This window comes from Nocardia sp. CC213A, from assembly GCF_030766805.1.
Taxonomy (GTDB): Bacteria; Actinomycetota; Actinomycetes; order Mycobacteriales; family Mycobacteriaceae; genus Nocardia; species Nocardia otitidiscaviarum.
This window is the reverse complement of sequence record NZ_JASFXA010000012.1, coordinates 115344-172808: the sequence shown is the minus strand read 5'-3', so window position 1 is coordinate 172808 and position 57465 is coordinate 115344. Positions and strand designations below refer to the sequence as shown.

Here is a 57465-nt window from a genome sequence, read left to right as displayed (position 1 = left end):
CGCCCCTCGGCTCGGGCGGACGCGTTCGGTGATCGGGCATTAGTCCAGTGCCCGCGACCCGAAAGGCGGGATCACTGCGTGCACCCCGACCCGAAACACGGGGCCTCGGTGTCAGCGGGGAGAGCGGGTGGTCTACTCGCCCACCGCGCGGCGCATGCGGGCGCCCGCGGCGCGCTCGCGGGTTTCACGGGCGGTTGCGGCGTCGAACATCTCCAGATGCTCGAACATCGGATCCTCGTCGTCGGGTTCCAGGAGCGTGGCGCGTCGCAGCCGGGTGCGCGCGCTCTCCCGGTCGGGTGAACGGTGATCGACGACGCGGCGTGGAGACTCCTCCTCGTCGTCGTCCGCATCCCCGCGGTGGCGGTTGCGGGCCAAACGGGCGGTGCGGCGGCGGCGGATATCCTCCTCGATCCGCACCTGCTTGCGCAGGTAGGCCAGATAGCCCACCAGGACGGCCGCGGACAGCGCGCACAGCCCCCACACCCGCGACGACACCAGCAGTCCGCCCGCGGCGAAAAGCACCACGCTGCAAGCCAGTCCGAGCACGGCCCGCTGGCGGAAGCGGTAGCGGGCGGCGCGGGCGATGGCATCGGCCTCCGGGTCGTAGCCGCCGCGACCGCGACGGGAAGGCACGAAATCCCGCTCGTCGTACTCGGATTCGTCCTCGTCGTACGGCTCCGGCGTGCGGGCGGCGGGAATTCGGGCCATGACGGTCGAGGCGCGCGCCGCGGCCGGAACTGACTCGTCGTCCGCCACGTGGTCGCGATCGTCTGTGCCTGAGTCGGATCCGGCATCGGAGTCGACGTCGTAGTCGGAGCGAGGGTCGGCATCCGAAGGGGGGTCGTCGTGCATATCCGCCTCGTAGGCGGCATCCCGCTCGTAGTCGTCGCGCACGTCATCGTCATCGACGCCGTACCCGTCGACCGGGGCTTCGCCGTGGATCCCGGGATCGTCGGCATCGAACTCGTCGGCCGCCTCCACCCGATCCTCGTCCGCGTCGACGAATTCGTCGTCGAGGTCCGCGCCGGACTCCGCGTTCGGCGCGACAACCGTATCGACTTCGCGGTCGGCCTCGAAATCGTCGTCGCCGGTGGCGGTCTCGTCGTCCGATCTCGTCATCCGATCCTCCGCATCATCGGTGTGGGGATGCTCAACTCTCCGGGTGGGTACATAGTCGGGGTCGGTGTCATGGCCGGCGGCGGGCCGTTTCCTGATGAGTCGCTTGGCGTCACCACGATGCAACACCCGGGTCGCCAGGGCCGCGTCGGTCGTCTGCCGAATGCGCGGGTGCCGTCCGGCGAGCATGGGGAACAGCACGAATACCCAGAGCACCACCAGACCGATCCACAAGATCGAATTCGGCATCGTGCTCCACCTCCGTCCCGCCAGGCCCCAGTCCCTTCGACAGCAGTCCCTTCGACATGCGCCGCATGGTGGTGCAGGCGCACCACCGACGTCCGTAGGCTAATTCGGCAACATAGGAATTCCCGGCAGGCGCGCCGTCCACACCCGCCACACTAGTCACAGGAGTTAACCCGGGGTTGCCCGTCCGGTACGTATGAGGCGATTCACCACCGTGCCCGACACCTCCTCGACCGTCATGCCGACGAGCAGATGGTCACGCCACGCGCCGTCCACGTCCAGATAGCGCTGCAGCAGCCCTTCCTCCCGGAACCCCACATTGCGCAAAACCGCCTGGCTGGCCAGGTTCTCCGGGCGCACGGTGGCCTCCACGCGGTGCAGCCCGACCTCTCCGAAGCAGTGGTCCAGGCCCAGCGCCAGGGCGGCCGTGGCCACGCCCTGACCGCCCACCTCCTTGGACACCCAGTAGCCGATCCAGGCCGAGCGCAATGCGCCGCGCACGATATTGCCGACCGTCAGCTGCCCGCTGAACTGGCCCTCGACCTCGATCACGAGCGGGATCATCGCGCCACGCCGCGCCTCGGCCTTCAGACTCGACCACAGCGCCGGCCAGTTCGAGGCGTGATTGCGCGCCTCCCAGGAGCCGCGCCCGGTCGGCTCCCACGGCTCCAGGTGTTCTCGATCACGCAGCCGAATCCGGCTCCAGGCGCTCGCATCCCGCAAACGAATGGGGCGCAGGGTCACGCGTCCGGCCGCCACCCGCACCGGACCCAGATGAGCGGGCCACCCGGGATGCTGACCAGCCCGGAAGACATTCATGTCCACCCGTCACCCACGCTGCGCGAGAAAGGCGACCCGCACCTCGTCACCGGTGCGCACCTCGGTGACCTCCGGATCGATCACGATGAGCGAATTGGCCTCCGCGAGCGTGGCCAGCAGGTGCGAGGACGCGCCGTTGGGGCCGCCCAGGGGCTGCACCAGATACTCGCCGGTCTGCTCGTCGCGCATGAGTTGGGCGCGCAGATAACCGCGCCGCCCGGGAATGGAGGAGATCGGCAGGATGGTGCGCGCCTTCACGATGCGGCGCATGGGATGGCGGCGGCCCAGCGCGATGCGGATCAGCGGGCGCACCATCACCTCGAAGACCACCAGCGCGCCAACGGGGTTCGAGGGCAGCAGGAAGGTGGGCACCTCATCGCGCCCCAAACGCCCGAACCCCTGCACCGAGCCCGGATGCATGCCGACGCGGGTGATCTCCAGTTCGCCCAGGCCCTCGAGCGCCTCCCGGATCTGCTCCGAGGCCCAACCGCCGACCGCGCCCGCGATCACCACGACCTCGGAGCGCACCAACTGTCCCTCGACCACATCGCGCAGCCGCTTGGCGTCGCCGCTCACGATGCCGACCCGGTTCACATCGGCTCCGGCGTCGCGTGCGGCGGCGGCCAGGGCGTAGGAGTTCACGTCGTAGACCTGACCGGGTCCGGGGGTGCGGTCGATGTCGACCAGTTCCCCGCCCACCGACAGCACCGACAGCCGGGGGCGCGGATGCACCAGCACCTTGTCGCGGCCGACCGCCGCCAGCAGGCCCACCTGCGCCGGACCGATAATGGTGCCCGCGCGCACGGCGAGGTCACCGGGCTGCACATCGTCGCCGATGCGGCGCACGTAGTCGCCGGTGCGCACCGGCTCGTAGACCTTCACCCGCGCCCGGCCGCCGTCGGTGAAGTCCAGCGGCAGCACCGCGTCGGCGAGCGTGGGCAGCGGGGCGCCGGTGTCGACGCGCACGGTCTGCCTGGGCTGCAAGCGAATCGGCTGCCGTGATCCGGCCGCCACCTCCCCCACCACGGGAAGGGACAGATCAATGGGGTTGCCGTCCTCGTCTCGGATATCGGCGCCCGCACCCGAGACATCGACGCTGCGCACGGCGTAGCCGTCGATGGCCGCCTGGTCGAAGCCCGGCAGCGGGCGCTCGGTCACCACGTCCTCGGCGCACAGCAGCCCCTGAGCCTCGGAGATCGCCACCCGTACCGGGCGCGGCGCTACGGCCGCCGCGGTCACCTTGATCTGCTGATCCTCAACCGAGCGCATTCAGCCCTTCCTCGTTCCAACCCGACCCAACCGGTCACGCGGATCATTCGTACGAGGTCGGCTGCGGATCCCAATCCGGACGCAGGCGCTGTTCCAGCCACTCGCGTAGGGCGGGGCCGTATTCCTCGCGTTGCAAAGCGAAATCGACCGCAGCACGAAGATAGCCGCCCGGGTTGCCGAGATCGTGGCGCGACCCACGATGCACCACCACGTGTACCGGGTGATCCTCGGCGATCAGCAGCGCGATGGCGTCGGTGAGTTGCAGCTCACCGCCCGCGCCGGGCTCGATGCGGCGCAGGGCGTCGAAGACGGCGCGGTCGAGCAGGTAGCGGCCCGCCGCCGCGTAGGTCGAGGGGGCGTCCTCCAGTTTGGGCTTCTCCACCATGCCGTTGACCTTCAGCACGTTCGGAGTGCCGCCCGCCACCGGATCGACGTCGAAGACGCCGTAGGCGCTCACCTGGTCCTTGGGCACGTCGATGGCGCACAGCACCGAGCCGCCGAAGGTGTCGCGCACCCGGTTCATCACGGCCAGCACGCCGCTGGGCAGCACCAGATCGTCGGGCAGCAGCACGGCGACGGCCGTCTCGTCATCGTCGAGCACCGACTCCGCCTGCGCGACCGCATGTCCCAGCCCGAGGGGCTCCTCCTGCACGACGGAGGTGACGTCGAGCAGGGCCGGGGCCTTGCGCACCTTTTCCAGCAGCGCGAACTTGCCACGCTCGGCGAGCGTGCCCTCGAGGACCAGATCCTCGACGAAATGCGCGACCACCCCGTCCTTGCCGGGCGAGGTCACGATGACCAGGCGGCTCGCGCCGGAGTCGGCGGCCTCGGTGGCGACCAACTCGATACCGGGGGTGTCGACCACCGGTAGCAGTTCCTTGGGCACGGTCTTGGTCGCGGGCAGGAACCTGGTGCCGAGTCCGGCCGCGGGCACCACCGCGGTGCGGAAGCACGACCCGTTCCCGGACTGTCCGGCATCTGCTGTCATGAACACACCCTATCCATCCGTCACCTGGGCCGAAGACGCGTTCGACAGCGCTCCGACATGCCGGAGAGCCTATGCGGCGAAACCGTGACGAGCGCGTCGAACGTCACTGCTCACACGGGGATAAGCTGCCCGTTCGGAGGGGTGCCGAAACCGTCCACAGCGCCCCGCTATCGCGTGGCAACAGCGATATTCGCAGCTGGCGGCGGAAGTCTCAGGTCGAAAATCGGACACTGCGACACCTATCACACCGCCGTATCGGCGTCGGGGGACGGCGCCGGCGACACCTAGGGTGAGGCCGTGACGACAACCGGTGAATGGGACAAGCAGGCATGGCGGGCCGAGATACTGGCACGCCGTGCCGCCGTCTCCGCCGAGCAGCACGCGACCGAGGCCGCGGCCCTGGCGGCCGGAGTGACGGCACTGCGTGCCAGCGGCTGGGTGTGCGCCTACGTCCCGGTCGGCACCGAGCCCGGCTCACCCGCCCTGCTCGACGCGCTGCGCGCCGGCGGCGCGCGGGTGCTGCTCCCGGTCACCGGCCCACCCGGACCGCTCACCTGGGCCGAATACCTCGGCGGCGACCGCCTCCGCCGCGCCCGCTACGGCCTGCTGGAACCGGACGGCCCGCCCGTCCACGACGCCCTGGGCCTGGCCGAGCTGATCCTGATTCCCGCCCTGGCCGTGGACCGCCGCGGCGTCCGCCTGGGCCGCGGCGCGGGCTACTACGACCGCACCCTGCACGCCGCCCGCCCCGCCGCCCGCCTCATCGCCGTGGTCCGCGACGACGAACTGGTGGACCACCTCCCGGAAGAACCCCACGACCACCGCATGGGCTGGGCCCTGACCCCCCACCACGGCCTCCGACAACTGGCGGCCGACGCCAACGACTGACCCCCGCCCCTGGAACAAGTGGTCGATTACCCGCGTTGGCACTATCGGCTGTAGAGTGCTAAGTCGACTGAGACCGTGGAGGTAATCCGATGCCTACTTACTCGTACGCCTGCACCGAGTGCGACAACAAGTTCGACATCGTGCAGTCCTTCTCCGATGACGCGCTGACCGTCTGCCCCGCGTGCGACGGCAAGCTGCGCAAGCTGTTCAACTCGGTGGGCATCGTGTTCAAGGGCAGCGGCTTCTACCGCACCGACAGCCGCAACGGGTCGACCTCGAGCGAACCGGCCAAGGCGGCGGCGTCCTCCGACGGCGGCTCCACGAGCAGCGGTGCCACGTCCACCGCGTCGACGGCCTCCTCCGGCTCCAGTACGAGCTCCAGCACCTCCGCGGCCTGACGGTCCGGGGCCTGAAACAGGCTCTGTCCACACCACTTTCGTTATCCACAGCCGACCCCTTCGGCAGCCGTCTCCGGGGTCGGCCCAGCCGTGCGCGGTTCTAGGCTCCGAGCCATGAACCGATTGCGCTCCGCGCTCGCCGAACTGCCGCGACCACCCTGGTCGGACGGCGCCGTCCCGCGCCGACTGGTGGCGGTGGGCCTGCTGGTGCTGGCGGCCGCGCTGGCACTGCGCGGCGACCCGGCCGACCGGCGCACCGAGGTGGTGGTCGCCGCCCGGGAGCTACCGCCCGGACATACGCTCGGCGCACCGGACATCCGCAGCGTCGGCCGCGAGACCACCGGTCTGCCGGAGGGTTTCGCGGAAGATCCGGCCGCACTGCTGGGTGCGACGCTGACGGGCGCGGTGCGCGCGGGTGAGATCCTCACCGATGTCCGCGTCGTCGGTCCCCGGCTGGCCGCCGCGGCGGCCGGTACCCCCGATGCGCGCATCGTCCCGATCCGGCTGGCCGACGAGGCGGTCGCGTCCGTCCTGCGCGCCGGTGATCGCGTGGACGTGGTGGCGGCGGAGGCGGATCCGGGCGACACGGCCCGGGAGCAGCGCTCGCGGCGGACCGCCGAAGCCGACTCCGTGCCGCCGGTGCGCGTGCTGGCGACCGATGCCGCGGTGGTGCTGGTCTCCGGGGGCGACGGGCCACGCGAGTCCGGTGAGCGGGTGGTACTGGTGGCGCTCGACGCCCGCCATGCCACCGCGGTCGCCGCCGCCTCGCTACGCACCGCCCTTACCGTCGTGTTCCACTGACCGGCACCGCCGGTCGATTAGCATCCCCGGTAAACCCCTGATGAACATCAGTGCACGGCTCCACCCGGACACGTTCGGCGCTCGTATCCGACCCGCCCCGGCGCGGCGATCAAGCAGAGGGAGTTTCGGCCATGCTCAAGGGATTCAAGGATTTTCTACTGCGCGGCAATGTCGTGGACCTGGCGGTCGCGGTGGTCATGGGCACCGCATTCGTCGCCATTGTCACCGCCTTCAGCAATGGCATCATCAACCCATTGTTGGCCGTATTCGGCGAGAGTGACGAACTCGGGCTGGGATTCCAACTCGTAGCCGACAAACCGGCGACCTTCATCGCCATCGGCCCCATCATCACGGCCGCGCTCAACTTCATCATCATCGCATCCCTGCTCTACTTCATCGTGGTGGTACCGGCAAACAAGGCCAAAAAGCGCTGGGGCACAGCCGAAGCCACGGCAACCGAGCTCGAATTGCTCGCCGAGATTCGCGATCTGCTCGCCGCGGGTCCCGAACGCAGCGGCGGCAAACACGAATCCTGAACGGCAGCCCACCATCCGGTGAACAAGCGGCACTGAACAAAGAAATGGGCCCGGTGCGAAAACGCACCGGGCCCATTCTCGGATCAGGCGTCGATCAGCCGAGGCTGAACGGCTGGCCCCACAGGGTGACCGTGCTCATGACGTTGTCCGTCTCGACCTTGACGGTCACGAAGGCACGCGCCTGCGCGTAACCGGCGCAGCCACCGAGGCCGATGGTGGTGTCGGCCCAGGTCACCGAACCGCTGGTGCCCTTGAACTTGTTGTTGGTGCCGTGATCCTCGTTGCCGTAGTCGTCCGGCTTCTCGATGTCGAGGACGTAGAAGCGCGCCGCCTGGCCCGGGCCGAGCGACAGGCTGCCGCCGGTGGAGGCGCCGAGGGAGGCGCTGCCGCCCTCTTCCAGCGGAACGCTGCCTTCGATACCGCCCTCGACGCCGCCGCCGCCGATGTTCACCTGGCAGCCGACCACGTAGCCGGGGTAGATCTTGCCGGTGCTGGCGCCGGACAGCTCGACCTGAGCCGAACCGGAGACCCAGGCGTTGCGGTGCAGCGGGGTGGCGCCCATGGACGGGCTGATCAGGGCCGACTCGCCGACGAGGCGAACGGTCACGACGGTGCCGTCGGACAGGGTCTTGGTGATTTCGCCGCCCGGCAGCGGCACGAAGGTGTCGGCGTTCGCGGCGCCGGTGGAGAACAGGCCCAGGGCGACGGCGGCAGTGGCACCCACACCGGCCAGCCGAGCCACGGTCTTACGGATGTTCATATTGTTTTCCCTCAAGGGTTTGAATTCGCTTGCGCGAGAAGTGATTTGGCGAGACCGGGACACGTCAGCCGATGCTGAACGGCATACCGTAGAGGGTGGTCTTCGAGTAGTGGTCGCCGATGATCTCGACCACGGTGTAGGACCGGGCCTGCGCGTAACCCGCGCAGCCCTGGATCTGCATCTCGGCATCCATGTACTCGACCGAGTAGACACCCGGCTTCAGGATGTCCTTGCCCTCGACCTCGACCCACTTGACCTGGCCGGGGCCCAGTTCCAGACCCATGGACACGCCGCCGCCGAGATCACTCAGGTTGATGCTCGCCGACACGCCAGCGGACACGGCCTCGTCACCGATGCTGACCTGGCAGCCGATGATGTAGCCGGTGCTGATACGCGAAGCGCCGTGGGTGGACGAGTTGTTGGAGCCGTCACGGCCGGACGGGCCGTTCCAGGGGCCCGGCTCGCCCTCGGGGGTGCTGCGGACGTCGGCGGTGGCATTGCCACTCACCCACACGGTGCGCCCTGCGCCGTTGGCCGCCAGGGACGGCGACACGATCGCTTGCTCGCCCGTACGCGTAATGGTGACCTCGCCACCCGGGCTCGTCTTCTGGCCGTCCGGCAACGGCACGAAGGTATCCGCGTGGGCAGCACCGGTCGACATAAGGCCGATGGCAACGGCCGCAGCCGCGCCAGCGCCCGCGATCCGGGCACCACGACGCAGACCGTTGGTGCGGTTCTCGCTCATACTTCCCCTCATCAGGTTTCTAGCGGTCAGCCTCGACACCCGAGGCTGAAATGGGGTCCTCTCAGGCCCAGCTCAGTTTGTCGCCTTTTTGTTGCCACTGTGTAACCAATGACAAATTTTGTGCTCCAAGCGAGTTCAGCCACAGGAACCCGGGCCAGGTTCCTGGTGCAGTGGGCGCGGCAACGCCACACTCCGAGACTGGAGAACCCACGGGTTGTACAGCCCGAAGTGGGACATTAAACACTCAGGCAATGACAGAGCAATGTAAGAGTTGGTAAACACCGTGTGATCTGGATCACAGTGACCATGATTCTCATATCACTTGATTTGCATAAGTGCGGTGAGCAGGGAAGTCGTAGAAACAACGAAAAGGCTCGACGCTAAGCGTCGAGCCTTTGCCGACGATGGCCGGCGCAGATCGCACGGATCAATTTCAGCCGTGATGCGGCGGCACCTGCGACCGCAACCAGTCGTCGGACGCACCCGAGTTCGGCTCCGGAGTCCGTTCGTCCCGGGTGGTAGCTGGCAGGGTGTCGCCGAAGACCCGCGCGAGCCGCGCCGCCTCGGCCTTGGAGAGCTTCTTGCGGCGGGACGGCTCGGAATCGCGGGACGGCTCGGAATCGCGGCCGGTCTCGGGTTCGAGATCGGCCGGGGTGTCGCGATCGGCGTCAGAGTTCATCCGCGAGACCGGACAGCTGCTCGATCACGCGGATCGCCAGCGGGCCGAGGGTGGCCATACCGTCGCGGACGGCGGCGCGGGTGCCCGGCAGGTTGACCACCAGCGTGCTGCCCGAGACGCCCGCCAGGCCGCGGGACAGGCCCGCGTCCACCGAACCGGCGGACAGGCCGGAGGCACGCAGTGCCTCGCTGATGCCCGGCAGTTCCCGGTCCAGCACCTCGGCGGTGGCCTCGGGGGTGCAGTCGCGCGGGGACATGCCGGTGCCGCCCACCGAGATGACCAGATCCACGCCGCCGATCACCGCGGTGTTGAGCGCATTGCGGATCTCGACCTCGTCGGCCTGCACCGACACCGAGGCGTCCACCAGGAAGCCCGCTTCGGTGAGTAGCTCGGTGACCAGCGGACCCAGCGAGTCCACCCCGCCATGGGCGGTTCGGTCGTCGACGACCACGACAAGAGCACGGCCCGCCACAGCGGCATCGATTTCCATGGTGCTCACCGTAGCGTCCTTGTCCGACAACGGCTCCCAACCCCCGTCTCGGAGGATTCGCTCCGCCGCCAGCGCGATCGGTCTGCTGCGTACTTGGCTCATCGGCCGCCCTCCACTACCTCGCCGAGGGTCACCTCGACGGTTCTCGAATTGTTGCCCTGCTCATCGGTGTAGGTGATCTTCACCTTGTCGCCCGGCCGGTGCGAACGCACCGCCGCGATGAGCGCGTTACCGGAATCGATGACCTGGTCATCGAGCTTGGTGATGATCGCGCCGTTCGGGATGCCCGCGGCGGCGGCCGCGCCGTCCGGGGTCACCTCCACCACCCGTGCGCCGTTCACGTCGTCCTGGCCGCGCACCTTGATCCCGATCTGGGCGTAGGTGACCTTGCCGGTCTTGATCAGCTCATCGGCGACACGCCGGGCCTGGTCGACCGGGATGGCGAAGCCGAGGCCGATGGAACCGCTCTGGCCGCCGGACAGGTCGGAGACGCCGAGGGTGGCGATGGCGGTGTTGATGCCGATCAGCTTGCCGTTCATATCCACCAGCGCGCCACCGGAATTACCCGGATTGATGGCGGCGTCGGTCTGGATGGCGTCGATCACCGTACCCGTCGAACCGGCATCACCGCTGGTGGACACCGGACGATTGAGGGCGGAGACGATACCGGTGGTCACGGTGCCCGCGAGGCCCAGCGGCGAACCGACCGCCACCACGGACTGGCCCACCTGGAGGTTCTCCGAGCTGCCCAGTTCGATCGGGGTGAGGCCGGACTTCCCGCTCACCTTGATGACCGCCAGGTCCGAGACCGGATCGGTGCCCACCAGGGTGGCCGGAGCGGTGGAGCCGTCGCTGAACGCGACTTCCATCCGGGCGTTCGGGCCCGCGCCGCTGACCACGTGGTTGTTGGTGAGAATCAGGCCGTCGGTGGACAGCACCACGCCGGAGCCCTCGCCCTCGGCGCGATTGCCCTCCACCCGGATCATGACCACGCTCGGCACCACCTTCTGGGCCACCGCCTGCACCGACCCCGCGGGGGCGTTGGCGACATTGGTGGCCTTCTCGCGGGGAGCGTCGAGGGCATTGGTGACGGCCGGTCGGCCGCCGCCGGCGTCACGGGTCGCGAGCGAGCCGACCACACCGCCGACACCACCGCTCACCAGCGCCAGCACCACCGCGCCCGCCACCAGGGCGGTGCGCTTGCCGCCCTTGGGCCCCGGAGCGCCGAGGTAGCCGGGCTGCCCGGGCCCACCCGGCCCGCCTGGTCCACCAGGGTTGCCGGGTCCACCAGGGTTGCCGGGTGCACCAGGGTTGCCGGGTCCACCAGGGTTGCCCGGCCCGTCGGGTTGGCCGGGACCGCCAGGCCCACTCGGGCTGCCAGGCCCACTCGGGCCGCCAGGCCCACTCGGGCTGCTGTGCCCGCCGAGTCCACTCGGGCTGCTGTGCCCGCCGAGTCCACTCGGGCCGCCGACACCGCCGGGTTCACCGTGGCCGCCAAGTCCAGGGTGGCCACCGGGTCCAGCGTGCCCGCCAGACCCGGGGTGGCCGCCAAGCCCGCCCGGGCCGAACGGTCCGCCGGGGCTCGCATGCCCGCCGGTGCCGCCCGCACCCATGGCGGCGGTCAGGTGTGTGCCGGATTGGAAACCGCCCTGCCCGCTACCGCTCATACCCGACGCATACCCAGCCGGATGCGATTCACCGACGGGAATCTCCGCGGTTCCCGACACATCGTGGCCCCCGCCCCGCCCCGCCGCGCCGTATGCCGGAGTGCCGGGGCCGTACGGGGTGGCCCCACTGCCGAAAGGGACTGTCCCACCGAAGGATCGATCGCCACCGTGCGGCTGCCCCGGCGCACCGCCGAACCGCCGCGTGGCGGGATCACCGAGTTCGTCCCCGAAAGCCCGTGTGGCCGGTCCACCGGAGACATCGTCGAACTGTCGCGTGGCCGAAACACCCGGTACGTCGCCGGTCCCCCCCGATGTCGCGGAGGTGTGTGGCCCAGACGCCGCGGCGAAACCGTCGAAGTGCTCCGTGGCGTCCGTCGCGTACGGCCGCACGCTCCACGGACCCGCGTTCGTCACGGACGCATTCGACGCTGCGGCATCCGCACCCGGCGCGCCGAACGGTGTCCCGGGTGCGTCCGCTGGGGAGGCCGCCGTGCCCGGCGCGCCGGTGGACCCGGCGGGAGTGCCGGACGGCCGCGCGGATACACCGCTCGACGGGAGCGCGGAACCAGGGCCGGAGCCACTGTCCGCCGGTCCCCCGACCGAACCGGCGGACGGCGTGGGCGGGGTGTGGCCGAAGGTCGGGTCCACGGGGCCGGAAGGCTGGTCGGCGGCGGCGTCGAACGGCCGGGTGGCCGGGTCGCCGGGGGCCGGGGTGGCCGCACCGGGATGGGTACCGGGCACTTCGGACTGATCGCTCCGCTTGTCCTTCGAATCCTCGGTCATATCTCTCGTTTCTCCTCGAGTCTGACGACCAGCCTGGTGGCGACGGCTGAGAGCGGACTGAGATCGCGCTGGCTTTTCGCCGAGCATTCGTGCCAGGTCAAGCGGTGACCGGAGGCGGTGCGCCCGTCCCGGGAAGAACGATACGGATCAACGCGCCGCCACGGTCGGAACCGTCGATCGTGATGGTGCCGCCGTGTTTGGTGACCACCTGCTTGACGATGGCCAGCCCCAGCCCGGAACCGGGCATGGAGCGCGAGGCGGTGGTGCGGTAGAAGCGCTCGAAGACCAGTTCCCGTTCGGCGGGCGGGATTCCCGGCCCGGCGTCGTCCACGGTGAACTCCAGCAGCCCGCGCCCGTTCTCGGTCATGCGGACGAAGACCTTGGCCCCGGACGGACTCCATTTGGCGGCGTTGTCGAGCACATTGAGCAGTGCCCGCTCCAATCCGGCCTCGTCGCCGTAGACGAACCACGGCCGCAGGGCGGCGTCGAATTCGATGCCGGTGCGCCGCCGCCGCACCCGCTCCAGCGCGCGTTCGGCCACATCCCCGATATCGACCTGCTCGTACACCGTCTCCGGTGCGTCCTCGCGCGCCAGATCCACCAGATCGCCCACCAGCGTGGACAGTTCCTCGATCTGCGCCATCACGTCGCCGCGCAGTTCGGCCATGTCCTCGTCCGGAATGCGCGGCGCGCCCGGCCGGCTGGAGGCGATGAGCAACTCCATATTGGTGCGCAGCGAGGTGAGCGGGGTCTTGAGTTCGTGCCCGGCGTCGGACACCAATCTGCGCTGCCGCTCCCGGGATTCGGCCAGGGCGCGCAGCATGGTGTTGAAACTCTCGGTGAGCCGGGCGAGTTCGTCGTCACCGGACACCGGGATGGGGGTCAGGTCGTCGGTGCGGGCCACCCGCTCGGTCGCCGCGGTGAGCCGCGCGACCGGACGCAAACCGGTGCGCGCCACCGCCGTTCCGGCCGCCGCCGCCAACACCACGCCGCAGCCGCCGACCACGAACAGCAGCCAGGCCAGCCGGTCGAGCACCTCGCGGGTGGGTTGCAGCCGTTGCGAGACCACCAGGGTGGAGCCGGAATTGGTGCGCCGCGCCAGCACCCGCTGATTGTCGACGGTGCGCAGCGAGAAGCCGAGTTCGCCGCGCGCCACCGCCTCCTCCTGTGAGCCGATGGGCGGTTTGGTGGCCTGCGGCGGCACATAGCGCTGTAGATCCGCACCGTCCGGGAAGATCAGCGCCACGCCCACGTCGCTGGAGTACAGCCCGGCCAGCACGATGGACTGGAAGCCGAGGCTGTCGAAGTTGTTGTCGATCATCAGCGCGGCGCGGGCGCGCAGCTGTGCGTCCACGTCGGCGTACAGCGAGCGCGCCACCATGGCGTAGGCGGCGATGGAGGTGACCGCGACGGCGACCGCCACCAGCGAGGCCGCCAGCAGCGTCACCCGCCATCGCAGCGATACCGACCGGGTCAGCGGCATGGGCGGGCGCAGTTCGGCCGCGTCCTTGCCGAAGGATCCGGCCGGATGCCCGATGCCGGCGACCACCGGCCGCCGCGGAACGGTTCTACCCACGAGCGCGACTCCTACGGAGGGGTTTCGCGCAGCACATAGCCGACGCCGCGCACGGTGTGGATGAGTCGCGGCTCGCCATCGGCCTCGGTCTTACGGCGCAGATATCCGATGTACACCTCGAGCGCGTTGCCGGAGGTGGGAAAGTCGTACCCCCACACCTCCTCCAGGATGCGACTGCGCGTCAGCACGCGCCGCGGATTCGCCATCAGCATTTCCAGCAGTGAGAATTCGGTGCGGGTGAGCGAGATCTGTCTTTCACCGCGCCACACCTCTCGGGTAACCGGATCCAGCGACAAATCAGCGAACTTCATCGTCTCCGAGGAATCCGCGGGATCGGCGGTGGTGCGGCGCAGTAGTGCGCGCAGTCGCGCGAGCAGTTCCTCGAGTGCGAAGGGTTTGGGAAGGTAGTCGTCCGCGCCCGCGTCGAGACCGGCCACTCGCTCCGATACCGAATCCCGCGCGGTGAGTACCAGAATCGGCAGATCGTCACCCGTGCTGCGCAGGCGACGGCACACCTCGAGGCCGTCCAGCCTGGGCATCATCACATCCAGCACCAGGGCGTCCGGGCGCTGTCCGACCACCTTGTCCAGGGCGTCGACGCCGTCGACGGCGAGGTCGACGGTGTAGCCGTTGAAGGTCAGCGAACGCCGCAGCGATTCGCGAACCGCGCGGTCGTCGTCGACTACCAGAATGCGCATGGCCTCCAGTCTGACCGCAGCGACTGAGAGGTGACTGAGAAGGCGGCATCCGACACGCCGAGTGACACCATGGAGTGACCTGCGTCTTTCTATTCGACAGTGATGCGTGTCGGCTCTGGTGCCCGAATGCGAATTCGAAAGATGTTGCGCCCAGCTACTTTCGGAGTCCGTCACGGTGAGTCGTCCGAATTGCCGATGCACACTTCTCGCGGTATGTTGCGTGCCGTAAAAGAAGACCCTTAGTTGGTTCCGCGCGGGTTGAACCCCACATCCGTACAACCGCATACGACCCCGGGGTCCACTCGTGAAAGCGGAGGCGACGGAAACGGGATGGAAGCTGCACCCCGGTCCTGGCAATTCAGCCTGTCCAACTGGCCCGTCACTCGCAAGGTCGGCATCGTACTGGTGCTACCGGTGCTCCTAGCCTCGACCTTCGCGGTGCTGCGCATCAACGGCGAATTGCAGACCATCAACCAACTGAGCACCGGCACCGAACAGGCCGTGGTCTTCGACCCCACCATCAAGTTCGAGTCCGCCACACAGGAACTCGCAGTCGCGGCCATCACGGGATTCGGCAATCCGGCGGCCGACCCCGTCATCGACACCGCCACCACCACGTTCGACCAGGCCGCGGCCGACCTGGAGACCGTGCTGCGCACCGCCAAGCCCGGCGCCGCCGTCACGGACGAACTGACCCAGACTCTCGCCATCGCCCGCAGCATGCGCAACTCGCTGCGCACCGGCTCGGCACAGACCATCGGCGAACAGGCCGACACCGTCTCGGGCAAGATCCAGAACGCGCTGTCGACCTCGCAGTCCGTCGCCGACCTCCGGGTGCAGCAGCTGTTCCTGCAGATGGGCACCGTGATGACCGCGAGCCGCCTGCTCACGCAGGAGCGCATCATGCTGGCCACCCCGGGCGCGGGCACCAACCCGGCGCTGCGGACCCGGCTGCTCACCGCCATCGGCGCCGAGGTCACCATGCTCGAGGTGTACCGCGGCATGCAGCCCGAGCAGGCCGCCGCCTACACCACGCTCAAGGATGCCGCGCAGGCCCGGATCGGCATCCTCATGCAGAACGTGCCCGATCCAATGGCCGTCCCGGCCATGACCGAGTCCATCAACACCAGTGTCGACGCCTACCATCGCGAAGCCACCGGACTCGCCGCCGCTCTCGACGACAATCTCGCCGCCTTGAGCACCGAGGCCCGCAACAACGTGCTGCGCGACACCTCGATCGTCATCGGCATGCTGCTGGCCGGTCTGGCCATCGCGCTCGTGGTGGCGCGCTCGCTGGTCGTCCCGGTCCGCCGCCTGCGCCGCGACGCCCTCCAGGTCGCGCACATCGACCTGCCGCAGGAACTCGAGGTGGTGCGCTCCGGCGGGACCACCCCCGAGATCAATCCGGTCGACGTGCACACCACCGAGGAGATCGGCCAGCTGGCCCGCGCCGTCGACGACATCCACGCCCAGGCGCTGCACCTCGCCGGTGAACAGGCGCGACTGCGCCTGCAGATCGGCAATATGTTCGAAACCCTGTCCCGCCGCAGCCAATCCCTGGTGGAGCAGCAGCTCAACCTGATCGAGGAGCTGGAGCGCGACGAGGACGACTCCGAGCGGCTGCAATCGCTGTTCCGCCTGGACCACCTCGCCACCCGCATGCGCCGCAACGGCGACAACCTGCTGGTGCTCGCCGGTACCGCCCTGCGCCGCGGCCACCTGCCGCCGGTACCGCTGTCGGACATGCTGTGGTCGTCGGTGTCCCAGGTGGAGGACTACCAGCGCGTCGAGATCGGCACCGTGCCCGACGGCATCGTCGCCGGTGAGCCCGCGGTCGACATCGAACACCTGCTGGCCGAGCTCATCGACAACGCGCTGCGCTACTCCCCGCCGACCACGCCGGTGGCGGTGTCGGTGGCACGGGCCGTGGACGGCGGCTACCTCATCGAGATCACCGACCGCGGCCTGGGCATGAACGCCGAGGACCTGCAATCCATCAACGACCGACTCGCCTCCGGCGGTGAGGTCAATGTCGAGACCGCGCGCCGCATGGGCCTTTTCGTGGTCGGCCGCCTGGCCAAGCGGCACAACATCACGGTCAGCCTGCGCCGCACCTCCGCGATGGTGGCGCAGCCGGGCATCACCGCGAGCGTGCACCTGCCGGGCAGCCTGGTCTCGCCCGCGCCGGAGCGCAACGACAGCAGCACCGGCAGCTACCCGCTGACCGGGACGCTGCCGGTCGCGCCCGCGCTGCCGCTGCATCCGCAGAGCCAGCCCGCGACGCTGAACACCCAGTTCACGAACCTGAGTTCGCCGATCACCCCGCCCGCGACCCCGGCGATCGCACCGCCGCGGCTGATGCCGGTGCCGAATCCGCCGGAAACCACGCCGCGGTTCGGGGTCACCAGTTCCGGCCTGCCGCAGCGACGTACGCCCGCCAGCGAGCCGGTCGAACCACCGCCGAGCGAGACGCCGCGGGAGGCCGCTCCCGCCGAGCCGACGCCGGTGGACTTCTGGGGCGAGAACCGGGAGTGGGACAACAGCGAGACCCAGCAGTACAAGGCCAGCGACGTCGAGGCATGGGGGCTCGCCCACGGCGGCGGACGCAACCAGCCCGCACCCGACACCGCAGCCCCGACCGGTGCTGGCCAGGGCTTCAACGGCTTCGAGAACGCGGACGGCGGCCGGGACAGCGGCTTCGCACCCGCCCGCGGATTCACCGCCGGCGGCGGGTCCGGCGGCGGGAACGGATTCGGCAGCAACGGCAACGGTCCCGCCACCCCGGGCGGTGGTCCTGCCACTCCCGGCAACGGTCCCGCCACCCCTGGCAATGGTTTCGTCACCATCGGCGGCAACGGCCGTGACAATGGTGGCAATGGCAATGGCGGCACGGGCAGTAACGGCAACGGCAACGGCAACCGCGGTAGCGGCACCGACGGCAACGGTTCCGCGACCGGCGGTGGCGGTTTCGGTGCGCGCGGCGACTCCCCCGCCGGCGGCGCTGGATTCGGCGGCGGCGCACCCACCAGCGGCGACGGCGGCGGCACCGCTTCCGCCTCCGGTTCCCCGAACGCCGCCGAGCGCCCGGCCGCCGCACCACGGCCGCCCGCGCCCGCCCAGGCGCTGCGTCCGGTCGGCGAGGCGCCGACGCCCATCTTCCAGCGCATGGTGTCGGAATGGCTGGTCGAACCGGCGGTCGGCGGGCAGGGCGGGGCCGCGTGGACCTCGTCCTCGGACGCCGGATGGGCCGCCGCCGAACAGGCCATGGAACCGACGACCGGCGGGAAAACCCAGGGCGGCCTGCCGATTCGCCGCCCCGGCGCCCAACTGGTCCCCGGCGCGGCGGTACCCGCGGACGAAGAGGGCGCACGGAATCCGGAAGAGATTCGTCACAGCTTGACCAGGCATCTGAGCGGGGTTCTCAGTGGACGGGCAGACGCCCAGCACAAAGACGGAGACCCATACAACGACGGAGGGCACGCATGACCGAACAGCGCACCACAACCGATGAGAACCTGAACTGGCTGGTCACCCGGTTCACCCGGGAGGTGCCCGGGGTCTCGCACGCCGTGCTGGTTTCCGCCGACGGTCTGCTCCAGGCCACCAGTCCGCACCTGCCCAACGACCGCGCCGAGCAGTTGGCCGCCGTCACCGCCGGTCTGGCCAGCCTGTCGGCCGGCGCGGCCCAGCTGTTCGACGGCGGCAAGGTGATGCAGTCCATCGTGGAGATGCAGCGCGGCTACCTGCTCGTCATGAGTGTCGGCAATGGTTCGCACCTGGCGGTGCTGGCCAACAAGCAGCACGACATCGGACGCATCGGCTACGAGATGGCGCTTCTGGTAGACCGCGTCGGGTCCGTGGTGCAGGCCACCGCCCGCCAGACCGCGTGATCGGCCACCGCACATGTCCGCACCGAACGGCGCCGGCCGGCCGACATCGCGTGTCCGCCCATACGCACTGACCTCCGGCCGCACCGAGCCGGCGGTCGAACTGCCGCTGGAGGCGGTCGTCGAGACCCTCTCCTACACCGCCCATTTCGACTGGCCGGCGGGCGACATCCGGACCGAGATCCTGCGTCTCGGCACGGCCCGGCTGTCGGTGGCCGAGATCGCTGCGCACCTGCAGCGGCCACTGGGCATGGTACGTGTGGTGATCGGTGACCTGGTGGTCGCCGGCACACTGCGCGTGCATTCGACTCTGAGCGATCAGGCGACCTTCGACGAGCGCCGATCTTTGATGGAGAGGACCCTGCATGGACTCCGGGCGCTTTGACGCCGCGCCCTACAACGGCGGACCGCAGCACCCGAACAACGGGGCGGCACAGCAGTACCCCCCGCGTCCCGGTGAGGGCGGCGAATTCCGCACCGCCTCGACGAAGATCGTCGTGGCGGGCGGATTCGGTGCGGGCAAAACGACGTTCGTCGGCGCGGTCTCGGAGATCGTGCCGCTGCGCACCGAGGCCATGGTGACCGGGATGTCCGACGGCGTGGACGACCTCGCCGCCACGCCGGGCAAGGAAACCACCACGGTCGCGATGGATTTCGGCCGCATCATCCTGCCCGGCAACCTGGTGCTCTATCTGTTCGGCACGCCCGGGCAGCGACGGTTCTGGTTCATGTGGGACGACCTGGTGCGCGGTGCCATCGGCGCGGTCGTGCTGGTGGACACCCGCCGCATCGAGGACAGCTTCGCCGCCGTCGACTTCTTCGAGGCCAAGAAGCTCCCGTTCCTGGTCGCGGTCAACCGCTTCCCCGACGCGCCCCGCTTCCCGGTGGGTGAACTCCGCGAAGCGCTCAGCATCCGCGAGGGTGTGCCGATCGTCGACATCGACGCCCGTGATCCCGATGAGGTGCGCCGTTCCCTCGCCGCGGTCACCGAGTACGCCATCGAACGTCTCATGGCCCAGCAGCGCGAAAGCGCCTGGCGCGGTTAGGCAGCCGTACCCCGTTGGCAGGCGGGGCGCGGACCGGACAGACAGAACAGACCTGGGAGTATTTACCGCGTGATCTACTTCGCAATGGGCTACTGGATCATCGCGCTGGCGTTGATCGTGTCGGCTTCGGGGGCAGCGGTCGGGCTGGCCTGCATCCGGCAGTCCACCAAGTCGGTGACCGCACGATTCCGGTTCGTGTGGATGTTCGTGGCCGCCTGCTCCATCGGCGGCGTCGGCGTCGCCATGCCGATCTTCGTCTCCATGCTGGGCGTGGCGGCGCACGGCAGTCCGGTGCGTTACGACAGCATGCTGATCGCGGTCTTCTCGGCGCTGTCGGGGACCACCGTGCTGGCCGCGCTCGTCATCGCCGGGCGCACGCTGAACTGGGTGCGGCTGGGGATCGGAGCGGCGGTGATGGGCGCCGGTCTCGGCTCCATGGAACTGGTCGTGCTGCTGGCGGTGCACGTGCAGGGCGAGGTGGAGCGCAATGTGCTGTCGATCATCGCGGTGTACGCCATCGCGCTGGTGCTGTCGGTGGCGGTGTTGTGGTTCAGCCTCACCGTGCGCTCATCGCTGCTGATGCTCGGCGGTGCCGCCCTCTGGGCACTGGTCGTGACGGGTATGCACTACACCGGCCTGGTCGGCGTCAGTTTCGACGTCGACCATGCCGCGCCGACCCCGGAGGGTGTGGACCTGTTCAGCTTCTTCGTGCCGTTCTTCATCATCGGCTCACTGGCGCTGGCGATTCCGATCACGGCCATTCTGGTCGCCCCGGACCGCCGGGAATCCGGTGCGGTGCCCGCGCTGTCGCCGGTCGGTGATGCCCGCGAGCGGGGTGCGGCCGCCGACCGCATCCCGGAAGCGGTGCGCTGAACCGACTTCCGATATCGCCCGGAGCGAGGTAGCCCGGGCCCGCCGTACAGGGCCGGACCGTGTGATCGGTCCGGCCCTCGGCGTATGCGTGTGCGTGGCGCCGGGTCACCCGATCGGGTCGGGCAGTTCGCCGACGGCCCGGCTCGGTCCGACAGCGCGAACAGCTGACGTCCGGCCATGGCCGGATCGTCCACCTGGCAGTCGCCCCAGCACGGCGTGCCGGGTGGCCAGGCTGCGCCAGGTCAACCACCCGAATGCGACGAATTCCCGAACTGGCCGATTTCCGGATGCACGGGCGGCGGCGCGTCTCGCGAATTACAGTGGGAAGCATGCGTTTCGGGCTGGACTACGCAGGAGGTCGGCCCGGTGGTGCTGCGATCCGGGCCGCGGGTTTCGATTTCGTCGTCCGCTACCTCTCCGACGGCGGCCCGACCCTGCCCGGCAAGCTGCTCACCCCTGCCGAGGCTGATGACCTGCGCGCACACGGTGTTTCGATCGTCTCGAACTGGGAGACCTACGCCACCCGGATGCTCGACGGCTACGGCGCGGGCGTCACCGACGCGCGGGCCGCGCTGGCGCAGGTGCTGCGCTGCGGCGGCCGCCGCGATCGGCCCATCTACTTCTCCGTGGACTTCGACGCCACCCCGCAGCAGCAGGCGCCCATCAACGCCTACCTCGACGGCGCGGCCAGTGTGCTGGGCCGTGAGAACACCGGGATCTACGGCGGCTACTGGCCGGTCAGCCGCGCCCTGGACATGGGCACCGCCACCTGGGCGTGGCAGACGGTGGCCTGGTCGGGCAACAACCTCGAACCGCGGCGGCACATCCTGCAGCACGCCACCCAGGTGGACGTGAACGGTGTGCGCTGCGATGTGAACACCACCGACCGAGCCGATTTCGGCCAATGGGACTTCGAACAGGAGGATGCGGATTTGACACCCGAACAGGAGGCGATTCTGCGCGACGTGCAGATCCAGTTGCGAGGTCCGGGCCTGTCCGGGTGGCCGCAGCTGGGTACCGATCCGGAGGGGCGGTACCGCACCGTGGTGGACGGCCTCGCCGCCGCGTTGGATCATATCGACGAGTTGCGCACGGAGATCAGCGAACTGGAGGCGACCACCGCGGAACTGGCCAAAGAGGTTGAACGACTGTCCGGTCCGCACTGGCCGTGGCCGTTCTCACTCATCGAGGGTCCGGCCACCGCCGTCGGCAATCGCATCGAGCAACTGCTACCGGATCTGCCGCTGCCCGGCTGGGGCGACGACGATGACCGGCGCACGGTGCGCGGCGAGAACAGCACTGCGGAAACCCCGGAAAACCGCCCCTGAACTGGCGATGAGCGGGTTCCCCGGTAATCCGGAGAACCCGCCCTCGGCCACGAGGATACCGCCGCGAGGCCACGGGTTCATCACTTCCCGAAGACTTTTTGAACTCTCACGTGCCCCTTCGTGCCACATGCGCACCACCGGTCGCGTATTGGACAGCGACACACGGAGGAATCTCCTGCGGGCGCGTTGAATTCGGCGAGATGAGGCGCTCGCGGCGCTGGACATCAAGACCCTCGCCGATCTCGGCGACAATAAGCACTTCCGGCTCGCCGCCGCCCTCGCCGAGCTGGCGGACAGGGAAGGCCGAGTCCGGCCCGTACGTCTGCCAGTACGCACGGAAGGCGTCGAACCGCGGTGCGGTTCGACGCCTTCGGCTTTCGGCCCCTGCCCGGACCGTCGGCTTCGTTCCGGTCTATCGGGACATCCGGGCATTCCGTATCAGTGATACGCGTCGCGTATCGATCGGGCCGGTCAGAGCTTGTCGAGATCGACCAGTCCGCGCCGCACCGCGACCACGAGTCGGCGCGGCACCTTGTGCACCACACCGTTCACCGTGACGGGCACCAGGTCCGGCGGGGTCGCCTTCCACTGTGAGCGTCGGCTGCGGGTATTGGACCGCGACATCTTCCGCTTCGGAACCGCCATCTCAGTTCTCCCCTTCCTGTGCAGCGCCCGTGCGACGGCGCTTGCCGTAGCGGCGCTCGAACTTCTCCACGCGGCCGGCGGTGTCCAGCAGGCGCTGCGCACCGGTCCAGAACGGATGTGAGTCCGAGGTCACGTCGACCACCAGCAGCGGGTAGGTGTTGCCGTCCTCCCACTCCACGGTGCGGTCGGAGGTGGCGGTGGAGCGGGTGAGGAACTGCTTGCCGGTGTTGTTGTCCCGGAAGACCACCGGGTGGTAGTCCGGGTGGATACCTGGCTTCATCGCATTACCTTTCGTTGGAACGGTTGTCGCCGGTGGCGGGGCCGGACGATTCGGTGCCGACCGAGCGGGTCTCCTCGGACGCCTCGCACGGGTCCTCGTGCCAGTCCCCGAAGGGGTCCTCCCACTGCGCGACTCGCTCGGGGGCGCGCCGCACGAGGCGCAGTTCGTCCTCGTCGACCAGCGCCCAGTGCAGGGCCTCTCGGATGGTGTTCGGCTCGGCGTCGTGGGCGAGGATGACCAGGGAGATATCGCGATCGCCGAAATCCGGGTGCCAGCGCAGTGCGGCCATCGCCACGCGGTCCGGGTCCGCCTGCGTCCGTTCGGACTCGGTCATGGCGGCCAGCCACTTCCCGGCGCTGCCGACCCGCAGGCCGCCGCCCGCGGACTCCAGCCACACCACCTCGTCGGGCTGGGTGGCCAGCCAGACGCGGCCGCGCGCGGTGACCACACCCTCGAACAGGACGTCCAGCGCGGAGTGCAGACGCTCCGGATGGAAGGGGCGGTCGGTGGCGAATTCGATGAGGGTGACCCCGTGCTCGGTGTCCAGCGGCGGTTCGCCGCGCAACAGCGGGGCGTGCGCGCCGAAGCTGCGGCCGCGCCGGGCGTCGGCGGGAATCTGCTCGAGCAGGACGCGCAGGTCGGTGCCGGACGCGCCGTCCGGGTCGGCCACCCACAGCACCGGCGCGAGCGGCACCAGCCGGTCGAGGACGGCGGCCAGGCGGGCCTGTTCCAGCGCGTCCACCGCGCCCACCTCGACGGCGATGACGGCATCGGCGAATTCGACCTGGCCGACCGCCAGCTGGGCGACGGTGCGCTCGTCGTCGGTGGTGACGTGGCCGCGGTCGGCGAGGGTGTCGTCACCGGTGGCGTCGGTCAGCCAGTCGCGGGCGTCCACGCAGGTGAGCACGGCCTCGATGCGCACGCTGCGCCCGGCCGGACCGTCCACGCGGCCGTGTACACCGGTGACGGTGACATTCTCGATGGCCTGACAGACCGCCTCGGCCTCGAACGCCGGATCCAGGGCGAGCACGATGCGCCGCACCGAATCACGCTGTCCCAGTACGCACAGGTAGGGCAGCAGGTCGGCGCGCAGAGTGCAGGAGACACAGCCGTGCGCGAGTTCGAGGATGGTCTCGCTCTCCCGGCCCTCGCTGTGCACGATCCGGCGGACCACGCCTTGGCGCAGTTCGCTCAGGTCGTGGCGGACCACGACGGTGCCCGGCTCCGCCAGTTCACCCGCGATCTGGTCCACGCCCGCGGCGGCACGCCCCGGCAGGCCCGCGACCACGAGGACGGGCTTGCGGTCGTCGTGCATCCCCGGCACCACCATCACCTCTTCCGATAACGATTTTCATTTACCGGACGGTAACGGTACATTGTCCGGCAGGCATTGTCGAAAACGATTGTCATCAACAACTGGAAGGGAGTGACATGTCGGCCATCTGCCAGGTCACCGGGCGCAAACCGGGATTCGGCAAGTCCGTATCGCACTCGCACAAGCGGACGAACCGGCGGTGGAACCCCAATATCCAGCGCAAGACCTACTACCTGCCCAGTGAGGACCGGCGCATCACGCTGACCGTCTCCACCAAGGGCATCAAAACCATCGACCGCGACGGGATCGAGGCCGTGGTGGCCCGGCTCCGGGCGCGCGGCGAGAAGATCTAGGAAGGCCGCCGATGGCATCCAAGTCGACCGAGCTGCGTCCGGTCATCAAGCTCAAGTCCACCGCGGGCACCGGGTACACCTACGTCACCCGCAAGAACCGCCGCAACGATCCCGACCGGATGGTGCTCAAGAAGTACGACCCGGTGGTGCGCAAGCACGTCGACTTCCGTGAGGAGCGCTGACGTGGCCAAGAAGTCCAAGATCGAGAAGAACGAGCGGCGCAAGATCGTGGTGGCGCGCTACGCCGAACGACGGGCCGAGCTCAAGGAGCTCATCCGCAAGCCCACCACCTCCGACGCCGACCGCGCCGCCGCACAGACCGCCCTGCGGAAACTGCCGCGCGATGCCAGTCCGGTACGCTTGCGCAATCGAGACGCCTCGGATGGACGCCCACGCGGCCATCTCCGGAAGTTCGGTCTCTCGCGCGTGCGCGTGCGCGAGATGGCACACCGGGGCGAACTGCCCGGTGTGCACAAATCGAGCTGGTAAGCAACCACATCTGGTGAGTAAGGAACCGCTGACATGGCAGTGAAGCGAGCACCGTCGAAGAAGGTCCGCGCTGAGCAGGCCCGACGTCCGAAGAAGAACCCCTTGATCGCCGCCGGTATCGAAACCGTCGACTACAAGGACGTGAACCTGCTCCGCACGTTCATCTCCGACCGCGGCAAGATTCGCAGCCGCCGGGTGACCGGGCTGACGCCGCAGCAGCAGCGGCAGGTCGCCGTCGCGGTGAAGAACGCGCGCGAGATGGCGTTGCTGCCGTTCACCAGCCGCTGACGCGACTGTCGGACGTAAAGGGCTGAGCCCCCGATGCTTTCGCATCGGGGGCTCGATGCGTTTCGCGGGGCGGCCCCGGGTCCGTTCGCAGACGACCAGGCGCGTACGCGTGCGTTTCGCGGGGCACGACCCCAGACGGGTACGCGGGCAGGCCCGAGTGCATCTCGCGGGGCGCTACCCCAGACGGGTACGCGGGCGAGCCCGAGGGGTTCGGGGGCTACGGCGGCGGAGGAGGCGCGGTTCGGGTGGGTGCTGCGCTTGCCCACCCTGCGCCCCTGGCGCAGACTGCCCAACCGCAGCACGGTTCCGGCACGGCGCGGTTACCGGCTGAGCGAGATCAGACGCCGGCCTCAACCGGACGGCGAGCGCGGCCTGCCCAAGCGCGGCACGGCTCGGGCACGGCGCGGTTACCGGCTGAGCGGGATCAGACGCCGGCCTCGACCGGACGGCGGGCGCGGCCTGGGCAAGCGCGGCACGGCTCGGGCGCGGCGCGTTGACCGGCTACGCGGGGTCAGACGGTGGCCTGCTCGGCTTCGCGGATGGCGCGGGCGAGGGTGGCGGTGGCGTAGCGGCGCCAGAGGGGGGCGACGACGTAGCGGACGAGGCGGGCGCGGCCGGGGTGGGGGAAGAAGGAATAGGTCCAGCGGACAAGGGAATTGCGGCCCGCGGGGGTGAAGGTCCACTCGCCGTCGACCTTGGCCACCAGTCGGCGCATGGTGCCGGTGAATTCGGTCAGTTCGTAGCTGAAGTGGCGGGCGCGGGTGTAGCCGGTGAGTTCCTCCCGGGCGGTGGAACCGTCGGAGAGGACGACGGTGCGGGTATTGCCCGCGGTATCCCACGGGCCGGACTGGTCGCGCACCTCGCGGACGGCGGGCAGTGGACCCATGCCGGTGAAGATGGTGGGCAGATCGATGGGGGCGATCACCTCCATGGCCGTCGCCGCCGAGGTGCGGCAGGTGGATTCGACGGTGACCGGAACGTAGCCGAGGCTCATGGCACACATTGTGCCGGGAAGTTTGCCGACGCGCCCGGAACGAGAAGAGCCCCAGCGCCTTTGACGCCGGGGCTCGATGCTCGTTCCGCGCGACCGCCCGCTTACGGGATGGTCAGCACCTGGCCGACATTGATCAGGTCCGGATTGTCGATGCCGCTGGCCGACGCGATCTCGGGGTAGCGGTTGCCGTCACCGTAGTACTGCTCGGCGATGGCCCACAGGGTCTCGCCGGGAGCGACGGTGTGGGTGCGCGCCTCCGGAGCCGGCGGCGGGGCGGGAGCCTCCGCCGCGGGGGCCGCGACGGCCTCCGGCTCAGCCTGGATCGGGTTGTCGGTATTGGTGCCCGACGACCACAGCGCGCCGCCGTCCTTGCCGTACAGCACGACATTGCGGTCGGGCTGCACGACCAGACGGTCCGCGTCCTTGCCATTGGTCTCGGTGGACCAGGCCGCGCCCTCACCCTTGTACAGCACGAAGTTGCCGTCCGCCTGCAGCACGGCCCGCTCGACACCTTGATCGTGAGTGGAGGTGTGCCAGACGACATTGCCGTCCGGCTCCGTCAGCACGAGGTTGCCATCATTCTGCAGAGTCAGGGTGTAGGCACCACCCTTCAGGGACTGACCGAGCCCAAGTTCTTCGCCTACATGCAACGCGTCGCCCACGATGCGTCCTTTCGGAGGGGGGATCTTCGGTAAATCGATGGCGGGAGAAGTGCATTCGCGCATCTGCCGAACAGGCTACTGCTCGGACGCCGCGCGCCGGGGAGATACGCGCCGCAACGGATGAGATTTTGACGACGCTTCGCCAGAAGTTCGCCGGAGGATCGGACCGGACGTGCGGAATCGGCCGGGCGATTAGGGTTGGGGCCATGTACGGGAATTGGGGACGCCGCCTCGCCGCGGCCACGACCGCCGGGCTGCTGAGCCTGACGATCGCCGCCTGCTCGAGCTCGGACGACAACGCCGACACGCCGCGCGGCACCACCGCCTCCACCACGGAGACCACACCCACCGAAGCCCCCGAAGGTCAGCTGGGCCGGGCATTCACCGCCGACCCGACCATCGTCAACCCCCGCCCCATCCCCTTCGACAGCTGGACCCGCCTCGCCCCCGACAAGATCGCGGTGAACTTCCAGACCGGCTCCCCGGAGTGCTACGGCGTGGACGCCACCACCACCGAGACCGACGAATCGGTGTTGGTGGAACTGCGGGCCGGGACCCGGCCCGAAGCGGTGGGTCGGATGTGCACCATGATCGCGGTGTTCGGCACCCTCGAGATCCAGCTGGAGAAACCACTGGGCGACCGAACAGTGTTGAGCGCCAAGTAGATAGCGGCAGGTAGATAGCGCCAAGTAGATAACGCCACGGAGAGGCAGCGCCGAGTACAGAGCGCCGAGTGGAGACAGCGCCCGGAAAGCGGCCGAGCCGGTACGCGTCACCCGCGTACCGGCTCGGCGGTCATCGGTCAGTGCGCGAAGTGGCGCGCCCCGGTGAAGTACAGCGTCACCCCGGCCTCGCGGCACAGGTCGATGGTGTCCTTGTCGCGAATGGATCCCCCCGGCTGCACGATCGCGGTGATCCCGGCGGCAACCAGCTGCTGCGGCCCGTCGGAGAACGGGAAGAAGGCGTCGGAGGCCGCGACCGAGCCCTTGGCGCGGTCACCGGCGCGCTGCACCGCCAGCTGTACCGCGTCCACGCGGTTGACCTGCCCCATGCCGACGCCGACGGACGCGCCGTCGTGGGCCAGCAGAATGGCATTGGATTTCACGGCACGGCAAGCGCGCCAAGCGAATTCGAGATCGGCCAGGGTCTCGGCGGAGGCCGCGTCACCGGCGACCAGCTGCCAGTTGGCGGGCGCGTCACCCGCGGCGTCGAGAATGTCGCGATCCTGCAGCAGCACACCACCGCTCACCGGACGCAGCTCCGCGCCCTTGCGCCGGGGCGCCTCGGCGATGAGGATGCGCACGTTCTTCTTGCGCCGCAACACGTCCACGGCGCCGTCGGCATAGCCGGGGGCCACGATGACCTCGGTGAAGATCTCGGCGACCTGCTCGGCCATCTCCACCGACACCTCGCGGTTGGCCGCGATCACGCCGCCGTACGCGGAGACCGGATCGCAGGCGTGCGCCTTGCGGTGCGCCTCGGCGATATCCGCGCCGACCGCGATGCCGCACGGGTTGGCGTGCTTGATGATCGCCACCGCCGGCGCGTCGAAGTCGTAGGCGGCGCGCCAGGCCGCGTCGGCATCGGTGTAGTTGTTGTACGACATCTCCTTGCCGTGCAACTGCTGCGCCTGCGCCAGCCCGGCCGGTCCGGCCGCATCGGTGTAGAGCGCGGCGGCCTGGTGCGGGTTCTCGCCGTACCGCAGCACCGACTCACGGGTCCAGGTGGCGCCGATCCACTCCGGAAAGCGCTGCGCACCTTCGGATTCCGCGCCTTCAGCGGCCGCGCCCTCGGATGCCACAGCGGGAGCGGCGGCCGGAACCGCGACCGAGGTCATCCAGCTGGCGACCGCCACGTCGTAGGTCGCGGTGTGCTGGAAAGCCTTGGCCGCCAGCTCGGTCCGCCGCGCCAGGGTGAAACCGCCGTCGCGCACCGAGGCCAGCACGTCGTCGTAGTCGCGGGTGTCGACCACCACGGCCACCGACGGGTGGTTCTTGGCGGCGGCGCGCACCATGGACGGTCCGCCGATATCGATCTGCTCCACGCACTCGTCCACGGTCGCGCCCGAGGCCACGGTCTGGGTGAAGGGATACAGGTTCACCACGACGAGCTGGAATGCCTCTACGCCGAGTTCGACCAGCTGGTCGACGTGCTCCTCGCGGCGGGTGTCGGCGAGGATGCCCGCGTGCACGCGCGGGTGCAGGGTCTTGACGCGACCGTCCAGGGTCTCCGGAAAGCCGGTCAGGTCCTCGACCTTGGTGACCGGGATGCCCGCGTCGGCGATCTTGCCCGCGGTGGAACCGGTCGAGACCAGCTCCACGCCCGCGGCGTGCAGACCGGAGGCCAGCTCGATCAGTCCCGTCTTGTCGTAGACACTGACCAGGGCCCGCTTGATCGGCTTGCGCGCTGCCGGGTCCATCTGTGCCTCACTCACCGGAGAACTCGCTCATCTGGAATAACTGCCTTTCGTCCATCGGAGACAATGCCTCGCGTCGCGACGGCGGCGACCACCTGCGCCAACAACCGCCGTTCCACAACCTTGATGCGCTCGTGCAGCGACGCCTCGTCATCGGCGGGCAGCACGGCGACGGATTCCTGCGCGAGGATCGGCCCGGTGTCGACACCGGCATCGACCAGATGCACGGTGGAGCCGGTGACCTTGACCCCGTACGCGAGCGCGTCCCGCACGCCGTGCGCGCCCGGGAAGGCGGGCAGCAGCGCGGGATGGGTGTTGATGATGCGGCCGCCGAACCGGCCCAGGAAGACAGGGCCGAGGATCTTCATGAAACCCGCCGACACCACCAGATCGGGCTCGCGGGCGGCGACCGCCTCGGTGAGCGCGACATCCCAGGCGGCGCGATCGTCGAAATCGCGCAGGGCGACCCGGAAACTCGGAACGCCGAACTCGTCGGCGTGGGCGGTGGCGGTGCAGTCGCGGTCTACGCCGACGGCGACGACGCGGGCCGGATAGTCCGGTTCCCGGGTGGCGGCGAGCAGCGAACGCAGCAGCGAACCGGTGCCGGAGGCGAGCACGACGACGCTCGCGGGCGCGGTGGGCGGCAGCAGCTGGGCGGGCGTGGACGTCAGCGCACTACTCCCTGTGAGTCGGGCCGGGCGGGGGCGGGCGGCTGTGAACCGCCGCCCTAGAGCCTAACGACCGTCCACTTCACCGGTGTCGAGCAGGTCCGCCTCCACCACTTCGGCGTCCACGATGTCGGTGTCGGCCGGGTCGTCCGCGTGGGGTTCGGCGGTGAGGGCGGGCGGTTCGTCGACGAGTTCGCCGTCGACCTCGACCACGCGCTCGGTGCCGTCGGGCGCGTCTTCGTACTCGTCGTAGTCGTCGTAGTAGTCGGCGTCCTCGTAATCGTCGGAGTCGTACCGGCTGTCGGCGTCGTACGCGCCGTCGGAGTCGTACTGACCGTCGGAGTCGTACTGACCGTCGGAGTCGTACTGACCGTCGGAGTCGGTGTATTCGGTGTCGGGGTAGTCGTCGGCGTAGTCGCCCGCGGCGTACCCGGGGTCGGCGGCGGGTACGGCGAACCACCGCGCGGCGAACATGCCCACGTATCCGGGCAGCGCCAGCCAGAGGAAGGCCGGTATCGCCAACAGCAGCAGGTTCGGACCGATCTGCCCGAAGGAGCCGAGCACACCGCTGGCGAGCGAACCCAGCAGCGTGAGCAGCACCGCCGCCACGGCGGCCGAGGTGAGCGTGGCCCACGGGGCGGTCGGCCGATCGTCGGTGGTGCGTCCGATGTCCAGGCCGCCGAGCACGCCCACCGCGGCGGGCGCCAGCAGCAGCACGACCCACCAGCCCGCCGCCGGACCGGTCGGCACGGCGGCCGCGATCGGCACCGCCGGAATCGGCGCACCCGTGACCTCGAACAGGCTCAGCGAACCGGCGCCGATGTGCACCTGCCCGCCGACCAGCACCGCCACCGCGTCGATGAGCACATTCGGCAGATAGGCGACCGACAGCAGCGTCAGCCCGAGCACACCCGCGATATCGCCCGCGGCCCGGTAGGTCTCACCGATGGCGGACCAGTGCGCCAGGAAGGACACCAGGGTGACGGCGGCGGCGACGAGCAGCAGTCGCCACACGGCCCGCACCCCCGCCCGCACCCCGGGCACCACCCAGTGCGGCACCGGCGCCGGGGACAGCGCGAGCAGCTCCCGCCACCGGCGACTGCCGATGCCCGCGGCGGCCGCCAGCAGGTGCAGGCCGAAGACCCAGCCGAAGGCGGCCGAGGTGTTCGGCGGCTGCAACGACACCACCGCGGCGGCATCGTCGGCGACGGCCAGACAGACCGCCGTGATGAGCAGCGGACCGCCCAGCGCCGCGCCGACGATCCAGCCGAGGTCGGCGCGGTTGCTCTCGTCGGGCACCGCGTGGGCGCAGTCGCGCGCCGCGATCCAGAGCATGAGCCCGGTCGGCAGCAGGGGCAGCAGTCCCAGTGACGTCTTGCCGATCACCAGCGGAACCTGATGGACCGCGAGCCAGCTCGCCGCGATCGCGCCTCCGGTCCCCTCCAGCCCGCTGCCCGCCGCCAACAGCGCCCCCAACACCAGTGCGACGATGACGAGCAGGGTGATGCTCGACGCCCGCGCCGCCACCACCAGCAGCACCCGAGCCCGCTCCGGAGTCAACGACCCGAATCCGCCGCCGGGTCCCCCCGCACCCGGTTCCGGCGGCTCGATATCGCTCAGACGCGCCAATGCGGCCTTCGCAGCGCTCATGGACATCCACCCTGGCAGCTTCACCCACGGCGACGCCTCAGGCGCGCCGCGCACCCGCCCCCGGGAACGCCCTCGCTCCCGGCCACCGCTCGACCGCCCGGCCGAGCCACGCGCCGCTGCCGACATGGGCGCTCGGCCCAGCCGCCGGAAACCTCCGCGTCCACGCCCCAGATCCGTATACCGCTCCGGTCCCCGGCCACGCACCCCGCTCGCCCCGGCTGCGCGCCCCGGTTCCCACCACCGGGACCGCGCCCCCGGTGCATCCGCCTCCAGCGCGGGGCCACCGGAGTGCGCTTCCACGTCGATGCGCTCGTCCGCTGCAGGCATGCGCCTGCCGCCCGCACGTGCCCGCACGCCGCCGCGCTCGGAGTCGTCGACGAGACGCCGCCGGTCGTCCGCGTATGTCCGACGGTCGCCCGGCTCGGCGGCACCGCGCCGGGTACCACCCGAACGGCTCCCGGACGGCCCGGTGCGTGTCCTGCGGGGCTCACCCGCGTAGCCCCGGCGGTCATCGTCTAATTCATCGTGACGCGATGTGGCACGGATGTCGGCGGACGCGGACGCCCGGCTCGCGGTGGTACGCCGTCGAACCCGAGACAGCGCATGGCGCAAGCCGTCCCACGGCATGTGGCCGGATGCGCCATCGGGCGTACGGCGTGGTGTGGTGGCCCGACGTGCGGGGGGAGGGCCGCTGCCCTCACCCGAGCGGCGGGGGCGGCGGGGTTCGCGCGGGGGTTCTGAAGGAGTCACGGTGACAGGGCAATCCGATTCGAGCGTGGTCGACGACCCGACCGCCGAGGCCGGATGCACCGTCTCGGCCGGATCGGGCCCGAGCGCGACACGGCGTTGCGAGCGCGTGGTGGGGCGGTCGAGCGTCGTGGCGGAGGGGACGGCGAGCCGAGCGGCTACGGCGGTGAGTGGCGGGCGGCGGTGATGCCACCGCGGCGGATCGACGAGGCGAGTGGGACAACGATTGGGGGTCCGACGGACACCGGTCGTCGGGCAAAGGCCACGGTCCGGGCTCGCCAGCACGAATTCCCATGGTCCGCGAGCCTCGATGCCGGAGTCCGCGAACGAAGTCCGGTGGCCCGCGAGCGGCCACGGGCGGCCCGCAAGCACAACGGCCCCCGGTGTTCCCACCGGGGGCCGTTCGTCACGTCGGTCGATACCCGGACCGACTACTTGTCGTCCTGCCCCGGCCGGAACGCCTTGGTGGCGTCGGCGGCCGGATCGGCGCTCTGCTCACCGCCGAACGGCTTCTCCTGGCCGCCGCCGTACTGCTGACCGCCGTACTGCTGGCCGCCGAAGTGCTGGGTCGCGCCCTCGTCCGGGCGCGGCTGCGGCTGCGAACCGGTGCCGTAGGGCGATTGGCCGTAGGAGGGCTGCTGACCGTACCCACCCGGCTGACCGGGCTGCTGACCGTAGGCCGGCTGCTGACCGTAGGACTGCTGGCCCGGCTGGCCCGGCTGCTGACCGTAGGAGGGCTGCTGCTGGTACTGCGGGCCGGTGCCCTGGCCGCCGCCGAAGGCCGGCTGCTGGCCGTATCCGCCCGGCTGGCCGGGCTGCTGGCCGTAGCCACCCGGCTGACCGGGCTGCTGACCGTAGGACTGCTGACCGGGCTGCTGGCCGTATCCGCCCGGCTGCTGACCGTACCCGCCGGGCTGACCGCCCTGGCCGTACCCGCCGGGCTGCGGCGCGGGCTTCGGGGCCGGGGGCTTGAGGATCCCCAGCTCGAACAGCAGGGCCGCGATGGCGACCGCGGTCTGCGCGAAGGCGAAGACCAGGACGACGATGCCGCCCCACTCCAGCGAGACGGAGTCATCGAGCGAGAAGACAGTGAACAGCAGGGTGAGGAACGCCGCCAGCGAGGCGGCGGCCGCGATCGGGGCCCAGTTCTGCTTGGAGATCAACGACAGCCCGGCCATGATTCCGGCGATCAGCAGCAGAGCCAGCGGCCCGGAGCCGCCGCCCTCGAAGAAGCTGGCGGAGGTGTCCACATCCACCGTGCCGCCGCCCAGGTCGAAGCTGGTGAACGGCGTGAATCCGAGCAGGAAGGTGATGACACCGAGCGCGGCGACACCGATGGCCAGGAAGAACGGCAGCCCCTTGCCCGTCGCGGCCGCGGCGCTCGCTCCACCGGTGGGACCGGCGGCGGGCGGCTGGCCGAAGCCGGGTGCGGAGGAGGGCGTCGGCGCGGGCGCGTTGTACCCCGAGCCCCCGGTCGGGTATGACATGTCGTCGTCTCCTATCGAATAGTTCACGAACAGCGCTGGCTGCTCCCCCGACGCTACTGCACCAGACCGCCTGGGTCACCATCTACCGCCGCCCGCGACCGGCGCGTTTACGCCGAACCGAACGCATGCTACCCGGCGCCGTTTTGCGTAAGCCGTTGAGCGACAACATCGTTCACCGAAAGCGCGGGACAAGCCCGCTCGACGAGCAGCGGAAAGCCAGCCGGATCGGCGTTTTCCGGCCACCCGGGGATAACGATACGGATACGCGAAGGCCGCCCACCGGACACGGCGGGCGGCCTTGCGACATCGGACCGGCACTCGCGCGCCGCTATCCGAATCAGGCGCTGATGCTGGCCTTCTCGAGGATCTCGCGCGCCAGAGCGGCGGTCTCGGACGGGGTCTTGCCGACCTTCACGCCCGCGGCCTCCAGGGCCTCCTTCTTCGCCGCGGCGGTGCCCGACGAACCGGAGACGATGGCGCCCGCGTGGCCCATGGTCTTGCCCTCGGGGGCAGTGAAGCCCGCGACGTAGCCGACGACCGGCTTGGTGACATTGGCCTGGATGTAGGCCGCGGCCCGCTCCTCGGCGTCGCCGCCGATCTCGCCGATCATGACGATGAGCTTGGTCTCGGGGTCCTTCTCGAACGCCTCGATGGCGTCGATGTGGGTGGTGCCGATGACCGGGTCGCCGCCGATGCCGATGGCGGTGGAGAAACCGAAGTCCCGCAGCTCGTACATCATCTGGTAGGTCAGGGTGCCGGACTTGGAGACCAGGCCGATCGGGCCCTTGCCGGTGATGTTGGCCGGGGTGATGCCCACCAGCGACTCACCCGGGGTGATGATGCCGGGGCAGTTGGGTCCGATGATGCGGGTCTTGTTGCCCTTCTCCACGTTGTAGGCCCACGCGTAGGCGGTGTCCTGCACCGGGATGCCCTCGGTGATGACCACGAGCAGCGGGATCTCCGCGTCGATGGCCTCGATGATGGCGTCCTTCGAGAACTTCGGCGGCACGAAGGCGATCGACACGTCCGCGCCGGTCTCCTTCATGGCCTCGGCGACGGTGCCGAACACGGGCAGCTCGACCGCGTTGCCGTCCTTATCCGTGTGCGAGACGGTGGTCCCGGCCTTGCGCGCGTTGACACCGCCGACGACCTGGGTGCCCGCCTTCAGCATCAGCGCGGTGTGCTTGGTGCCCTCGCCGCCGGTGATGCCCTGGACGATGACCTTGGAGTCCTTGTTCAGGAAGATAGACATTGTGGTTCGTGTCCTTTACTTGGCCGCGGCCAGTTCGGCGGCCTTGTCGGCGCCTTCGTCCATGGTCTGAGCGAGGGTCACCAGCGGGTGGTTGGCGTCGACGAGGATCTGGCGACCCTCCTCGACCTTGTTGCCGTCCAGGCGGACGACCAGCGGCTTGGTGGCCGCGTCGCCCAGAATCTCGAGTGCCTTCACGATGCCGTTCGCGACCGCGTCACAGGCGGTGATGCCGCCGAAGACGTTGACGAACACCGACTTGACCTGCTTGTCGCCCAGGATGACGTCCAGGCCGTTGGCCATGACCTCGGCCGACGCGCCGCCGCCGATGTCGAGGAAGTTGGCGGGCTTGACGCCGCCGTGACCCTCACCGGCGTAGGCGACGACGTCGAGGGTGGACATCACCAGGCCCGCGCCATTGCCGATGATGCCGACCTCACCGTCGAGCTTGACGTAGTTGAGGTCGTTCTCCTTGGCCTTGAGCTCGAGCGGATCGGTGGCGTCGATATCCGCGTAGGCCGCGTGGTCGGGGTGGCGGAACTCGGCGTTCTCGTCCAGCGTGACCTTGCCGTCGAGGGCCAGGATCTCGTTGTCGGGGGTGCGCACCAGCGGGTTGACCTCGACCAGGGTGGCGTCCTCGGAGATGAACACCTCCCACAGCTTCTGGATGGTCACCGCGGCCGCGTCCAGGATGTCGGCGGGCAGGTGGCCCTGCTCGGCGATGGACCGCGCGAAGGCCAGGTCCACGCCCTTGACGGCGTCGACCGGCACCTTGGCCAGGCGGTCGGGCTTGGTGGCGGCCACTTCCTCGATCTCCATGCCGCCCTCGACCGAGCACATGGCCAGGTAGGTGCGGTTGGCGCGATCGAGCAGGAAGGAGATGTAGTACTCCGACGCGATGTCCTTGGCCTCGGCGACCAGGATCTTCTTGGTGATGTGACCCTTGATGTCCAGGCCCAGGATGTTCTGAGCGTGGGTGAAAGCGTCTTCGGGGGTGGCGGCGTACTTCACGCCACCGGCCTTGCCGCGGCCACCGACCTTGACCTGCGACTTGATCATCACAGGCTTGCCGATTTCCTCCGCGATCGCGCGAGCGTCCTCGGCCGAGTCCGTGACGCGGCCCTCCGACGAAGGCACTCCGTGCTTCACGAAGAGTTCCTTCGCCTGATATTCGAAGAGATCCATGTACTCACCGTCTCGTCTGCGTTGTTGTGACAACGTCTTTGTTGGCGGCCCGTCGTCAGCCCGTAGCGACCACTTGCAGGTCGCCCGTGAAGGCCAGTGGGTCGGGTCGGACTCTAATCAGTCACATGGAGCCGAAATCAGCCGCATACAGCCTAAGTGGCGCAGGTCACGGTACAGTCTCCAGGGCCACAAAACCGCTGGGTATGACTACTCGCGAGTAGCTTTCGGACCGCGTGGCAGGTGAACGGGACGAATCCCGCAGAGCGATACAGACTACGACGCCTTGTAGTGGAACGGCCTCACGCAGTTACCCACAGCACAGTGAGGCAACCCCGGAGGGCGACGTGATGAATGTCACAGCATCGACACGACAGGGGTTCATCGCTTGCCGACCCGCAATCGTTTCGTTACCGTCGTTGCGGTCGATGTCACAACACGGTCACGGCAGGAGGACGGCAAGCTTGACGCAGCACAGCGCTCCGCAGGTAGGAAGCCGCTCCGCAGGCGACCCGTCGAAATCGAGCTCCCTGCCCGCAGGTCGGACGAACGCCCATGAGTGACGGCGCATTCCCGACCGGGCGGCGCGCGCGAGCCAACCGGTACCGACAGGACGACGAAACCTTCGGCGACTCCGGGCATTTCAGCCATAACGCCCAGTCCGGCGGCGGCACCCGATACGAGCACGGCCAGGTCTACGGCTGGCAGGCGCCCTCATCCGCGCAGGGCGAGTGGAATGCCCACGGCGGCTGGGACGCACACGCCGCGAGCGCGCAGGGCGCCGTCGACAACGGTTACGGCGGCAACTGGAACAGCGGCACCTGCTATGACGGCGCCAGCTGGAACAACGCCGCCGACGCCGACTGGAACAACGACGCCGCCGATTGGAACAACGGCGGCGCTCGAGGCGACTGGCACGCCGACGCCGACGGCTCCTGGAACGGCAACGCCGACAACTGGAACCGTGATTCCGGCAGCGCCTGGGACGGCGCCGCCGCGAACGGCGGCGCGGGCGGCTGGGGCGACCCCGCCGCCGAATGGTCCGGTGACTCCTGGAATTCCGGCGACGACGCCTGGGAGTCGCCCGCCGATCCGAACCCCTCCGACGAGCATCGGCCCGTCTACACCTTCCGCACCGCGTCCGGTGAGCCGCTGGAGTTCTCCCGCGACGGTGCACGCGTCGATCCGGCCGCTTCCGGCGCGCCCGAATCCGCCGCCCCCACATCGCGTTCCGCCACCCGCGCCGCACGCAACCGCCGTTCGGGCGGCGCGCACCGGGTGCCCGCCCCGCCCGCCGCACTGAAAGGCCGCGCGGCCGTGGTGGCCGTCGCCGCCGGTGCCGTGGTGGCCGCCGGGCAGACCGGCATGGACACCGCGCCGAAGACGGGTGAGTTCCAGGCCGCCGATCAGGTCACCGAACTCGCCGCCCAGAGCGTGAGCCTCACCGGCGCGGAGACGCAGGATTCGGGAGCACCGCAGGTGCTGAACGTTTCGACGCCCATGGACCTGGGCTCCTTCGACGACATCCTGCGCAAGGGTGAACAGTTCGCCGCCGATCTGGCCGCCCAGGAGGCCGCCAAGCTGCGCCCGCTGTTCACCAAGTTCACCAGCGGCAATTTCACCTCCGGGTTCGGCGCCCGCTGGGGTGTCCAGCATCTCGGCATCGACGTGGCCGCCCCCATCGGCACCCCCATCTACGCGGTGGCCGACGGCGTGGTCCTCGAAGCGGGTCCCGCCTCCGGTTTCGGCATGTGGGTCCGCCTCCTCCACGAGGACGGCACCGTCACCGTCTACGGACACATCGACACCGCCACCGTCTCCCAGGGCCAGTACGTCATGGCGGGCGACCAGATCGCCACCGTCGGCAACCGCGGCTTCTCCACCGGCCCGCACTGCCACTTCGAGGTCTGGCTGAACGGCGTGAACAAAATCGACCCGGTCCCATGGCTGGCCTCCCGCGGCATCGCCCTGGGCCCCCAGCGCGACTAGACCGCAGTACCCCGAACCTCCGCTGTGGGCGCGCTGAGAACAGCGCGCCCACAGACACTTTCACGCACGCCCCCACCCGCTCCAGGCCGCCGACGGTCCAGCCCCGCCCCAAACGGCGAGCCACACAGCCCAACTCCGCCGCGCACCAGTCCCATGCGCCCGTCTCGCCAACCGGCCCCACTCGCCCCACGGCCAGGCCCACCACGCCACCCGTCCGCCCGACGACCAGCTCGGCAAGCGGCCCGACCCGCCGCGCCATCCGTCCGCCAGCGACCCACCTCAGAGCGCAACCCGTCGCACCAGGCGGCGCCCACCCACGGCACAGGCCGACCCGCCGCGCCAGGTGGCGCGACGCGCGGGGTGGTCCGAACCCGCGAGGCATTCGGCCCCGCGAGGCCGTTACGCCCGGACCGTGTAGCCCCGGCTGTCGATGCGGGAGACCTTGTCGCCGTAGACGGTCGGGGCGGTGTCGCAGCTCGCTATGAAGTCGCCGGGGAAGCCGAGGTCGAAGGGGGCGGCGGCTTCGAGGGATTCGACGACTTCCTGCGGGAGGGTGAGATCGACCGCTCCCAGGTTCTCGATGAGTTGGGGCGCGCTGCTGACGCCGACGATGGGGAGTACGGCGGGTGAGCGGTGGCGGGTCCAGGCCACGGCGACGTGGGCGGCGGGGACCCCCAGTTCGGCGGCGACCTTGTCGATCGCAGCGGCCGCCGTGCGTTGGCGCGCGGTGAAACGGGCCGGGTCGCTGCGGTGTCCAGCGCGACCGGACAGCACGCCCTGTCCGAGCGGCCCCCACGCCGTGACGCTCATGCCGAATGCCTCCGCCATCGGGATCAGCTCGCGTTCGGCATCACGCCACAGCAGGTTGTAGGGCACCTGGAGGCCGGCGAACGGGGTGCGGTCGCGCAGCTCCGCGAGGGTGTTCGCGCGGGCCACCACCCAGGCGGGCGCATCGGAGATGCCCAGGTGCAGGACCTTGCCGGAGCGAACGGCGTCATCGAGCGCGCGCAGCGTCTCCTCGATGGGGGTGAGCCGATCCCAGACATGCACCCAATAGACGTCGATGTAGTCGGTGCGCAGATTCCGCAGGCTCTGTTCCAGGCTCAGCACCAGGTTCTTGCGGTGATTGCCCGCCGCGTTCGGATCGGCGACGTCGCGCGTCGGCGTGTACTTGGTGCCGATGACGAATCGGTCGCGGTCGCGCAGCACCGAGCCGAGCAGCTCCTCGCTGGGGCCGTACATGGGTGCGGTGTCGAGGAAGTTGCCCCCGGCCTCGGCGAAGACATCGAGCACACGGCGGTATTCGTCCGCGTCCCGCAGGGCCATGGTGCCCAGCGCCAGTTCGGACACACGCTGACCGGTTCGGCCGAAGAGTCGGTATCGCATGCCGACCACTCTGCCGGTCGGCCACCCGCGTAGGGAGACCGTGCCAGGGCCACTCTCGCCGACGTGTTCGTAGCGTCGGGAACCATTGCGCCCGGCGAGAGCACGGAATCCGTACCGTTGGTAACGGACGGCGGGTTCGCGCCGACGGTCCCACGGTAGACGGAAGGAGTTTCATGAGGAAAACGATTGCCGCCGCGGCACGGGTCGCGGCCGCTGGTGTTTCAGGTGTGGCCTTCGTAGCGATCGTCGGTTCCGGGGCCGCGCAGGCGGCGCCCCAGGATTGCGCCGTCGAGCGAGATCTGTTCGGGGCGTCGGCGGTGTGCCAGCCCGATGGGGGGAGCAACTACGTCCTGCATGTGGACTGCTTCGGCCTCTACGCCAGCGGTCCGTTCCCGATGTACGGCGTCGGGCCGTACACCGCGCTCAGCTACCCGTTCACGCCGAACGGCGAGCGCGTCACCACGGGCTGCACGGGGATGGGTCCCGGCGTCGTGGCCGTGGCCACCAATGCCTACGTCGAGGTCTACCAGGGCTAACCAACTCACGACGGCGATCCTTCCTGGCTCGGTTGGTCTCTCCCGCGCTCGGAAGTCGTTCCTGCCCTCGGCGATCGCTTCCACACTCGGCGATCACCTCCGCGCTCGGCGGTCGCCGCGTACGGGGGGAGGCGGGGCGGTCGGTGCCGGGCGCGGTGCGGCCTCACAGGTCGAACCGCGCCCGCATACCGACCTTGACCTGTTCCAGGGTCTCGCCCCCGATCGCCCCCTCGAAGGTGACGAGACTGGTACGCCGGTAGATCGTGATGTCGTAGAGCGCGATCACATGCGGCGTGCCCGGAATGGGAACCGACAGCAGCCGGTGCGCGGCGGGCACCTCGTAATCGGGATGTACGAGCGCGACCACCAGCAGCGGATTCTGCTGCACCACCGCATCGGCGTCCAACAGCACCACCCGGCGTTCCTGCCCGAACAGTGAGCTGGCCGCCATCCACAGCTCACCCTGCCGCATCGGCTCAGTCTGCATCGGAGGCTTCGAATTCGGCCTCCGCGCCGAGCCTTTCGTCGGGTGGGCGGTCGCGCAGTTCGGCGAGATCCTCCTCGAGCAGCCGCTGCCGCACCGCGAGGGTGACGTAGTCGTTCATATCCGCGCCCGCGGTCGCTCTCAGCCGGGTGGCGATCGCATCCGGAAGCAACACGGTCATTCTCGTCGCCATACCTTCGAGTACACGCCCTGTCGCACCGCCCCGGCAAGGGGCGGTGCGAGGCGGCGTCACAGCTTCTCGAGGGTGCGGCTGTACTGCGGAATCAGCCTGATCTTGCCTGCGGTGCCGAAATCGATGGTCACCGTGGCCAATGCGCCGAAGCCCTCGGCGGCGACCACCCGGCCCAGGCCGTACTTGTCGTCGCTGACCCGGTCCCCGACCGCGAGCACCAGCCCGGTGTTGTTGCGTTTTCCGGCGGAGGTGGGTGCCGGACGGCGCTCGCCCCCGCGATCCCGCACGCCGGGCCGGGGTTCGCTCCAGCCGTCGCCCCGCGTCCAATCCCGTTCGAAGCCTTCGTCGTCGCGTCGCCGCCGGAATCCGCTGGACTGTTTCGGCGCGGGCTCCAGGCGACGCCAGTCCAGTAAGTGCTGCGGAATCTCCTGGAGGAAGCGGGATTCGGGATTCGAGACGGGCTGGCCCCAGCCGGAGCGCACCACCGCGCGGGTCAGGTACAGCCGTTTGCGGGCGCGGGTGATGCCCACATAGGCGAGGCGACGTTCCTCGGCCAGCTCGGTGGGATCGCCGAGCGCACGCATATGCGGGAACTGACCGTCCTCCCAGCCGGTGACGAACACCACCGGGAATTCCAGCCCCTTGGCCGTGTGCAGGGTCATGAGGGTGACCACCCCGGTGCCCTCGTCGGGGATCTGGTCGGTGTCGGCCACCAGCGACACCCGCTCCAGGAAGGCCGCCAGCGATCCGGGTTCGGGTTCGCCCTCGGCGGCCTCGGGCAGGATGCCCTCGGCCCGGGCCGCCTCCACGTTGTTGCGCGCCTCGGAACTGAATTCCCGTGCCACGCTGACCAACTCGTTGAGGTTGTCGAGCCGCGCCCCGTCCTGCGGATCGTCGGACGCCTCCAGCTCGGCGCGGTAGCCGGTGCGGTCGAGCACCGCCTCCACCACGCTGCCCACATCCGGGAAGTCCAGATCCTCCTGCGCCCCGGCCGACCGGATCTGCTCGAGCAGGTCCAGGAAGCCCGCGATGGCCCGCTGCGAGCGGGTGTTGAGCAGCGCCACCTTGCCGTCGGCCGCATCGCGCAGCGCCTGAGCGAACCCGAACCCGCGCTGTTCGGCGTGCACGGCCACACAGGCTTCGGCTCGGTCGCCGATGCCCCGACGCGGGGTGTTGAGTATGCGCCGCAGGCTCACCGCGTCGTTCGGGTTCTCCAGCACTCGCAGGTACGCGACGATATCGCGCACCTCCTTGCGCTCGTAGAACCGGACGCCGCCGACCACCTTGTAGGGCAGCCCCATGCGGATGAAGATCTCTTCCAGCGCCCGGGAGTTGTTGTTGGTGCGGTAGAACACCGCCACATCGGCGTAGTTGGCATCGCCCTGATCCACCAGCCGGTCGATCTCGCGGGCCACGAAGGACGCCTCGTCGTGCTCGTTATCGGCGACGTATCCGACGATGAGGTCGCCGTCGCCCCGGTCGGTCCACAGCTTCTTCTCGCGCCGATTCTCGTTGCGGGCGATGACGGCGTTGGCGGCGGCCAGAATATGCTGCGTGGAGCGGTAGTTCTGTTCCAGCAGAATGGTTTCCGCGTCCGGGAAGTCGCGCTCGAACTCCTCGATATTGCGGATGGTGGCACCGCGGAAGGCGTAGATGGACTGGTCGGCGTCGCCGACCACGCACAGTTCGCTGGGCGGCACCTCGGAGTCGGCGGCGAGATGGTGGCCCACCAGCTCACGCACCAGGATGTACTGGGCGTGGTTGGTGTCCTGGTATTCGTCCACGAGCACGTGCCGGAACCGCCGCCGGTAGTACTCGGCCACATTCGGATGCTTCTGCAGCAACGCGACGGTCTCGCCGATGAGGTCGTCGAAGTCGAGGGCATTGGCCGCGCGCAGCCGCCGCTGGTACTCGGCGTAGACGCGGGCGACCACGCGCGGGAACTCGGTGTCGTCGGTCTCGGCGTCGGCGGCGGCCTGATCCGGGTCGATGAGCTCGTTCTTGAGGTTGGAGATGGCGGTGGCGAGCAGGCGCGGGGTGTACTTCTTGGCGTCGAGGTCGAGATCGCGGCCGACCATGGCGAGCAGGCGGCGGGAGTCGTCGGCGTCGTAGATGGAGAAGTTGGAGTTGAGCCCCGGCACCAGTCCGGCCTGGGTGCGCAGGATGCGCACGCAACTGGAGTGGAAGGTCGACACCCACATGCTGGCGGCGCGCGGCCCGACCAGACCGGCCACTCGCTCCCGCATCTCGGCGGCGGCCTTGTTGGTGAAGGTGATGGCGAGGATCTGCCCGGGGTGCACGTCCCGTGCGGCGAGCAGATAGGCGATGCGCCGAGTCAGCACCGCGGTTTTGCCCGAGCCCGCACCCGCCACGATCAGCAGGGGCGTGCCGGTGTGCATTACCGCGGCGCGCTGTTGCGGGTTCAGCCCTTCGAGCAACCGCTCGGTCTTCTGTTCGTCCTCAGCCACCGTCGCGTTCATCGTCCGTCTACGCTACCGGCGGGCACCGACACCACGACATCCCGCTGGCCCAGGTGTCCGAATAATGCCGGTAGCGTGCGCGTCCGCTCAGGTGGCGGCGCGGACCTCCGAGCCCGAGTCCGCCCCGGCCCGCGCGCTCCGGCGGGCGAGCAGCCAGGCCGCCACCGCCGCCGGGCCGAACATGATGATCCCGTAGATGGCTCCCGGAACGGCCATGGTCTCGTTCCCCAGCACCGAGACCGCCACGGCGATGGCGAGTGTCGCGTTATGGATGCCGATTTCCATTGCGGAGGCAATGGATTGGCGCGCGTCCACCCGGAACAGGCGCGGCACGAAGTAGCCGATGAGCAGGCTCAGGATCGACAGCAGCAGGGTGATCGCGCCGAGACGGCCGATATTGTCGGTGAAGGTGCCGAACTCGCTGATCGCCGCGACCACGATGACCAGCACCAGCACCACGATCGAGGTGATCTTGACCGGTCCGCGCATGCGCTCGGCCCAGCTCGTGAAGCGGCGGCGCACCACCATGCCGATGGCGACCGGGATCAGCACGATGGCGATCACCTGGAGGAACTTGTCCGGTTGCAGCCCGATGCCGCTGTCGTCGTCGAGGAACGCCGCCAGCGACAGCGTCACCACCACCGGCATGGTGAACACCGCCAGCACCGAGTTGATGGCGGTGAGGGTGATGTTCAACGCCACATCGCCGCCGGCCACATGGCTGAACAGATTCGCCGAGGTGCCGCCGGGCGAGGCGGCCAGCAGCATCATGCCGACCGCCAGCGCGCCGGTGAGCCCGAACAGGTACACCATCCCCAGGCACAGCAGGGGCAGCACCACGATCTGGCAGACCAGGGCGATGGCGGCGGCCTTCGGATAGCGCAGCACCCGGGCGAAGTCGTCGACGGTCAAGGTGAGACCGAGACCGAACATGACCAGGGCGAGAGCGAGCGGTAGGAATACCGCGAAAATCGAGGATCCCAAGGGTATCTCCTGACAACAGCATGTCCCGGCCGACCGGATGGCACCGGGATACGCCGAATACTGACGGATGCGCGCCCGCCGCGAACTGTGTTTTCCGACGAAGAACCCCGCCCGTATTGTGCCCGGCGACAACCGCGCCGTGGGACAGTGGGCGGACACGGCAACGAGACCGAGGGGTGCGCTTGAACAGGCAACCGGTAGCCGATCCCGTGATCATCGACGGCAGGCCGCTGGCCGACCAGCTCGCGCAGCGCACGCACGCCATCGTGACCGCGACCGTCGAGCACGTCCGCGGGCAGGTGGCGTTCTACCGCACACTGCCGACCGAGGTGATCCGCCGCGACGTCACCGCGATCGTGCGGCGCAATCTCGAACTCTTCGTCACGACGCTGCACGAGAACCGCGATCCGGAGCCGCACGAACTGCTCCCCATCGAACAGTCCGCCCGGCGGCGGGCCGAGGAGCGGGTGCCGCTCACCGATGTGATCAGCGCCTACCACCTCGGGGTACAGCTGTGGTGGCAGACCATCGCCGAGCTGGCCGGGCCGGATGACGCCGACGCGCTCGCACGGGCGGGCGTGCTGCTGCAACGGCACCTGCAATCGGCGACCCGGGCGGTACTGGCCGGGTACGGCGCGGATCAGGCCCCGATTCCGCCGCAGGACCACGACCGCCGCCGTCTCTACCGGGCGCTCACCTCGGGTGAGGACGTGGCCGAGGCGGCGCGGTCGGTGGGCCGCACGCTCGCGCCGCGGTACTGGGTGGTGGCGCTGCGGGTGGCCGCGCATCCCGACGAGCGGGTCGAGGGCATCGACGCCACGGTGGCCTCGCGGCGCAAACTGCGACGGCTGGAATACGCGCTGGACCGGCTCGGTCGCGGCGAGACACTGCACATGGTCACCGAGCAGGGCGGCGGCGCGCTGGTCCCGGCTCCGGAGGTCGATCCGGAATCGCGGTTCGAGGAGTTCGCCGCGCACCTGGCCGAGCTGGGTCGAGATATCGGGGCCGAGACCGTGTGCGCGGTGGATTCGGCTGTACCGCAGGATATTCCGGAGACCGCCCGGGAGGTGGATGAGCTGCTGGGGGTGGCGCTGCGCTATCACCGGTGCTCGGGTGTGGTGCGTTTCGCCGATCTGGCGGTGGAATACCAGCTCACCCGCCCCACCCGGGTATCGCGGATCAACGCCGCCGCCCTCGCGCCGCTCGACGGTGATCCGAGCCTGCGGCTGACGCTGGAGACCTACCTGGCCCACGATTCGAGCACCACGGCGACCGCGGCGGCGCTGCACGTGCACTCGAATACCGTGCTCTACCGCTTGCGCAAGATCACCGAGCTGACCGGTCTGGACACCACCAAGACCCGGGATCTGCTGCGCATGGCGGCGGCGCTGGCCGCCGCGCCGCAGGAGTCGCCGTGACCGCCGGCGATCGGAGTCATCCGGGAGACCGAGGGGTCCGAATACTGCGAGTGGAGCGAATATCCGGAGGATCGGCGCGGGGAGGAAACTCTCAGGAGATTCCAAACGTATTCGTTTTGCATGACCCATCGCCCGTGGCAGACTGGCCAGGTGACCAGCGCTCCACGAAGACCAGTTACCTGAGCGCGCCCATTCGGGGGACAATGTAAGACCGACCAGGTCGGCTTTCCACGTTGCAAGTCATGGTGAAGAACCGATCGGTAACGCTGCGGGTCTGCCCGCCGATCGACGTTCTGACCACGAGGAGAAGAAGTATGAGCATCTCGACGACGGGACAAGACAAGCCTGCGACCGGCTCCGACTCCGCGCTGCCCACCGAGGCGGAGATCGACAAGCTCCGCAAGGAGATCGACAAACTCGACGCCGAGATCCTGGCGGCCGTCAAACGCCGCACCGAAGTGTCCCGCCTCATCGGCCGCACACGCATGGCGAACGGTGGCCCCAAGCTGGTGCATTCGCGCGAGATGAAGGTGCTCGAGCGCTTCAGCGAACTCGGCCAGGAAGGCCACACCCTCGCCATGCTCCTGCTCCGCCTCGGCCGCGGCCGCCTCGGACACTGAAATTTTTTGCCTCCGCTCCGCTCCGGCGGGGTTCGCGGCGCTGGAAGTCCCGGTTCTTCCCTCCCTCCGCTCCCCCGCTTCGCTCCTCCGCTCCACTCGGTCCAGAACCGGGACGCGCCGCGAACCCGGGAGGGTTGAGGTGAGGTCCGGGGGGTGTGGTCCGTTCGGCGGGGCGGCGCGGGGCGGAGGTGCTTCCTTCGGGCGGGTGGCTGGAGTTGGGTGCTGGTGAGCGGTAGATAGAGACTTCGCGGCGTTCGACGAGCTCCGGGTTCGACGGGCTCCGCGTTCCCCAGGCCGCCCCGGGTGACTATTCACCCCGGGGCGGTCGATTTTTTCTGTGCGCGGCTGTCTACGGGAGGGCGATGTACTTGGTGTCGAGGTACTCCTCGATGCCTTCGAAGCCGCCCTCGCGGCCGAAGCCGGACTGTTTGACGCCGCCGAAGGGTGCGGCGGGATCGGAGATGACGCCGCGGTTGACGCCGACCATGCCGGTCTGCAGGCCCTCGGCGATGCGGAGGGCGCGGTCCAGGTCACGGGTGTAGACGTAGGCGACCAAGCCGTACTCGGTGTCGTTGGCGGCGGCGAGGCCCTCCTCCTCGGTGTCGAAGCCGACGATGGGGGCGACGGGGCCGAAGACCTCCTCGCTCAGGATGCGGGCGCGCGCGGGGACGTCGGTGAGGACGGTGGCCGGGTAGAACCAGCCGGGACCGCCGGGGGCCTTGCCGCCCAGGGCCACGGTCGCCCCGGCCGCGACGGCGTCGTCGACGAGTTCGGTGACCGTGGTCAACTGATCCTCGTTGATGAGCGGGCCGAGCGTGGTCGCGTCGTCGGTGCCGGGTCCCAGCTTGGCCTCGGCCATGGCGGCGACCAGTTTCTCGGTGAACTCGCGCCGCACCGAGTTCTGCACGTGGAAGCGGTTGGCCGCGGTGCACGCCTCACCGCCGTTGCGCAGCTTGGCCAGCAGCGCGCCCTGCACGGCGGCGTCGATATCGGCATCGTCGAACACCACGAAGGGCGCGTTGCCGCCCAATTCCATGGAGGTGCGCAGCAGGCCGTGCGCGGAGGATTCCACCAGCTTCTTGCCCACTGAGGTGGAGCCGGTGAAGGTGAGCTTGCGCAGGCGCGGATCCTCCAGCAGCGGCGCGGTGAGGGCGCTGGAACGGCTGGTGGTGACGACCGACAGCACGCCCTCGGGCAATCCGGCCTCGGCGCACAGCTTGGCCAGCAGCAGCATGGTGAGCGGGGTCTCGCCCGCCGGTTTCACGATCATGGTGCAGCCCGCCGCCAGTGCGGGACCGATCTTGCGTGTCCCCATGGCGAGGGGGAAGTTCCACGGCGTGATGGCCAGGCACGGCCCGACCGGTTGCTTGTGCACCATGATGCGGCCGGTACCGGACGGAGCGGTCTGGTAACGCCCGTGCACGCGCGCCGCCTCCTCGCTGAACCACCGGAAGAACTCGGCCCCGTACTTGACCTCGTTGCGGGACTCCGGCAGCGCCTTGCCCATCTCCAGGGTCATGAGCAGTGCGAACTCCTCGGCCCGCGCGGTAATGGCCTCGAACACCGACCGCAGGATCTCTCCGCGCTGCCGGGCGGGCGTCGCGGCCCAGTCGGCCTGCGCCGCCACCGCGGCGTCCAGCGCGCGGACCCCGTCTTCGGGCGTGGCATCGGCGACCTCCACGAGGACCTCGCCGGTGGCGGGATTACGCACCGGAAAGGTGCCGCCACCGGTGGCGTCCACCGGTCCGCCGATCCAGAGCTGGGTGGGAACGGATTGCAGTAGTTCGCTTTCGGACACCATGTCTCCAGCCTAGGAGCGGCTACCGCACCCCGCCCCCAATTCGCGAGACACTCGCCACCTCACTGTCCCCGACCTGCCGCATCGCTCCCGCCCCGCCTTGCCGCTCCCGACCTGCCTTGCCGCTCCCGACCGGCCCCTTCACGGCACCCCATTCGGTTCGCGGCGCGTCCCGGTTCTGGACTGACCGGAGCGGAGGAGCGAAGCGGGGGAGCGGAGGGAGGGAGCGGAGGGAGGGAAGAACCGGGACTTCCAACGCCGCGAACCCGCCCGGAGCGAAGCGGAGGGCAAATCAAACACAGTGCAAGAAATTTCAGTAGTGTCGGCGGACGTGAGCAGCGACATCACCGCGACGGCGGCCTGGCGGAAACTGCACGATCATCATGCGGCCCTGGCCGACCGTCACCTTCGTGAGTTCTTCGCCGACGATCCGGAGCGCGGGCGTGAGCTGATCGTGCGGGTCGCGGACCTGCACATCGACTACTCCAAGCACCGCGTGACCCGCGAAACCGTGGACCTGCTGGTCGAATTGGCGCATACCGCCGACGTGGAGCGCCACCGCGACGCCATGTTCGCCGGGCGGCACATCAACACCTCCGAGGACCGCGCGGTCGGCCACTGGGCACTGCGCGCACCGGCCGGGCGGCGCGCCGAGATCGACGGCGCCGACGCCACCGCCGAGGTGCACGAAGTGCTCGGGCGCATGGGCGAATTCACCGATGCGCTGCGTTCGGGGCAGTGGCGCGGCGCGACCGGTGAGCGCATCGACACGGTGGTGAACATCGGCATCGGCGGCTCGGATCTGGGTCCGGCCATGGTGTACCGCGCGCTGCGGCATTACGCGGATGCCGGAATCTCGGCCCGGTTCGTCTCCAATGTCGACCCCGCCGATCTGGTGTCCACGCTCGCGGGCCTGAATCCGGCGACCACGCTGTTCATCGTGGCGTCCAAGACCTTCTCGACGCTGGAGACCCTCACCAACGCCACCGCCGCCCGCCGCTGGCTGACGGCCGCGCTCGGCGACGACGCGGTGGCCAAGCATTTCGTGGCGGTGTCCACGCACGCCCAGCGGGTGGCGGAGTTCGGCATCGACACCGCGAACATGTTCGGCTTCTGGGATTGGGTCGGCGGCCGCTATTCGGTGGATTCGGCCATCGGCCTGTCGATCATGGCGGTGATCGGCAAGGAGCGCTTCGCGGAGTTCCTGGACGGCATGCACCGGGTGGACGAACACTTCCGCACCGCACCGCTGGGGCAGAACGCACCGGTGCTGCTGGGCCTGCTCGGCGTCTGGTACTCGAACTTCTTCGGCGCGCAGTCGCGGGCGGTGCTGCCGTATTCCAATGACCTGGCCCGCTTTCCGGCGTATCTGCAACAGCTGACCATGGAGTCGAACGGCAAGTCCGTGCGCGCGGACGGCACGCCGGTGACCACCTCCACCGGTGAGATCTTCTGGGGCGAGCCCGGCACCAACGGCCAGCACGCGTTCTACCAGCTGCTGCATCAGGGCACCCGGTTGGTTCCCGCCGATTTCATCGGATTCGCCCGTCCCACCGACGATCTGGCGACCATGGACGGCACCGGCAGCATGCACGACATCCTGATGTCGAATCTGTTCGCCCAGACCAAGGTGCTGGCCTTCGGCAAGACCGCCGCGGAGATCGCCGCCGAGGGCACCGACCCGAACCTGGTGCCGCACAAGGTGATGCCCGGCAACCGCCCCACCACCACCATCCTCGCCCCGATGCTGACCCCCTCCGTGCTGGGCCAGCTCATCGCCCTCTACGAGCACCAGGTGTTCACCGAGGGCGCGATCTGGGGCATCGACAGCTTCGACCAGTGGGGTGTGGAACTCGGCAAACAACAGGCCCTGGCCCTCGAACCCCTCCTCACCGCGGCGGAAGACCCCGAGCCCGGCGCGGATTCCTCCACCGACGCCCTGATCGCCTGGTACCGCGCCAACCGCTGACGGCACCCGCCGGTCCGGCACCGGCCGTATCGTCGCGCGTACACGCTCCGGGCAGCGCGCAGCCGAGGTGCATTCGGGAGCGCCGCATCGCTCGGCCCGCGCTGTCCGCCGCACATGACCCGTCAGCGGAGCTGGCCCGCCACGGGCCGCGGCTCCGGAGCCCGTCGCCCCGTTCGGATCACTCCGACCAGGCTGTGCGCAGTGTCTCGCGGTCGTCCACGCCGAGCTTCCGGCACGCCGCGTCCAGGTGGTGCCCGACGGTTCGCACGCTGCGGAACACCTTGGCGGCGATATCCCGTTCCGTGAGTCCGGCGGCGGCCAAGCGCACCACCTGTAGTTCGAATGTGGTCAGCGGCTCCCCCGGCACGCGGTGTGCCTCGGCGACGCGGTGCTCCTCGGTGCGCCGGTCCTCGGCGACGCGGTAAACATCGACGACGCGAAGCTCCCCCGGCGGCCGGGGCTCTCGCGTCGCGCCGGTCTCGGCCCCCTGTTCCACCAGCCCACGCAACTCCGCGCGGGCTCGATCCGCCCACGGCGCCGCCCCGAGCCGCTCGAATGTCTCCAGTGCTTCCGCCAGCGCGGCCCGCGCCTGGGCCTCCCGGCCTTCGCGGCGCAGCCATTCCCCGTAGAGCAGCCCGGTGCGCGCATGGTCGTACCAGCGCTGCGCCGCCGCGTGCAGTCCGAGCGCCTTGCCGAACAGCTCCCCGTCACCGCTCAGCAGTCCCCGGCACCGCAGGGCGATCCCCTCCGCCCACGGCTTGTCCAGGGCCGCCGCCCAGGTGTCGATCTCGGACATGGCGGCGCTGGCCCGATCGGGTCGCCGTGCCCGCACCGCCGCCTCGATCAGGTCCGCGAGCAGGTCGGTCCAGTGCCCGCGCGCCTGCTTCGGCTGCTCGTACAGTTCCCGCAGGCGGTCGAGCGCTTGCCGGTAGCGCCCGTAGCCGAGATCCAGCAGCGCCAGCGCCCAGTGCCCGTGGGTGACGTCGATGGCGTTGAAATCGCCGGGCTCGTGCCGCAGCGTGCGCCCCGCCAGCTCCCGGCACCGCGCCTCGTCGCCGCGCACGGCCGCGATCATGGCGAGCAGCGCCTCGGCCGTCGCCACCCGCCCCGGCTGCCCGGTGTCGGCGGCGACCCGGAGGCTGTGGGCGGCAATGATTTCCGCCTCCCGGAACCGGCCCAGGATGAGTTCCGCATTGGCCAGGACGCAGCCCACCGACGGGCACCAGGTGATCATGCCGCGCTCACACACCAGCCCGGCCAGTTCGGTGAGCTGTTCCCGCGCGACCTCCATATCCCCGATGAGCGCCGATTGCGCCGCGAACGCGTGCCGCAGCGAGATCATCTCCAGCGGCACCGTCCGCCCGAAGGCGACGTTCGCCCGGATCAGCGCGATCCCGCCGACCGGGTCGCCGGTCTGCATGACCATCGGTCCCCGCAGCGCGGACAGCAGCGGCTCCCGCATGGGTCCGAGGGCCAGCTCCGCCAGTCGGTGGTACGCCGTCCGGAAATCCGCGAGATCGCCTGCGGTCCACGCGATCCGGCCCGCGTCGATGAGCAGCCACGCGGCCCGTTGCGGGTCGAGGTCGGCGACGTGTTCGGCGGCGTCGAGCATGATCTGATAGGCCCGGTGCGGTGACCCGACCTCGAATTCGATCGTCGCCCGGACGCCGAGTATCCGCGCCCGCTCCCCCGCTGTGAGGCAGAGCTGTTCGGCCGTGTCGGCGAGCCGCAGGGCCTGGTCGGCGCATCCGGCCGCGAGTGCGGTCTCCACGGCGCGGGTGAGCCTGCGGCCCCGTACGACGAGGTCGGGCGTGAGCCGGGCGGCCGCTTCGAGGGCGCTGACGGCGCTGGCGTGCGCGGTGTGCTCGCACGCGTAGTCGGCGGCGGCCTCCAGTGCGGCGGCGAGGGTTTCGTCCGGCGTGGTGCGGGCGCGGGCCAGCTGCCAGGCGTGGCGTACCGGATCGTGGCCGAGTTCGGCGGCGAGGGCGAGGTGCACCGCCGTCCGGTGGGCCGCATCAGCCGCCCGGTAGGCGGCCGTGCGCTGGAGCGGATGCCGGAAGGCCACGGCCCGCCCGGATCGGTGCAGCAGGCCGGTGTCCGCCGCGGCGGTGAGCGCGTCCCCGGTGCAGCCGAGGCGACCCAGGACCCGCTCGACCAGCTCGAGATCGCCGGTCTCCTCCGCGGCGACGACCAGCAGCGCGGTGCGCACGGCCGCGGGGTATCCGGCGATGCGATCCGCGTAGCCCGCGCACAACCGCCGCGTCAGCTCCTCCGCATCGACTACCTCGGCGGCAGTGTGCGATGAACCTCCGCCCATCCGATCCGCACGCGACAGCCCTCCGCTCGCCGCATCAGCCTGCGGCAACCCTCCGCTCGCTGCATCCCCCCGCGGCAACCCGTCCCCCCGTACCGACCCGTCGGCAGCCATGGCGGGAAATTCCGAGGCCGCCAATGGGTTCCCGGCAGCGGCCCGCAACACCCGGTCGCGTGCGTCCGGGGCGAGATCCGGGAAGCGGTGTGCGAGGAGAGCGGCGGCGGACTCGTGGTCCAGCGGTGCGAGCCGGAGTTCGGGCAGTCCGTCGGCCCGGAGTTCGGTATCTCCGGCGAAGAGCAGGGCCAGGTGCTCCGCATCGAGGCGGCGGGCGGCGAACAGCAGGGCGTCCAGGCTGGGACGATCCAGCAGCTGGGCGTCGTCGATCAGGCACAGCACCGGAGCGGGCGCGGCGAGTTCGGCCAGCAGCGAGAGCACGGCCAAGCCGACGCAGAAGCGGTCGGCAGTGTCGCAGACCCGACGGCCGAGCGCGGTATCCAGGGCGCGGCGCTGCGGTGCCGGTAGTGCGTCCAGAGCGTTGTCGGCATCCTCCCCCACAGCCTCCAGCAACCGGCGCAGGCCCGCGAAGGGCAGGTCGGAGCCGTTCTCGATACCGGTGCAGCGCAGGACCCGCCAGCCCGCGGCGGCGTCCTCGGCCGCGTCCAACAGCGCGGTCTTGCCCAGGCCCGGGTCGGCGATCACGGTCAGCACACGACCGTGGCCCGCCCGTGCGTCGTCGAGCAGGTTGTGGATGTGCTGTATTTCTTTGACACGACCGAACAGCACATGCGACAACCTATGTCCCGGACCGGGAATCAGCAAATGGTGAACGTTCTGATTTCGCACCGTGCGCGCAGGTCGGCCGCACGTACCGAAACGGTCGGTCGGTCCAAAGAGAATGACCGACTATGACCGCGCGAACACTCGACCCACCGACTCCCGGCTCCCGGCGTCCCCCGGCGCCGTCTCTGGTCGGCCGCACCGCGGAGGTGCACCGCATCGCGGCCCTCACCGCGGCGGCCGCCGCGGGTCGCGGTGGCGGACTCGCCGTGCTCGGCGATTCGGGCACGGGCAAGTCGGCGCTGCTCGGGTACGCGGCAGCGGCGGCCCCCGACTCGGTGCTGGTACTGCAGTGCACCGGAGTCGAGAGCGAGTCCGAATTGCCGTTCGCCGGGCTGCAATTGCTCCTCCACCCCTTCCTGGACCGGCTCGATGCCCTCGCCGAACCACATCGCGGCATCCTGCGCCGGGCCTTCGGCCTGAGCGCCGCCGCGTCCAATCCCTCGAACGACCGCTTCGCGGTCGGCCTGGCCACCCTGGAACTGCTGGCCGAGATCGCCGCCGAGCAGCCGCTGCTGTGCCTGATCGACGATGCGCAGTGGCTGGACTGTCCCTCGGTGGACGCCCTGCACTTCGCGGCGAATCGGCTCGATGCCGAGGCGGTGGCGCTGATCTTCGCGGCACGACCGGAGTACCGCACCGCGCTGCCGGTACTGCGGTTGGGCCCGCTCGACACCGCGCACTCCCGAACCCTGTTGGATGAGCGGTTTCCGCAGCTCGCCCCCGAACTGCGCGACCGGGTGCTCGCCGAGGCGGCCGGAATCCCGCTGGCCATCCTGGAATTGCCGCGCATGGATCTCGACGCACTGCCGGTGGAGCCACTGCCGCTGCCCGAACGGCTCTATGCGGGTTACTGCGATCATATTGCGGCTCAGCATGACTCGACGCGGCTGGCACTCCTGGTGGTGGCCGCCGAAGAGATCGGGTGCGTCACCGTGGTGCGACGCGCCCTGCGCCGGCTCGGGTTGAGCGATGACGCACTGGTGGCAGCCGAGCACTCCAGCATGGTCGTCGTTTCCGGTACCCGAGTGACCTTCCGGCATCCGCTCAAGCGCTCCGCCGCCTACCGGTTGGCTCCGTTCACCATTCGCCAGACCGTGCACGCGACGCTGGCCGAGGTACTGGCCGACGATCCGGACCGCAGGGCCTGGCATCTGGCCGCCGGGACCGCCGCACCGGACGAAACCGTCGCCGCCGCAGTGGAAGCCGCGGCGCTGCGGGCCGCCGACCGCAGTGCCCACGGCACCGCCGCCACCGCCTTCGAACGCGCGGCGCGACTCACGCCCGATCCGGTGCACGCTGCCCGCCGCCTGACTCGTGCCATGGCGGCACTGATGGAGGCGGGACGGCCCGAGCATGCGCTCGTGGTCGCCGACCGGCTGGACCCCGCGGTACTGGATGCGCCGCGTCGGACCCGCATGCACGAACTGCGCGCACAGATCGCCGTCGAATCCGATTCGCTCGGCACGGCCTACGATCTGTTCCGCACGGCCGCGGCGGAATCCGCTGTCGCGCAGCCCTATCGGGCCGGTCTGCTGCTGCTCGACGCCGCGCGCGCCGCCTGGGTGGCCGGTGATCTGCCGGGCCTGCTCCGCGCCCGAGAGCAGCTGGCCGACCTGGCCCTCGGCACCTCCGCCGCACCGCTGCTGGCCGCCGTGGACGGTCCGATCCAGCTGGCGACCGGTGCCCAGCCCGCCGGTGTCGCGCTCATTCACGCCGCGACGAGAACCGGGCGGTCGGCACCGGATCCCTCCGCGCGGTTCACCATGGCCCTGCTGGCCACCCTCGCCTCCGATATCGAGCAGGCGCACGCGCTGCTGACCGATCTGGCCGCCGAGTACAGCACGCTCGGCATGGCCGGGCGGCTGCCCGCGGTGCATGGCGCGCTGGGGACGATCCAGCTGCTGCTCGGTCGTTTTCGTGATGCCGAGGCCACCTGCCTGGAGGCGGCCCGGTTGGCCGACTGCACGGGCACGCCGAGCCGGGCGCGCCAGGCCCGGTCCATCCTCGCCGTCCTGGCCGCGGTGCGCGGTGACGCCGATCGCTGCCGGGAGCTGGCCGGCCGGCAACCACGGCACCCGCGCCGCGCGGTGAACACCATCGACGCCGCGCACACCGAATGGGCACTGCTGCACCTGGATCTGGCACAGGGGCGCTACGAGGCGGCGGTAGCGCGGGGTGAGGCGCTGGCCAACAGCCCGCACCGGCCGCTGGCCCAGTGGCCGCACCTGCTCGCGGACCGGGTGGAGGCGGCCGTGCGCCAGCGACAGCCGGAGCGGGCCGCCGAACCGCTCGCGGCACTCGTCGAATTCGCCGCCGCGACCGAGAATCCGTGGGTGCAAGGCCTGGCGCTGCGCTGCGGCGCGCTGGTGGACGGCGACGCCGACCGGTACGATGAAGCGCTGCGCCTGCACGCCGAGGCACAGCGCGGATTCGACCACGCGCGCACCGCACTGCTGTACGGCGAATGGCTGCGGCGGGAGCGCCGGGTGCGGGAGGCACGCGCCCGGCTGTCGACGGCGCTGGCGGACTTCGAACGGCTGGGCGCGCGGCCCTGGGCGGAGCGGGCACGGGCCGAGTCGCGGGCGGCAGGCGGGGCCGAACCCACCGATACCGCAGCGCCCGCGCCGAATGATCATCGCGTGGGACTGCTCACTCCGCAGGAACTCCAGGTGGTTCGCCTGGCAGCTCTCGGCGCGACCAACAACGAGATCGGCGCACGCCTGTTTCTCAGCCCCAAAACCGTTGGGCACCACCTCTATCGGGCCTTTCCGAAGCTGGGGGTACGCAGTCGCGTCGAGCTGGCGCGGCTGCTGGCCGACGAACCCTGGTGAGCCGTCGCCGGGCGGAGGAGTGAATTGCGGCCCGATCGCCCGAGCGGCAAAGTGCTGGTAATGCTCTACGGCCGCGCGACCGAACAACATCGCATCCGGACGCTGCTCTCGGACGCCCGCGCGGGGCGCAGCGGGGCGCTGGCGGTGCTCGCCGGTCCCGGCGAGGGCAAATCCGCGCTGCTGCGCCGGGCCGCCGAACTCACCGATCCGAGTTGGCGGATCCTGCGCTGCACCGGTATCGAGACCGCGGCGGAACTCCCCTTCACCGCTCTGCGGCAGTTGCTGGAACCCGCGCTGACCCACCTGGATGTACTGCCGGAGCCGCAGCGGGAGGCGCTGGGCTGCGCGCTGGGACTGCGGCCGCTGGCGAATCCGGAACGGTTCCTGGTGGGCCTGGCGACGCTGTCGCTGCTGGCGGAACTGGCCACCGCCGCCCCCGTGCTGTGCCTGATCGACGACGCGCAGTGGCTGGACCAGTCGTCGCTGGACGCCCTGCTGTTCACGGCCCGCAGACTGGGCGCGGAGGGCGTCGTGCTGCTGTTCGCGGGTCGAGCGCCGTTCCGCGCGCCGGGGCTCGAGCGCCTGTGTCCGGCCCCGCTGGATTCCGAACAGGCGCGAACGCTGCTGGCGGACCACTTCCCGACGCTGCCGGTCGAGGTGCGTGACCGGGTGCTCGCGGAGGCGGCGGGCAACCCGCTGGCGCTGCTGGAGCTGCCGGGCATGAACCCCGGGATGTCGCAGGTGGGTCCGCTGGCGCTCAGCGATCGGCTGCTGGCCGGATATCAGCAGCACATCGCGGCCTTGCCGGAGGCGGCGCGGCGAGCCCTGCTGGTGGCCGCCGCCGACGACGCCGGTGAGCTGGCCACCGTGCTGCGGGTGCTGGCCGCGCTCGGGGCCGGTCCCGATGCGCTCGCGGCGGCGGAGCGCGACGGCCTCATCGATGTCTCGGGGCAGCGCGTGCTGTTCCGGCATCCGATCATGCGGGCCGCGGCGTACCGCAGCGCGCCCGCCGACGCGCGGCGCGCGGTGCACGCGGCACTCGCCACGGCGCTCGCCGACGATCCGGACCGGCAAGCCTGGCACCTGGCCGAGGCTGCTCGGGAGCCGAGCGAAACCGTCGCGGCCGCACTGGAATCGGCCGCGGTTCGGGCGCGGGATCGCTGTGGGCACGGGGCGGCGGCCAGCACGTGGGAGCGCGCCGCGCAGCTGTCACCGGCTCCGCGCGAACGCGCCCGGCGTCTGGTCGAAGCCTTGGAGAACGCGGCCAGCGCCGGACGTTTCGACAGCGCCGAACGGCTGGCCGAGGAGCTCGCACCGCTGCCCGCCGATCCGGTGTGGCGCGCCCGGATCGCCAGGGTTCGCGCGTATACGGCGTTCGAACGCGGCGCACCGGAGCGGGCGTATCGACTGCTGCGCGCGGGAGCGGCGGCCGTGGCGGCGACCGATCCCGAGCGTGCGGCGGTACTCCTCCTCGAGGCCGGTCGCTGCGCTTGGGCCGCAGCCGATCTGGGCGCGCTGCGGGACGCGCGCGACCAGCTGCGGGAGCTGCCGCCGAGCCGGGACCGCGACCGTTTCCTGCTCGCCTACGACGGCGCGCTGGGACTG

At 70.0% G+C, this 57465-nt stretch carries 52 protein-coding genes (1 of these 52 cut by a window edge); 23 read left to right on the top strand and 29 right to left on the bottom strand.

Translation table 11 applies throughout. The features are described 5' to 3' along the window. Positions 1-132: 132 nt before the first annotated feature. The 4 genes from glpR to QJS31_RS22420 form a co-directional block, all read right to left on the bottom strand. Entirely contained in the window at positions 133-1365 is a 1233-nt protein-coding gene (gene glpR / locus QJS31_RS22435; protein ID WP_306357609.1) for a gephyrin-like molybdotransferase receptor GlpR, read from the bottom strand. A gap of 165 nt (positions 1366-1530) precedes the next feature. Next, the gene (locus QJS31_RS22430; protein ID WP_029931179.1) at positions 1531-2181 is read right to left on the bottom strand and encodes a GNAT family N-acetyltransferase; all 651 of its coding nucleotides are present in this window, start codon (positions 2179-2181) and stop codon (positions 1531-1533) included. A gap of 9 nt (positions 2182-2190) precedes the next feature. Beyond that, the gene (gene glp / locus QJS31_RS22425) at positions 2191-3450 is read right to left on the bottom strand and encodes a gephyrin-like molybdotransferase Glp (protein ID WP_282785075.1); all 1260 of its coding nucleotides are present in this window, start codon (positions 3448-3450) and stop codon (positions 2191-2193) included. A gap of 43 nt (positions 3451-3493) precedes the next feature. After that, entirely contained in the window at positions 3494-4438 is a 945-nt protein-coding gene (locus tag QJS31_RS22420) for a UTP--glucose-1-phosphate uridylyltransferase (protein ID WP_282785076.1), read from the bottom strand. A 297-nt stretch (positions 4439-4735) separates the two neighbouring features. Between QJS31_RS22420 and QJS31_RS22415 the strand changes: the two genes are divergently transcribed. The 4 genes from QJS31_RS22415 to mscL all read left to right on the top strand — a co-directional run bounded on the left by QJS31_RS22415 (position 4736) and on the right by mscL (position 7061). Next, a complete protein-coding gene (locus tag QJS31_RS22415; RefSeq protein WP_306357608.1) occupies positions 4736-5326 on the top strand; it encodes a 5-formyltetrahydrofolate cyclo-ligase in 591 nt (196 codons plus the stop codon). Between the two features lie 89 nt (positions 5327-5415). Further along, positions 5416-5724 carry an FmdB family zinc ribbon protein gene (locus tag QJS31_RS22410; RefSeq protein WP_306357607.1) on the top strand — a complete coding sequence of 103 codons (309 nt, stop codon included), beginning with the start codon at positions 5416-5418 and terminating at the stop codon, positions 5722-5724. A gap of 114 nt (positions 5725-5838) precedes the next feature. Further along, the gene (locus tag QJS31_RS22405) at positions 5839-6525 is read left to right on the top strand and encodes an RcpC/CpaB family pilus assembly protein (RefSeq protein WP_306357606.1); all 687 of its coding nucleotides are present in this window, start codon (positions 5839-5841) and stop codon (positions 6523-6525) included. Between the two features lie 131 nt (positions 6526-6656). After that, positions 6657-7061 (top strand): large conductance mechanosensitive channel protein MscL, encoded by a 405-nt coding sequence (gene mscL, locus QJS31_RS22400; protein WP_282785915.1) that lies wholly within the window; start codon positions 6657-6659, stop codon positions 7059-7061. 94 nt (positions 7062-7155) lie between these two features. Here the strand turns inward: mscL and QJS31_RS22395 are convergent, their stop codons facing one another. The 5 genes from QJS31_RS22395 to QJS31_RS22375 form a co-directional block, all read right to left on the bottom strand. Continuing rightward, a complete protein-coding gene (locus tag QJS31_RS22395; protein WP_282785914.1) occupies positions 7156-7821 on the bottom strand; it encodes an MspA family porin in 666 nt (221 codons plus the stop codon). A 64-nt stretch (positions 7822-7885) separates the two neighbouring features. Next, positions 7886-8566 carry an MspA family porin gene (locus QJS31_RS22390; protein WP_143979294.1) on the bottom strand — a complete coding sequence of 227 codons (681 nt, stop codon included), beginning with the start codon at positions 8564-8566 and terminating at the stop codon, positions 7886-7888. A 433-nt stretch (positions 8567-8999) separates the two neighbouring features. Continuing rightward, a complete protein-coding gene (locus QJS31_RS22385; protein ID WP_282785913.1) occupies positions 9000-9245 on the bottom strand; it encodes a hypothetical protein in 246 nt (81 codons plus the stop codon). After that, positions 9235-9735: a molybdenum cofactor biosynthesis protein B gene (locus QJS31_RS22380; protein ID WP_178070443.1), complete on the bottom strand. Its 501-nt coding sequence runs from the start codon at positions 9733-9735 to the stop codon at positions 9235-9237. The genes QJS31_RS22385 and QJS31_RS22380 overlap by 11 nt, the downstream gene beginning before the upstream one ends. A gap of 98 nt (positions 9736-9833) precedes the next feature. Further along, positions 9834-11348 carry a S1C family serine protease gene (locus QJS31_RS22375; RefSeq protein ID WP_306357632.1) on the bottom strand — a complete coding sequence of 505 codons (1515 nt, stop codon included), beginning with the start codon at positions 11346-11348 and terminating at the stop codon, positions 9834-9836. Between the two features lie 418 nt (positions 11349-11766). Between QJS31_RS22375 and QJS31_RS22370 the strand changes: the two genes are divergently transcribed. Beyond that, the gene (locus tag QJS31_RS22370) at positions 11767-12153 is read left to right on the top strand and encodes a hypothetical protein (protein WP_282785607.1); all 387 of its coding nucleotides are present in this window, start codon (positions 11767-11769) and stop codon (positions 12151-12153) included. Between the two features lie 129 nt (positions 12154-12282). Here the strand turns inward: QJS31_RS22370 and QJS31_RS22365 are convergent, their stop codons facing one another. Then, the gene (locus QJS31_RS22365; RefSeq protein ID WP_081872904.1) at positions 12283-13668 is read right to left on the bottom strand and encodes a HAMP domain-containing sensor histidine kinase; all 1386 of its coding nucleotides are present in this window, start codon (positions 13666-13668) and stop codon (positions 12283-12285) included. A gap of 104 nt (positions 13669-13772) precedes the next feature. Continuing rightward, positions 13773-14459, bottom strand: a complete 687-nt coding sequence (locus QJS31_RS22360; RefSeq protein WP_029931166.1) for a response regulator transcription factor — start codon at positions 14457-14459, stop codon at positions 13773-13775. Positions 14460-14789: 330 nt separating this feature from the next. Here QJS31_RS22360 and QJS31_RS22355 point away from each other — a divergent pair, with 330 nt between their 5' ends. The 6 genes from QJS31_RS22355 (at position 14790) to QJS31_RS22330 (ending at position 21593) form a co-directional block, all read left to right on the top strand. Next, a complete protein-coding gene (locus QJS31_RS22355; protein WP_306357605.1) occupies positions 14790-17945 on the top strand; it encodes an ATP-binding protein in 3156 nt (1051 codons plus the stop codon). After that, on the top strand, positions 17942-18349 hold the full coding sequence (locus QJS31_RS22350) for a roadblock/LC7 domain-containing protein (protein ID WP_029931164.1): 408 nt from the start codon (positions 17942-17944) through the stop codon (positions 18347-18349). The genes QJS31_RS22355 and QJS31_RS22350 overlap by 4 nt, the downstream gene beginning before the upstream one ends. 13 nt (positions 18350-18362) lie before the next feature. After that, positions 18363-18731: a DUF742 domain-containing protein gene (locus QJS31_RS22345; protein WP_282786033.1), complete on the top strand. Its 369-nt coding sequence runs from the start codon at positions 18363-18365 to the stop codon at positions 18729-18731. Further along, positions 18712-19392 (top strand): ATP/GTP-binding protein, encoded by a 681-nt coding sequence (locus QJS31_RS22340; RefSeq protein WP_143979293.1) that lies wholly within the window; start codon positions 18712-18714, stop codon positions 19390-19392. Before QJS31_RS22345 ends, QJS31_RS22340 begins: the two co-directional genes overlap by 20 nt. 69 nt (positions 19393-19461) lie before the next feature. After that, positions 19462-20265, top strand: coding sequence for a hypothetical protein (locus tag QJS31_RS22335; protein WP_282786032.1), 804 nt, complete (start codon positions 19462-19464; stop codon positions 20263-20265). Between the two features lie 329 nt (positions 20266-20594). Then, positions 20595-21593, top strand: coding sequence for a DUF1906 domain-containing protein (locus tag QJS31_RS22330; protein ID WP_282786031.1), 999 nt, complete (start codon positions 20595-20597; stop codon positions 21591-21593). 471 nt (positions 21594-22064) lie between these two features. Here QJS31_RS22330 and rpmF read toward each other — a convergent pair whose 3' ends face one another. Genes rpmF through mrf form a run of 3 tightly spaced genes read right to left on the bottom strand, consistent with a single transcriptional unit; the run spans position 22065 to position 23848 of the window. After that, complete coding sequence (gene rpmF / locus QJS31_RS22325) at positions 22065-22238, bottom strand: 50S ribosomal protein L32 (RefSeq protein WP_306357604.1); 174 nt, start codon at positions 22236-22238, stop codon at positions 22065-22067. A gap of 1 nt (position 22239) precedes the next feature. Further along, a complete protein-coding gene (locus QJS31_RS22320; RefSeq protein WP_282785829.1) occupies positions 22240-22518 on the bottom strand; it encodes a type B 50S ribosomal protein L31 in 279 nt (92 codons plus the stop codon). Positions 22519-22522: 4 nt separating this feature from the next. Further along, entirely contained in the window at positions 22523-23848 is a 1326-nt protein-coding gene (gene mrf / locus QJS31_RS22315; RefSeq protein WP_306357603.1) for a ribosome hibernation factor-recruiting GTPase MRF, read from the bottom strand. 101 nt (positions 23849-23949) lie between these two features. On the opposite strand from mrf, the gene rpmB reads away from it, so the two are divergent. Genes rpmB through rpsR form a run of 4 tightly spaced genes read left to right on the top strand, consistent with a single transcriptional unit; the run spans position 23950 to position 24963 of the window. Continuing rightward, positions 23950-24186: a 50S ribosomal protein L28 gene (rpmB, locus tag QJS31_RS22310; protein WP_039817163.1), complete on the top strand. Its 237-nt coding sequence runs from the start codon at positions 23950-23952 to the stop codon at positions 24184-24186. Positions 24187-24197: 11 nt separating this feature from the next. After that, a complete protein-coding gene (gene rpmG / locus QJS31_RS22305) occupies positions 24198-24368 on the top strand; it encodes a 50S ribosomal protein L33 (protein WP_029931154.1) in 171 nt (56 codons plus the stop codon). A gap of 1 nt (position 24369) precedes the next feature. Continuing rightward, positions 24370-24675 (top strand): 30S ribosomal protein S14, encoded by a 306-nt coding sequence (rpsN, locus tag QJS31_RS22300; protein WP_282785827.1) that lies wholly within the window; start codon positions 24370-24372, stop codon positions 24673-24675. Positions 24676-24708: 33 nt separating this feature from the next. Further along, positions 24709-24963, top strand: a complete 255-nt coding sequence (rpsR, locus tag QJS31_RS22295; RefSeq protein ID WP_011211513.1) for a 30S ribosomal protein S18 — start codon at positions 24709-24711, stop codon at positions 24961-24963. 511 nt (positions 24964-25474) lie between these two features. Here the strand turns inward: rpsR and QJS31_RS22290 are convergent. Together QJS31_RS22290 and QJS31_RS22285 are read right to left on the bottom strand one after the other, a co-directional pair. Beyond that, entirely contained in the window at positions 25475-25957 is a 483-nt protein-coding gene (locus QJS31_RS22290) for an SRPBCC family protein (protein ID WP_282785826.1), read from the bottom strand. Positions 25958-26058: 101 nt separating this feature from the next. Next, the gene (locus tag QJS31_RS22285) at positions 26059-26619 is read right to left on the bottom strand and encodes a LysM peptidoglycan-binding domain-containing protein (RefSeq protein ID WP_282785825.1); all 561 of its coding nucleotides are present in this window, start codon (positions 26617-26619) and stop codon (positions 26059-26061) included. Between the two features lie 206 nt (positions 26620-26825). Here QJS31_RS22285 and QJS31_RS22280 point away from each other — a divergent pair, with 206 nt between their 5' ends. After that, positions 26826-27284, top strand: coding sequence for a hypothetical protein (locus QJS31_RS22280; protein ID WP_282785824.1), 459 nt, complete (start codon positions 26826-26828; stop codon positions 27282-27284). 137 nt (positions 27285-27421) lie between these two features. Here the strand turns inward: QJS31_RS22280 and purH are convergent, their stop codons facing one another. The 6 genes from purH to sucC all read right to left on the bottom strand — a co-directional run bounded on the left by purH (position 27422) and on the right by sucC (position 36021). After that, on the bottom strand, positions 27422-29038 hold the full coding sequence (purH, locus tag QJS31_RS22275) for a bifunctional phosphoribosylaminoimidazolecarboxamide formyltransferase/IMP cyclohydrolase (RefSeq protein ID WP_306357631.1): 1617 nt from the start codon (positions 29036-29038) through the stop codon (positions 27422-27424). An 11-nt stretch (positions 29039-29049) separates the two neighbouring features. Continuing rightward, on the bottom strand, positions 29050-29706 hold the full coding sequence (gene purN, locus QJS31_RS22270; protein ID WP_282784222.1) for a phosphoribosylglycinamide formyltransferase: 657 nt from the start codon (positions 29704-29706) through the stop codon (positions 29050-29052). 63 nt (positions 29707-29769) lie between these two features. Next, positions 29770-31353, bottom strand: coding sequence for a DUF6350 family protein (locus QJS31_RS22265; RefSeq protein ID WP_306357602.1), 1584 nt, complete (start codon positions 31351-31353; stop codon positions 29770-29772). Between the two features lie 1178 nt (positions 31354-32531). Further along, positions 32532-33587, bottom strand: a complete 1056-nt coding sequence (locus QJS31_RS22260; RefSeq protein WP_306357601.1) for a DUF5336 domain-containing protein — start codon at positions 33585-33587, stop codon at positions 32532-32534. Positions 33588-33924: 337 nt separating this feature from the next. Continuing rightward, positions 33925-34839: a succinate--CoA ligase subunit alpha gene (gene sucD / locus QJS31_RS22255; protein ID WP_282784216.1), complete on the bottom strand. Its 915-nt coding sequence runs from the start codon at positions 34837-34839 to the stop codon at positions 33925-33927. Positions 34840-34854: 15 nt separating this feature from the next. Further along, complete coding sequence (gene sucC / locus QJS31_RS22250; protein WP_029931144.1) at positions 34855-36021, bottom strand: ADP-forming succinate--CoA ligase subunit beta; 1167 nt, start codon at positions 36019-36021, stop codon at positions 34855-34857. Between the two features lie 1149 nt (positions 36022-37170). Here sucC and QJS31_RS37420 point away from each other — a divergent pair. Continuing rightward, positions 37171-38007: a M23 family metallopeptidase gene (locus QJS31_RS37420; protein WP_372341560.1), complete on the top strand. Its 837-nt coding sequence runs from the start codon at positions 37171-37173 to the stop codon at positions 38005-38007. Positions 38008-38406: 399 nt separating this feature from the next. Here QJS31_RS37420 and QJS31_RS22240 read toward each other — a convergent pair whose 3' ends face one another. Then, on the bottom strand, positions 38407-39393 hold the full coding sequence (locus QJS31_RS22240; protein WP_282784766.1) for an aldo/keto reductase: 987 nt from the start codon (positions 39391-39393) through the stop codon (positions 38407-38409). A gap of 173 nt (positions 39394-39566) precedes the next feature. Between QJS31_RS22240 and QJS31_RS22235 the strand changes: the two genes are divergently transcribed. Then, positions 39567-39929, top strand: a complete 363-nt coding sequence (locus QJS31_RS22235; protein WP_282784767.1) for a hypothetical protein — start codon at positions 39567-39569, stop codon at positions 39927-39929. 163 nt (positions 39930-40092) lie between these two features. Here the strand turns inward: QJS31_RS22235 and QJS31_RS22230 are convergent, their stop codons facing one another. From QJS31_RS22230 to QJS31_RS22215, 4 genes are all read right to left on the bottom strand, one after another. Further along, entirely contained in the window at positions 40093-40401 is a 309-nt protein-coding gene (locus QJS31_RS22230) for a hypothetical protein (protein ID WP_282784769.1), read from the bottom strand. 4 nt (positions 40402-40405) lie between these two features. After that, positions 40406-40594 carry a hypothetical protein gene (locus QJS31_RS22225; protein WP_306357599.1) on the bottom strand — a complete coding sequence of 63 codons (189 nt, stop codon included), beginning with the start codon at positions 40592-40594 and terminating at the stop codon, positions 40406-40408. A 68-nt stretch (positions 40595-40662) separates the two neighbouring features. After that, entirely contained in the window at positions 40663-43086 is a 2424-nt protein-coding gene (pcrA, locus tag QJS31_RS22220; protein WP_306357598.1) for a DNA helicase PcrA, read from the bottom strand. Positions 43087-43173: 87 nt separating this feature from the next. Then, positions 43174-44070: a bile acid:sodium symporter family protein gene (locus QJS31_RS22215; RefSeq protein WP_306357597.1), complete on the bottom strand. Its 897-nt coding sequence runs from the start codon at positions 44068-44070 to the stop codon at positions 43174-43176. Between the two features lie 182 nt (positions 44071-44252). Here QJS31_RS22215 and QJS31_RS22210 point away from each other — a divergent pair, with 182 nt between their 5' ends. Then, positions 44253-45488: a CdaR family transcriptional regulator gene (locus tag QJS31_RS22210; protein ID WP_282784775.1), complete on the top strand. Its 1236-nt coding sequence runs from the start codon at positions 44253-44255 to the stop codon at positions 45486-45488. A 314-nt stretch (positions 45489-45802) separates the two neighbouring features. Next, entirely contained in the window at positions 45803-46108 is a 306-nt protein-coding gene (locus QJS31_RS22205; RefSeq protein ID WP_029931136.1) for a chorismate mutase, read from the top strand. Between the two features lie 349 nt (positions 46109-46457). Here QJS31_RS22205 and QJS31_RS22200 read toward each other — a convergent pair whose 3' ends face one another. Continuing rightward, complete coding sequence (locus tag QJS31_RS22200; protein WP_282785755.1) at positions 46458-47909, bottom strand: NAD-dependent succinate-semialdehyde dehydrogenase; 1452 nt, start codon at positions 47907-47909, stop codon at positions 46458-46460. 328 nt (positions 47910-48237) lie between these two features. Here QJS31_RS22200 and pgi point away from each other — a divergent pair, with 328 nt between their 5' ends. Next, positions 48238-49875: a glucose-6-phosphate isomerase gene (gene pgi, locus QJS31_RS22195; RefSeq protein ID WP_282785756.1), complete on the top strand. Its 1638-nt coding sequence runs from the start codon at positions 48238-48240 to the stop codon at positions 49873-49875. A 178-nt stretch (positions 49876-50053) separates the two neighbouring features. On the opposite strand, the gene QJS31_RS22190 is transcribed toward pgi, so the two are convergent. Then, positions 50054-52972, bottom strand: coding sequence for a LuxR family transcriptional regulator (locus tag QJS31_RS22190; protein ID WP_306357596.1), 2919 nt, complete (start codon positions 52970-52972; stop codon positions 50054-50056). Between the two features lie 122 nt (positions 52973-53094). Here QJS31_RS22190 and QJS31_RS22185 point away from each other — a divergent pair, with 122 nt between their 5' ends. Together QJS31_RS22185 and QJS31_RS22180 are read left to right on the top strand one after the other, a co-directional pair. Continuing rightward, a complete protein-coding gene (locus QJS31_RS22185) occupies positions 53095-55860 on the top strand; it encodes a helix-turn-helix transcriptional regulator (protein WP_306357595.1) in 2766 nt (921 codons plus the stop codon). Between the two features lie 24 nt (positions 55861-55884). Further along, positions 55885-57465 carry the 5' portion of a LuxR C-terminal-related transcriptional regulator gene (locus tag QJS31_RS22180; protein WP_306357594.1) on the top strand. It continues 1128 nt past the right edge of the window, so 1581 of the gene's 2709 nt are visible here — the first part of the coding sequence; its start codon is at positions 55885-55887; the stop codon falls past the right edge of the window.

Coding starts and splice junctions, on each gene's coding strand:
- purH (WP_306357631.1), bottom strand. CDS start 29,038: ATGGACCCGGCAGCGCGCAAGCCGATCAAGCGGGCCCTGGTCAGTGTC.
- QJS31_RS22360 (WP_029931166.1), bottom strand. CDS start 14,459: ATGCGCATTCTGGTAGTCGACGACGACCGCGCGGTTCGCGAATCGCTG.
- rpmB (WP_039817163.1), top strand. CDS start 23,950: ATGTCGGCCATCTGCCAGGTCACCGGGCGCAAACCGGGATTCGGCAAG.
- glp (WP_282785075.1), bottom strand. CDS start 3,450: ATGCGCTCGGTTGAGGATCAGCAGATCAAGGTGACCGCGGCGGCCGTA.
- QJS31_RS22350 (WP_029931164.1), top strand. CDS start 17,942: ATGACCGAACAGCGCACCACAACCGATGAGAACCTGAACTGGCTGGTC.
- QJS31_RS22420 (WP_282785076.1), bottom strand. CDS start 4,438: ATGACAGCAGATGCCGGACAGTCCGGGAACGGGTCGTGCTTCCGCACC.
- QJS31_RS22290 (WP_282785826.1), bottom strand. CDS start 25,957: ATGAGCCTCGGCTACGTTCCGGTCACCGTCGAATCCACCTGCCGCACC.
- QJS31_RS22320 (WP_282785829.1), bottom strand. CDS start 22,518: ATGAAGCCAGGTATCCACCCGGACTACCACCCGGTGGTCTTCCGGGAC.
- QJS31_RS22230 (WP_282784769.1), bottom strand. CDS start 40,401: ATGCGGCAGGGTGAGCTGTGGATGGCGGCCAGCTCACTGTTCGGGCAG.
- QJS31_RS22260 (WP_306357601.1), bottom strand. CDS start 33,587: ATGTCATACCCGACCGGGGGCTCGGGGTACAACGCGCCCGCGCCGACG.
- QJS31_RS22205 (WP_029931136.1), top strand. CDS start 45,803: ATGAGCATCTCGACGACGGGACAAGACAAGCCTGCGACCGGCTCCGAC.
- QJS31_RS22375 (WP_306357632.1), bottom strand. CDS start 11,348: ATGGGTGCGGGCGGCACCGGCGGGCATGCGAGCCCCGGCGGACCGTTC.
- QJS31_RS22385 (WP_282785913.1), bottom strand. CDS start 9,245: ATGAACTCTGACGCCGATCGCGACACCCCGGCCGATCTCGAACCCGAG.
- QJS31_RS22430 (WP_029931179.1), bottom strand. CDS start 2,181: ATGAATGTCTTCCGGGCTGGTCAGCATCCCGGGTGGCCCGCTCATCTG.
- QJS31_RS22200 (WP_282785755.1), bottom strand. CDS start 47,909: ATGGTGTCCGAAAGCGAACTACTGCAATCCGTTCCCACCCAGCTCTGG.
- QJS31_RS22365 (WP_081872904.1), bottom strand. CDS start 13,668: ATGCCGCTGACCCGGTCGGTATCGCTGCGATGGCGGGTGACGCTGCTG.
- QJS31_RS22380 (WP_178070443.1), bottom strand. CDS start 9,735: ATGGAAATCGATGCCGCTGTGGCGGGCCGTGCTCTTGTCGTGGTCGTC.
- rpmF (WP_306357604.1), bottom strand. CDS start 22,238: ATGGCGGTTCCGAAGCGGAAGATGTCGCGGTCCAATACCCGCAGCCGA.
- QJS31_RS22240 (WP_282784766.1), bottom strand. CDS start 39,393: ATGCGATACCGACTCTTCGGCCGAACCGGTCAGCGTGTGTCCGAACTG.
- QJS31_RS22235 (WP_282784767.1), top strand. CDS start 39,567: ATGAGGAAAACGATTGCCGCCGCGGCACGGGTCGCGGCCGCTGGTGTT.
- QJS31_RS22280 (WP_282785824.1), top strand. CDS start 26,826: ATGTACGGGAATTGGGGACGCCGCCTCGCCGCGGCCACGACCGCCGGG.
- QJS31_RS22225 (WP_306357599.1), bottom strand. CDS start 40,594: ATGACCGTGTTGCTTCCGGATGCGATCGCCACCCGGCTGAGAGCGACC.
- sucC (WP_029931144.1), bottom strand. CDS start 36,021: ATGGATCTCTTCGAATATCAGGCGAAGGAACTCTTCGTGAAGCACGGA.
- QJS31_RS22355 (WP_306357605.1), top strand. CDS start 14,790: ATGGAAGCTGCACCCCGGTCCTGGCAATTCAGCCTGTCCAACTGGCCC.
- pcrA (WP_306357598.1), bottom strand. CDS start 43,086: ATGAACGCGACGGTGGCTGAGGACGAACAGAAGACCGAGCGGTTGCTC.
- QJS31_RS22395 (WP_282785914.1), bottom strand. CDS start 7,821: ATGAACATCCGTAAGACCGTGGCTCGGCTGGCCGGTGTGGGTGCCACT.
- QJS31_RS22330 (WP_282786031.1), top strand. CDS start 20,595: ATGCGTTTCGGGCTGGACTACGCAGGAGGTCGGCCCGGTGGTGCTGCG.
- QJS31_RS22405 (WP_306357606.1), top strand. CDS start 5,839: ATGAACCGATTGCGCTCCGCGCTCGCCGAACTGCCGCGACCACCCTGG.
- QJS31_RS22345 (WP_282786033.1), top strand. CDS start 18,363: ATGTCCGCACCGAACGGCGCCGGCCGGCCGACATCGCGTGTCCGCCCA.
- QJS31_RS22185 (WP_306357595.1), top strand. CDS start 53,095: ATGACCGCGCGAACACTCGACCCACCGACTCCCGGCTCCCGGCGTCCC.
- mscL (WP_282785915.1), top strand. CDS start 6,657: ATGCTCAAGGGATTCAAGGATTTTCTACTGCGCGGCAATGTCGTGGAC.
- sucD (WP_282784216.1), bottom strand. CDS start 34,839: ATGTCTATCTTCCTGAACAAGGACTCCAAGGTCATCGTCCAGGGCATC.
- QJS31_RS22340 (WP_143979293.1), top strand. CDS start 18,712: ATGGACTCCGGGCGCTTTGACGCCGCGCCCTACAACGGCGGACCGCAG.
- glpR (WP_306357609.1), bottom strand. CDS start 1,365: ATGCCGAATTCGATCTTGTGGATCGGTCTGGTGGTGCTCTGGGTATTC.
- QJS31_RS22265 (WP_306357602.1), bottom strand. CDS start 31,353: ATGAGCGCTGCGAAGGCCGCATTGGCGCGTCTGAGCGATATCGAGCCG.
- mrf (WP_306357603.1), bottom strand. CDS start 23,848: ATGGTGGTGCCGGGGATGCACGACGACCGCAAGCCCGTCCTCGTGGTC.
- rpsR (WP_011211513.1), top strand. CDS start 24,709: ATGGCAGTGAAGCGAGCACCGTCGAAGAAGGTCCGCGCTGAGCAGGCC.
- QJS31_RS22410 (WP_306357607.1), top strand. CDS start 5,416: ATGCCTACTTACTCGTACGCCTGCACCGAGTGCGACAACAAGTTCGAC.
- QJS31_RS22390 (WP_143979294.1), bottom strand. CDS start 8,566: ATGAGCGAGAACCGCACCAACGGTCTGCGTCGTGGTGCCCGGATCGCG.
- rpmG (WP_029931154.1), top strand. CDS start 24,198: ATGGCATCCAAGTCGACCGAGCTGCGTCCGGTCATCAAGCTCAAGTCC.